At 31.3% G+C, this 57,671-nt stretch carries 53 protein-coding genes (2 of these 53 only partly in view); 13 read left to right on the top strand and 40 right to left on the bottom strand.

Annotated elements, in window-relative coordinates; translation table 11 throughout:
• Positions 1-424, top strand: the final stretch of a protein-coding gene (locus tag QPK35_RS07905; RefSeq protein WP_290033409.1) for a C40 family peptidase. The gene continues 1,058 nt to the left of window position 1, outside the view; only the last 424 of its 1,482 coding nucleotides appear in the window; the start codon falls outside the window, past its left edge; its stop codon occupies positions 422-424.
• 111 nt (positions 425-535) lie between these two features.
• On the opposite strand, the gene QPK35_RS07900 is transcribed toward QPK35_RS07905, so the two are convergent.
• From QPK35_RS07900 to QPK35_RS07890, 3 genes are all read right to left on the bottom strand, one after another.
• Positions 536-2,323 carry an alpha amylase N-terminal ig-like domain-containing protein gene (locus tag QPK35_RS07900; protein ID WP_290033408.1) on the bottom strand — a complete coding sequence of 596 codons (1,788 nt, stop codon included), beginning with the start codon at positions 2,321-2,323 and terminating at the stop codon, positions 536-538.
• Between the two features lie 15 nt (positions 2,324-2,338).
• Positions 2,339-3,901 carry a bifunctional metallophosphatase/5'-nucleotidase gene (locus QPK35_RS07895; RefSeq protein WP_290033407.1) on the bottom strand — a complete coding sequence of 521 codons (1,563 nt, stop codon included), beginning with the start codon at positions 3,899-3,901 and terminating at the stop codon, positions 2,339-2,341.
• Between the two features lie 516 nt (positions 3,902-4,417).
• A complete protein-coding gene (locus tag QPK35_RS07890) occupies positions 4,418-5,302 on the bottom strand; it encodes a LysR family transcriptional regulator (protein ID WP_290033406.1) in 885 nt (294 codons plus the stop codon).
• Positions 5,303-5,435: 133 nt separating this feature from the next.
• Between QPK35_RS07890 and QPK35_RS07885 the strand changes: the two genes are divergently transcribed.
• The 4 genes from QPK35_RS07885 to rihA all read left to right on the top strand — a co-directional run bounded on the left by QPK35_RS07885 (position 5,436) and on the right by rihA (position 10,231).
• Positions 5,436-7,055 (top strand): malolactic enzyme, encoded by a 1,620-nt coding sequence (locus tag QPK35_RS07885; protein WP_290033405.1) that lies wholly within the window; start codon positions 5,436-5,438, stop codon positions 7,053-7,055.
• A gap of 28 nt (positions 7,056-7,083) precedes the next feature.
• On the top strand, positions 7,084-8,061 hold the full coding sequence (locus QPK35_RS07880) for an AEC family transporter (protein WP_290033404.1): 978 nt from the start codon (positions 7,084-7,086) through the stop codon (positions 8,059-8,061).
• Between the two features lie 208 nt (positions 8,062-8,269).
• A complete protein-coding gene (locus QPK35_RS07875) occupies positions 8,270-9,223 on the top strand; it encodes an LCP family protein (protein WP_290033403.1) in 954 nt (317 codons plus the stop codon).
• 72 nt (positions 9,224-9,295) lie between these two features.
• A complete protein-coding gene (gene rihA / locus QPK35_RS07870; RefSeq protein ID WP_290033402.1) occupies positions 9,296-10,231 on the top strand; it encodes a pyrimidine-specific ribonucleoside hydrolase RihA in 936 nt (311 codons plus the stop codon).
• A 38-nt stretch (positions 10,232-10,269) separates the two neighbouring features.
• On the opposite strand, the gene QPK35_RS07865 is transcribed toward rihA, so the two are convergent.
• From QPK35_RS07865 to QPK35_RS07850, 4 genes are all read right to left on the bottom strand, one after another.
• Positions 10,270-11,067 carry an SDR family NAD(P)-dependent oxidoreductase gene (locus QPK35_RS07865; RefSeq protein WP_290033401.1) on the bottom strand — a complete coding sequence of 266 codons (798 nt, stop codon included), beginning with the start codon at positions 11,065-11,067 and terminating at the stop codon, positions 10,270-10,272.
• A gap of 88 nt (positions 11,068-11,155) precedes the next feature.
• Positions 11,156-11,953, bottom strand: coding sequence for a bifunctional hydroxymethylpyrimidine kinase/phosphomethylpyrimidine kinase (thiD, locus tag QPK35_RS07860; protein WP_290033400.1), 798 nt, complete (start codon positions 11,951-11,953; stop codon positions 11,156-11,158).
• Between the two features lie 544 nt (positions 11,954-12,497).
• On the bottom strand, positions 12,498-14,462 hold the full coding sequence (locus QPK35_RS07855; RefSeq protein WP_290033399.1) for a SpaA isopeptide-forming pilin-related protein: 1,965 nt from the start codon (positions 14,460-14,462) through the stop codon (positions 12,498-12,500).
• 282 nt (positions 14,463-14,744) lie between these two features.
• The gene (locus QPK35_RS07850; RefSeq protein ID WP_290033398.1) at positions 14,745-15,308 is read right to left on the bottom strand and encodes a peroxiredoxin; all 564 of its coding nucleotides are present in this window, start codon (positions 15,306-15,308) and stop codon (positions 14,745-14,747) included.
• Between the two features lie 224 nt (positions 15,309-15,532).
• Between QPK35_RS07850 and QPK35_RS07845 the strand changes: the two genes are divergently transcribed.
• Together QPK35_RS07845 and QPK35_RS07840 are read left to right on the top strand one after the other, a co-directional pair.
• Positions 15,533-18,187, top strand: coding sequence for a calcium-translocating P-type ATPase, PMCA-type (locus QPK35_RS07845; RefSeq protein WP_290033397.1), 2,655 nt, complete (start codon positions 15,533-15,535; stop codon positions 18,185-18,187).
• A gap of 88 nt (positions 18,188-18,275) precedes the next feature.
• Entirely contained in the window at positions 18,276-18,785 is a 510-nt protein-coding gene (locus tag QPK35_RS07840; RefSeq protein WP_290033396.1) for a hypothetical protein, read from the top strand.
• Between the two features lie 35 nt (positions 18,786-18,820).
• Here the strand turns inward: QPK35_RS07840 and QPK35_RS07835 are convergent, their stop codons facing one another.
• From QPK35_RS07835 to hdcC, 7 genes are all read right to left on the bottom strand, one after another.
• On the bottom strand, positions 18,821-19,927 hold the full coding sequence (locus tag QPK35_RS07835) for a family 8 glycosyl hydrolase (protein WP_290033395.1): 1,107 nt from the start codon (positions 19,925-19,927) through the stop codon (positions 18,821-18,823).
• A 17-nt stretch (positions 19,928-19,944) separates the two neighbouring features.
• Positions 19,945-21,255, bottom strand: coding sequence for a glycosyltransferase family 2 protein (locus tag QPK35_RS07830; protein WP_290033394.1), 1,311 nt, complete (start codon positions 21,253-21,255; stop codon positions 19,945-19,947).
• Positions 21,256-21,414: 159 nt separating this feature from the next.
• A complete protein-coding gene (locus tag QPK35_RS07825; protein ID WP_290033392.1) occupies positions 21,415-22,272 on the bottom strand; it encodes a hypothetical protein in 858 nt (285 codons plus the stop codon).
• A 422-nt stretch (positions 22,273-22,694) separates the two neighbouring features.
• Positions 22,695-23,972 (bottom strand): histidine--tRNA ligase, encoded by a 1,278-nt coding sequence (hisS, locus tag QPK35_RS07820; protein ID WP_290033391.1) that lies wholly within the window; start codon positions 23,970-23,972, stop codon positions 22,695-22,697.
• Positions 23,973-24,267: 295 nt separating this feature from the next.
• Entirely contained in the window at positions 24,268-24,726 is a 459-nt protein-coding gene (gene hdcB, locus QPK35_RS07815; protein ID WP_290033390.1) for a histidine decarboxylase maturation protein HdcB, read from the bottom strand.
• Between the two features lie 17 nt (positions 24,727-24,743).
• A complete protein-coding gene (hdcA, locus tag QPK35_RS07810) occupies positions 24,744-25,679 on the bottom strand; it encodes a histidine decarboxylase, pyruvoyl type (RefSeq protein WP_290033389.1) in 936 nt (311 codons plus the stop codon).
• An 86-nt stretch (positions 25,680-25,765) separates the two neighbouring features.
• Positions 25,766-27,229, bottom strand: coding sequence for a histidine-histamine antiporter (hdcC, locus tag QPK35_RS07805; RefSeq protein WP_290033388.1), 1,464 nt, complete (start codon positions 27,227-27,229; stop codon positions 25,766-25,768).
• A gap of 251 nt (positions 27,230-27,480) precedes the next feature.
• Between hdcC and QPK35_RS07800 the strand changes: the two genes are divergently transcribed.
• The gene (locus tag QPK35_RS07800) at positions 27,481-28,992 is read left to right on the top strand and encodes a hypothetical protein (protein WP_290033387.1); all 1,512 of its coding nucleotides are present in this window, start codon (positions 27,481-27,483) and stop codon (positions 28,990-28,992) included.
• Between the two features lie 40 nt (positions 28,993-29,032).
• On the opposite strand, the gene QPK35_RS07795 is transcribed toward QPK35_RS07800, so the two are convergent.
• From QPK35_RS07795 to QPK35_RS07780, 4 genes are all read right to left on the bottom strand, one after another.
• Positions 29,033-29,275, bottom strand: coding sequence for a DUF2922 domain-containing protein (locus QPK35_RS07795; protein WP_290033386.1), 243 nt, complete (start codon positions 29,273-29,275; stop codon positions 29,033-29,035).
• Between the two features lie 49 nt (positions 29,276-29,324).
• Positions 29,325-29,531, bottom strand: coding sequence for a DUF1659 domain-containing protein (locus QPK35_RS07790; protein ID WP_290033385.1), 207 nt, complete (start codon positions 29,529-29,531; stop codon positions 29,325-29,327).
• A 166-nt stretch (positions 29,532-29,697) separates the two neighbouring features.
• A complete protein-coding gene (locus tag QPK35_RS07785; RefSeq protein ID WP_290033384.1) occupies positions 29,698-29,895 on the bottom strand; it encodes a helix-turn-helix domain-containing protein in 198 nt (65 codons plus the stop codon).
• Between the two features lie 111 nt (positions 29,896-30,006).
• The gene (locus QPK35_RS07780; RefSeq protein ID WP_290033383.1) at positions 30,007-30,228 is read right to left on the bottom strand and encodes a hypothetical protein; all 222 of its coding nucleotides are present in this window, start codon (positions 30,226-30,228) and stop codon (positions 30,007-30,009) included.
• A gap of 204 nt (positions 30,229-30,432) precedes the next feature.
• Between QPK35_RS07780 and QPK35_RS07775 the strand changes: the two genes are divergently transcribed.
• Positions 30,433-31,134: a hypothetical protein gene (locus QPK35_RS07775; RefSeq protein WP_290033382.1), complete on the top strand. Its 702-nt coding sequence runs from the start codon at positions 30,433-30,435 to the stop codon at positions 31,132-31,134.
• 51 nt (positions 31,135-31,185) lie between these two features.
• Here QPK35_RS07775 and nhaC read toward each other — a convergent pair whose 3' ends face one another.
• The 17 genes from nhaC to QPK35_RS07690 form a co-directional block, all read right to left on the bottom strand.
• Complete coding sequence (gene nhaC / locus QPK35_RS07770) at positions 31,186-32,580, bottom strand: Na+/H+ antiporter NhaC (RefSeq protein ID WP_290033381.1); 1,395 nt, start codon at positions 32,578-32,580, stop codon at positions 31,186-31,188.
• A 99-nt stretch (positions 32,581-32,679) separates the two neighbouring features.
• Positions 32,680-33,756 carry a glycosyltransferase family 4 protein gene (locus QPK35_RS07765; RefSeq protein WP_290033380.1) on the bottom strand — a complete coding sequence of 359 codons (1,077 nt, stop codon included), beginning with the start codon at positions 33,754-33,756 and terminating at the stop codon, positions 32,680-32,682.
• On the bottom strand, positions 33,757-34,788 hold the full coding sequence (locus QPK35_RS07760; protein ID WP_290033379.1) for a DUF6625 family protein: 1,032 nt from the start codon (positions 34,786-34,788) through the stop codon (positions 33,757-33,759). It lies immediately after the preceding gene.
• 25 nt (positions 34,789-34,813) lie between these two features.
• A complete protein-coding gene (locus tag QPK35_RS07755; RefSeq protein WP_290033378.1) occupies positions 34,814-36,349 on the bottom strand; it encodes a lipopolysaccharide biosynthesis protein in 1,536 nt (511 codons plus the stop codon).
• A 12-nt stretch (positions 36,350-36,361) separates the two neighbouring features.
• Positions 36,362-37,399: a glycosyltransferase gene (locus QPK35_RS07750; protein ID WP_290033377.1), complete on the bottom strand. Its 1,038-nt coding sequence runs from the start codon at positions 37,397-37,399 to the stop codon at positions 36,362-36,364.
• Between the two features lie 10 nt (positions 37,400-37,409).
• Positions 37,410-38,111, bottom strand: a complete 702-nt coding sequence (locus QPK35_RS07745) for a glycosyltransferase family 32 protein (RefSeq protein ID WP_290033376.1) — start codon at positions 38,109-38,111, stop codon at positions 37,410-37,412.
• A 1-nt stretch (position 38,112) separates the two neighbouring features.
• Positions 38,113-39,216, bottom strand: a complete 1,104-nt coding sequence (locus QPK35_RS07740) for an EpsG family protein (protein WP_290033375.1) — start codon at positions 39,214-39,216, stop codon at positions 38,113-38,115.
• Positions 39,217-39,242: 26 nt separating this feature from the next.
• Positions 39,243-40,385: a glycosyltransferase family 2 protein gene (locus tag QPK35_RS07735; protein WP_290033374.1), complete on the bottom strand. Its 1,143-nt coding sequence runs from the start codon at positions 40,383-40,385 to the stop codon at positions 39,243-39,245.
• Positions 40,378-41,469 carry a glycosyltransferase gene (locus QPK35_RS07730; protein WP_290033373.1) on the bottom strand — a complete coding sequence of 364 codons (1,092 nt, stop codon included), beginning with the start codon at positions 41,467-41,469 and terminating at the stop codon, positions 40,378-40,380. The genes QPK35_RS07735 and QPK35_RS07730 overlap by 8 nt, the downstream gene beginning before the upstream one ends.
• 7 nt (positions 41,470-41,476) lie before the next feature.
• Positions 41,477-42,214, bottom strand: a complete 738-nt coding sequence (locus QPK35_RS07725) for a glycosyltransferase family 2 protein (RefSeq protein WP_290033372.1) — start codon at positions 42,212-42,214, stop codon at positions 41,477-41,479.
• On the bottom strand, positions 42,214-42,873 hold the full coding sequence (locus tag QPK35_RS07720; protein ID WP_435302722.1) for a sugar transferase: 660 nt from the start codon (positions 42,871-42,873) through the stop codon (positions 42,214-42,216). The genes QPK35_RS07725 and QPK35_RS07720 overlap by 1 nt, the downstream gene beginning before the upstream one ends.
• 88 nt (positions 42,874-42,961) lie before the next feature.
• Entirely contained in the window at positions 42,962-43,897 is a 936-nt protein-coding gene (locus tag QPK35_RS07715) for an NAD-dependent epimerase/dehydratase family protein (protein WP_290033371.1), read from the bottom strand.
• A gap of 23 nt (positions 43,898-43,920) precedes the next feature.
• The gene (locus tag QPK35_RS07710; protein WP_290033370.1) at positions 43,921-44,706 is read right to left on the bottom strand and encodes a tyrosine-protein phosphatase; all 786 of its coding nucleotides are present in this window, start codon (positions 44,704-44,706) and stop codon (positions 43,921-43,923) included.
• Positions 44,703-45,494, bottom strand: coding sequence for a CpsD/CapB family tyrosine-protein kinase (locus tag QPK35_RS07705; protein WP_290033369.1), 792 nt, complete (start codon positions 45,492-45,494; stop codon positions 44,703-44,705). The genes QPK35_RS07710 and QPK35_RS07705 overlap by 4 nt, the downstream gene beginning before the upstream one ends.
• A 2-nt stretch (positions 45,495-45,496) precedes the next feature.
• Positions 45,497-46,285, bottom strand: a complete 789-nt coding sequence (locus QPK35_RS07700; RefSeq protein WP_290033368.1) for a YveK family protein — start codon at positions 46,283-46,285, stop codon at positions 45,497-45,499.
• 15 nt (positions 46,286-46,300) lie between these two features.
• Positions 46,301-47,398 carry a serine hydrolase domain-containing protein gene (locus QPK35_RS07695; RefSeq protein ID WP_290033367.1) on the bottom strand — a complete coding sequence of 366 codons (1,098 nt, stop codon included), beginning with the start codon at positions 47,396-47,398 and terminating at the stop codon, positions 46,301-46,303.
• 155 nt (positions 47,399-47,553) lie between these two features.
• Complete coding sequence (locus tag QPK35_RS07690) at positions 47,554-48,552, bottom strand: glycosyltransferase (protein ID WP_290033365.1); 999 nt, start codon at positions 48,550-48,552, stop codon at positions 47,554-47,556.
• Positions 48,553-48,737: 185 nt separating this feature from the next.
• Here QPK35_RS07690 and QPK35_RS07685 point away from each other — a divergent pair, with 185 nt between their 5' ends.
• Positions 48,738-49,958 (top strand): hypothetical protein, encoded by a 1,221-nt coding sequence (locus QPK35_RS07685; RefSeq protein WP_290033364.1) that lies wholly within the window; start codon positions 48,738-48,740, stop codon positions 49,956-49,958.
• A complete protein-coding gene (locus QPK35_RS07680) occupies positions 49,948-50,985 on the top strand; it encodes a glycosyltransferase (protein ID WP_290033363.1) in 1,038 nt (345 codons plus the stop codon). The genes QPK35_RS07685 and QPK35_RS07680 overlap by 11 nt, the downstream gene beginning before the upstream one ends.
• A 34-nt stretch (positions 50,986-51,019) precedes the next feature.
• Here the strand turns inward: QPK35_RS07680 and QPK35_RS07675 are convergent, their stop codons facing one another.
• From QPK35_RS07675 to QPK35_RS07660, 4 genes are read right to left on the bottom strand one after another with little or no spacing between them, the layout of a single operon-like run.
• Complete coding sequence (locus QPK35_RS07675) at positions 51,020-51,952, bottom strand: hypothetical protein (protein ID WP_290033362.1); 933 nt, start codon at positions 51,950-51,952, stop codon at positions 51,020-51,022.
• Positions 51,953-51,968: 16 nt separating this feature from the next.
• Positions 51,969-52,895: a glycosyltransferase family 2 protein gene (locus QPK35_RS07670; protein WP_290033361.1), complete on the bottom strand. Its 927-nt coding sequence runs from the start codon at positions 52,893-52,895 to the stop codon at positions 51,969-51,971.
• A gap of 20 nt (positions 52,896-52,915) precedes the next feature.
• Positions 52,916-53,569 (bottom strand): sugar transferase, encoded by a 654-nt coding sequence (locus tag QPK35_RS07665; RefSeq protein WP_290033360.1) that lies wholly within the window; start codon positions 53,567-53,569, stop codon positions 52,916-52,918.
• Positions 53,570-53,590: 21 nt separating this feature from the next.
• Positions 53,591-54,367 (bottom strand): DUF4422 domain-containing protein, encoded by a 777-nt coding sequence (locus tag QPK35_RS07660; RefSeq protein ID WP_290033359.1) that lies wholly within the window; start codon positions 54,365-54,367, stop codon positions 53,591-53,593.
• A 231-nt stretch (positions 54,368-54,598) separates the two neighbouring features.
• Here QPK35_RS07660 and glf point away from each other — a divergent pair, with 231 nt between their 5' ends.
• A complete protein-coding gene (glf, locus tag QPK35_RS07655) occupies positions 54,599-55,711 on the top strand; it encodes a UDP-galactopyranose mutase (RefSeq protein WP_290033358.1) in 1,113 nt (370 codons plus the stop codon).
• Between the two features lie 112 nt (positions 55,712-55,823).
• On the top strand, positions 55,824-57,242 hold the full coding sequence (locus tag QPK35_RS07650; RefSeq protein ID WP_290033357.1) for a flippase: 1,419 nt from the start codon (positions 55,824-55,826) through the stop codon (positions 57,240-57,242).
• A 39-nt stretch (positions 57,243-57,281) separates the two neighbouring features.
• Here the strand turns inward: QPK35_RS07650 and QPK35_RS07645 are convergent, their stop codons facing one another.
• Positions 57,282-57,671: the 3' portion of a beta-1,6-N-acetylglucosaminyltransferase gene (locus tag QPK35_RS07645; protein ID WP_290033356.1), read on the bottom strand. 522 nt of this gene lie beyond the right edge of the window; the window shows 390 of its 912 coding nt (coding positions 523-912); its start codon lies off the right edge, out of view — the gene reads right to left on this strand; the stop codon is at positions 57,282-57,284.

Here is a 57,671-nt window from a genome sequence, read left to right as displayed (position 1 = left end):
CAATACATCAAATAATACAGCTACAAGCCAATCAACTACACAACAAGCAAGTTCTGCTTCAACAAGCAAGACTGGTAACGGTAGTACAGTAGTTGAATTTGCACAATCATTAATTGGTACACCTTACGTATACGGTGGAACAACTCCAAATGGTTTTGACTGCTCAGGCTTCGTACAATACGTATACAGCCACTTTGGTGTAAGTTTACCTCGTACAACTACACAACAAGAAAACTGTGGTACACAAATCTCAGTTTCAGAAGCACAACCTGGTGACTTATACTTCTGGGGTTCAAAAGGTTCTACATACCACGTAGCAATTGCTATTGGTAATGGTCAATACATTGCTGCTCCAGAACCAGGCCAATCAGTTTCTGTTGGTAGCATCAAGTACTTCCAACCATCATTCGCAGTTAGATTATAATTTGATGCATTAAATTATAATGAAATTTAAAAAGCATGAAATCATCGTGAGATTTCATGCTTTTTCTTATGCACAAAAATAACCTCCCCTATCAACTAGAGGAGGTTATTTTTAAATACTGCAAATGATAAAACCATTTTCAGCTAATTTTTCATCTTCACGAATCAAGTTTTGTTGAAGTAATAATTTAGCATTCTTTGGTAGAACAACTTTGATGCTGCCATAGCCAAAGTTAAATAAACAGAATAACTTCTTACCTTCATAATTACGTGTAAAGGCAAAGTAACGATGTTTGTTGCTACTTTGACCCCAATCAAGATCACCATTGTTCAAAATTTCGGCATAATCATGACGCAGAGCAATTAAATCTTGCATGAATAAGAACATTTCAGTTGATTGTTGTTCTTTATCCCAGAGCATTGGAGCACAGTTTTCAGGATATTGATCACCTGTCATCCCTACTTCCGTTCCATACATAATTGATGGAATTCCCTTTTGCAAGAAAGTAAAGGCCATAATTGCACGTGCCAAATCTTCGTTACCGATACATTGGCTTAATAAACGTGGTGTATCAAAGTTATCTAGTTCATTGATCAAGTTTTGGTTAGTTGTGGTTGTATTTTGCATCATTTGATCATTCAATTGTGAAATCATATCAGTAACACGAATTTCACGGTCAATGAAGAAATCTTTAATAATGCGATTAAATGGACTGTTATTAGCACTATCAATGAAATCACGTGACAAATCACCATATGGGAAATATTGATAACGTCCGAGAACTAAGAAATCAGCCTTAATCCCATGCATTTGTTTGGTGAATAAGTTCAAGAATGTTGGGTTGATTTCATCTGCATTTAGAACTTCCCAACCATCAATATCAAAAGTCTCTACCCAATAACGAGCAGTTGCTGAAAGATATTGTTGGACAGTTGGATTTTGTAAGTTCAATTTTGGCATGTGGATATTACCATCAACATTCAAATAGCCTTTTTCAGGATCTTGTCCCTTATCTGGGAGTGTAACTGGAAATTGGCGTACTTTGAACCAACTTGCAAAGCGTGATTGAGGACCAAATCTAAGTACATCTTGCCATTGTAAAGATGCATCACTTAAACGATCGAGTGGGATTTGAACCATCACTTTAATCCCATAAGAATGAGCTTTTTGAACTAATTCACGGAATTTTTCTTTTGATCCAAATAAGTAACTAATGTCATAGAAATCTACTGGATCATTTTTAAAGTTAGAATATGAAGCAAAAATTGGGGATAACTTGATTCCGTTAATTCCTAATTCAGAAATATAACCTAACTTGTCAATAATTCCTTGAAGATCTCCGCCATAGAAATTAGTTGTTGTGGATTTGTCCAAATCCCAACGTGCCTTATCTTTAGGATCTAGGGCTTCATTTCCATCAGCGAACCGATCAATCATAATTTGATACCAGACGGTGTTTTCTGCCCATTTTGGTGTAGTTACTGGGAGAAACATGTTTTGGTAGTATGGGGTGAAGAATGGCGTTGCACTTTGTAAAAAGTCAGCCATGTAGATTCGAACATTAACGGCATCATACAACAACTCACCATCATGATCACCAATTAAATGGAAAACATATTGAGTTCGTTGGCGAACCTTGACTGGAATGATTGCTTCCCAGTAGTCATATAATTCAGTTTTGAAAACTCGTTTCATTCCTTCTACACTAGGACGTTCTAAATCGAAATTATCGATTGTATCATCATTACGTTGTTGATTGATACGATTGAAATTACCATAAATAACTTCAACTTGAGCCACATCATTGTGCTTCGTTTTTAACCGAATTTTGAATTGATTCTTACCAGCTAAATAGGCCATTTCACTTTCTGGTCGATGGTAAATTGCTGATTTTTCCATGTTTAAGCCTCACTTTTACTTAATTATTTTTAGATTTGTGGGTTGGATTGCTTTGATATTTGGATGATTTTCTAAATAGGCAATCAATAATCTTGGTACTTCTGTTTCGTTCTGCTTGATAATCTTATCTGCACTGAAGCAATCGTAATTACCGCCACCAACACCACGATATTGATTCATTGTAACTTTAAGTTCATCAGTATCTTGAACATCTTTGTCATGATATTTGAGTTCAACGACTCGCTTACCCTTTGGTTGAGTTAAATCGAAAGTATAATCGATTCCAGAATAAAAATCATAATTATATAATTGCATCTTAGGGTATGAGAAGTCTTTTGAAACTGTCAAACTACCATCAGGTTGGAGTTCAAAGAAACTGGCACAACGTTCAAGGGCGTTGCGTAAATCTTTACCAGTAATAGCTTCAGTTACCAATGTATTAGGATAAACATAACTGTTCATCACATTGCGAATTGTAACGTCATGTCCTAATCCGGTAACTTCATTATTAAATAAAGCTGTTGCTGCGATATCTGTTCCCATCGCGTCCATTTCAACTTGGTTAACAAACTCTAAATAAGGATGACCATGTAACCGTGCTTCCATTGGATCGTGAATTTCCATATCACCATCAATTGTAGCGATACGTTGATCAAGCCAATCTTGAACATCATGATTCCAATCATATGTTAAGGCGTTCATCCACATTTCATCGCCGGCGTCTGCTACATCAAGCAATTCAGCAGATGAATCCACAACCTTTTTATTATCATCTAAAGTTAATGTGATGCAGCCAACTTTTTCACCACGGAAACCAGGTTGAGTAGTTGGAATCCCATTAACTTTGGCTGCAATTTGACGGTGTTGGTGACCTGTAACAAAAGCATCAATACCTGGAACTTCAGTAATAATTTGATAACCTTCGTTTTCTCCAGTTAATGCTTCGGTAGGTTCACCAGTTTGTAAATCACGTTCAAAACCACCATGATAGGCAACAATTACGACATCAGCTTGTTTGCGGAGTTCTGGAACGTACTTAGCAGCAGCTTCAAAGGCTGGTTCAAATTTCCATCCTTCAATATGCTTAGGTTGCTCCCAATGTGGAATGTATTGAGTGGTTAACCCAAGGACGGCGATTTTAATATTATTTTTTTCGATAATTTTATATGGAGCGTCAATAATGTGACTTGCTGGGTCTTCTTGCATATTGGCGTTCAAAATAGGATACGTGCGATCTGCCAAAGTTGGATTTAAATAATCAGGGCCATAGTTAAATTCATGATTCCCTAAAATTCCGACATCGGCTTGGAGATGATTGACCATGCGTACAAGATCTAGGTTGTAATGCTTTTCATCACGTGTTTGATATGCATAGTCAGTCATTGGAGAACCTTCAACGAAGTCTCCATCTTCAATGTAAATGGCAATATCCCCATCTTTTTCTGCCTGACGTTGTACATCTTCAATTACTGAAGCTGCTTTTAAATAGCCCAATGCGTGATGATCATCCCGAGTACTAAAATTAGTTGGATAAATGTATCCATGAACATCACTCGTTGATAAAATTTTAATCTTCATATTGACACCCCTATCTTAAAACTTTAACACAAAATAATTGTACCTTTTCTTCTATGTAAAAATAAAGCAATTACGCAAAAATTTCTATAATCCTATAAAATAAATTATAAAAAGGCGAAATCTTATAATTTAGAGCGGTTTTACGAATATTAAAATCTTAAAAAAGCTAATTAAAGCCTTTCTGATTATTCAAAAAAACATTGTTGACAACATATACGCTGAAAGATGTTCGGAATATAAAAAAATCAGGCACTAACTGCCTGATTAAATTGCTTAAAATTTGATTGACTATTTAGGGCTAAAAGCGTACCCTATCGTCATAGGATATTTTTATATTACTTCAAATCATATCCTATAACTAACTTACTTACACCTTAGGCTATGTCGTTGATGAGGAACGACATAGCCTTTTTGTGTTATTAATTATATTTTAGCTAAAAAATATTAAATTTCAAGTTTATATCGATTTATATTTATATAATTTTATTTTCTTAAATTATTAAGATAATCTCTTATTTATTCAAATGAATTCTTCAATATCTCCAATAATTCTTCTTGTGGTTCAGTTAATTGATGATTTCGCCGATAGGCAATTGCCATATTGAACACAGGAAAATCTTCTGCATCAACCTCAATCGTATGTAATTGATTATCTGCCTTAGTAACTGCAATTTCAGTTAACAAACCAATTCCAAGATTCTCAGATACTAATTTCTTCAAAATATTAATATTATCAGTTTGCACAATGATTTCTGGTCTGAAATGTCCTAAATGCCCCATTTGTTTCAATGCTTCATTATGAATATAACTTTCATTCTGTGCAATAAACTTTTGGTTCTTTAACTCCGCTAGTGTTACTTTCTTACGTTGATACCATGGATGTTGATCGCCTACAATAATCCGCAATGGAGACTGTGCAAAATTTTCAGTAATTAATTCTTTATCTTCAATTTTTTGAATTGAACCTAATACTGCAATATCTAAATCACCATTCAAAAGCATCTTTCGACAAATATTCGAACCCTTACTAATAATCGTCAACTGACTTAATAAATCATCACGTAATAATTGTGGTGTTGCTAGTGGAAAATAATATGTCCCAATAATTGGTGGTAATCCAAATAAAATTTTATGTTGCTTAGCATGCTCAATATCTTTGCTTGCGAGTTCTAATTCGCTAATAACCGTTTTAGAATGTTCATAGAATTGTTTACCTGCTTCAGTAACGATCAATTCTTTATGCGCTTGATTACGAATAAAAAATTTAGTTTGATATTCTTTTTCTAAACGACGAATCGCCATTGTAATCGTTGGTTGTGAGACGTTAAATTTTTGTGCAACGAGCGAAAAATTTTTAACTTCAACCAATGTATTGAAATATTCTAAATCTCTAATATTCATTTTAAACACCTATATTATCAAATTTATCGTTCTCATATAAACAATATTTATAGTATAGCACTGATTTGACTATAAATATCACTAGCTTTTAAACTTTAAATATAATTATTAAAAATAGAGAGGCGTAAAGATTATGATAAATGGATTAGACATGTTAAGAGATCCTTTTTTAAATAAAGGAACAGCTTTTACAAAAGAAGAACGTGAAAAGTACAACTTAGTTGGAACTTTACCAATTAATATTCAAACAATTGAAGAACAAGCAAAAGAAACTTATGATCATTATCAAGCTAAACCAAATAATTTTGAAAAACGCCAATTCTTAATGGAACTTTTCAATACTAACCGGACATTATTCTACTACTTAATGGATCAACACTTAGTAGAATTCATGCCTGTTGTATATGATCCAGTGATTGCTGACTCAATTGAAAACTACAGTCACGTATTCGTGCAACCACAAGATGCTGCATTTATCTCAATTGATGCTCAAGATGATATTGAAGCTACATTGAAGAATGCTGCTAACGGTCGCGACATTAAATTAATCGTTGTAACTGATGCTGAAGCTATTTTAGGTATCGGTGACTGGGGTACTCAAGGTGTTGACATCTCAATCGGTAAATTAATGGTTTATACAGCTGCATCAGGTATCGATCCTAAGAATGTTTTAGCTGTATCATTAGATGCTGGTACTAACAACGAAGAATTATTAAATGACCCATTGTACTTAGGAAACCACCACGAACGTGTTTATGGTGATGAATACTTCGCAATGGTTGATAAATTTGTTGCTACAAGTCGCAAGTTATTCCCAGAAGTCTTGATTCACTTTGAAGACTTTGGTCGAACAAACGCTGACGTTATCTTAGAAAAATACCAAGATGAAATTCCTGTATTCAACGATGATATTCAAGGTACTGGAATTATCTGCTTAGCTGCTGTGCTTGGTGCTTTAAACATCTCAAAAGAAAAATTAACAGACCAAGTCTTCTTAACATTTGGTGCTGGTACTGCTGGTTGCGGAATTGCCAACATGATGTGTGATGAACTTGTACGTAATGGTTTATCACGTGAAGAAGCTAAGAAGCACTTCTACCTAGTTGACAAACAAGGATTATTATTCGAAGATACAGAGGGTTTGACACAAGCTCAAAAACCATTTGTACGTAAACGTAGTGAATTTGAAAATGCTGATGAATTAACTGATCTTGAAACAATTGTAAAAACAATTCACCCAACAGTTATGATTGGTACTTCAAAACAACCAGGTGCATTTACTGAAACAATCGTGAAGGAAATGGCTGCACATACAGAACGTCCAATTATCTTCCCAATTTCAAATCCAACAAAATTATTGGAAGCAAAAGCTGAAGATATTATCAAGTGGACAGATGGTAAGGCCTTAGTTGCAACTGGTATTCCATCAGCACCTGTTGAATACAATGGTGTAACATATACAATTGGACAAGCCAACAACGCTTTAGTTTACCCTGGGGTTGGTTTCGGTTCAATCGCAGCTAAAGCTAAGATTGTTAACGAAAAAATGTTAGCTGCTGCTGCTCACGCATTAGGTGGAATCGTTGACGCTAGTGAACCTGGTGCTGCTGTTCTTCCTCCAGTTGCTAAATTAACAGAATTCACTCAAACAGTAGCTGAAACAGTTGCTCAAAGTGCAATTGACCAAGGTTTATCTCCTGTATCAGACGCTCACAAAGCTGTTACTGATATGAAATGGGAACCAAAATATTAAGATATTAACGAAATAAGGAGCATATAGGATGGATACATTTTTAACTTCAGTTTCAAGTGTTATCGTGATTGTTTTAATCATGGCACTTGGTTTCATTTTACGTAAGTTTGGTTGGTTCAGCGATTCATTTGCTGGTAACATTTCAAACTTAATCACAAAAATCGCTTTACCTGCATCAATTTTTGTTTCTGTACAAGAACATTTAACACGTGATAGTTTACGTAGTCTTGGTGAAGGTTTAATTTTCCCTGCTTTAGGGGTTATTATTGGCTACTTGATTGCATATTTAGTTGTTAAAGTGCTTAAAGTATGTCCAGGTCGTCGTGGAATCTTAATGAACGCGATCGTTAACGCCAATACAATCTTTATTGGAATGCCACTTAACAACGCTTTATTCGGTGCAAAGGCAATGCCTTACTTCTTGATTTACTACTTGATTAACACTGTTTCAACATGGGCATTTGGAATTTTCTTAATTTACAATGATGACCCTACTGTTGATAAAGCTAACAAGCAAAAGCGTAAATTAAACTGGCAAAAATTATTACCAATGCCATTAGTTGGTTTTGTGGTTGCTATTATTTGGTTATTACTTGGTTTACCAAACGATCAACCAAGTTTTGCTTTCCAAGCATTAAGCTATGTTGGTAACTTAGTAACTCCATTATCATTGATTTACATTGGGATTGTTTTATGCGATGCTGGTTTGAACAACTTCAAATTCGACCGTGATTCAGTATTAGCATTGATGGGACGTTTTGTATTATCACCAGTTGTATTGATCTTATTGATCAAATTTGGTGCTCCAATCTTACACTTTGATTTACCACACTTAATGCAACAAACATTAGTGGTACAATCAGCAACACCAATGCTTGCAGTATTACCTATTTTAGCTGATGAAGCACATGGTGATGTTAAATATGCAACCAATATTGTTGTAATGAGTACGGTATTATTTATCGTAGTTGTTCCAATTTTAATGGGAATCTTGCAATTTATTTAATTTGATAGATAACAAAATAAAAAGACTGATAGCAAAAGCTATCAGTCTTTTTATTTATGTGCATACATAAGAGATTTGTACATATACTAACACAGAAATATGTATGACGCAATTATATATTGCAATTTATTTTCCAAGTCTTTTAAACATTAAATCTAAACTTTTTGTTCTATAATTAAATCATATTATTATGAAAGAAGTTTAACATATGGATGAAGAAGAACCTCTTTCACGTGTTGCACGTGAAAAGAAACCCAAGAAACACCATTTTTGGCGTCGTTTATTATTAATTATTTTAGCTATCATTCTGATTATCGCAGGAATAGGCTTTTTTAATCTTAAAAATACAACTGATAAGATGTACACCAAGTCAGGAGCGGACATGACACGTAACGGAAACAAACTTTTACGTGAACATAAACCAATCTCAATATTAATTCTAGGAACTGATACCGGTGCCTTAGGTCGCCATGACACTGGTCGCACTGATACCATGATGATTATGACTCTTAATCCTGATACAAAGAAAACTACACTTGTCAGCATCCCACGTGACATGGAAGTTAACTTTCCAGATTATCCACAATATTCACCAGCCAAAATTAATTCAGCATATACATATGGTGGCGTAAAAGAAGCTATTAACACCGTTGAACAACACTTCAATATTCCGATTGATTTCTATATCCTAATCAATATGGGTGGACTCGAAAAAGCCATCAATGATGTTGGCGGTGTAGATGTTAAATCTCCATTAACTTTCAGCTATGGTGGCTCGAGTTTTGTTCAAGGAGAAACTCAACATATGAATGGGAAAACCGCTTTAAACTTTGCTCGTATGCGTCATGAGGATCCAATGGGAGACTATGGTCGTCAACAACGTCAACGCTTAGTTATTGAAGCCTTATTAAAGAAATCAATCTCACCATTCACGGTTCTTAATAAGAGTTTCCTTGATTCCATTTCTGACCAAGTAAAAACTGACTTAACTTTAAATGATTTACGCATTTTAGCCTTGTCATATCGTAACGTAAACCAACACTTTGATAGTACCTACGTTCAAGGTGAAAGCCAAGTTATCGATGGTCTCGATTTCCAAGTAGTCAGTCAAACTGAACGTGAACGCATTGCTAACCTAATTTGGAATTCATTAAAGCAATAGATTGATCTGGCATTTGCTATAATGAAAACAGAATCGATGTAACTTCACTCACAAATGAATGGATGTGATCTCATGGTTAAAGAAAAAATTATTTTAGATTGTGATCCTGGACATGACGATGCACTCGCCTTAACAATGGCAGTTGCATCCCCAGAAATTGATTTATTGGCAGTAACAACTTCTGCTGGAAACCAAACCCCGGATAAAACTTTGTATAATGCATTACGCATGTTAACTCTATTAGGTGCAACTGATATTCCAGTCGCAAGTGGTAATCAACGCCCATTAATGCGTCAGTTACAAATCGCTGACTATGTACACGGAGAAACTGGTTTAGATGGAGCTGATTTACCCGAACCAACTTTCAAACCACAACCTCTGCCAGCAGTGGAATTGATTGCTGAAATTTTACGAACGCAAATTGAGCCAATTACTTTAGTAGTAACTGGTCCAATGACAAACATCGCCCTTTTCTTACGCATTCATCCAGAATTGAAAACCAAAATTAAACAAATTGTCTTTATGGGTGGAGCTGCTGGACAAGGAAATGTATTTCCAACCACTGAATTTAACATGGCAGTTGATCCTGAAGCCGCTAAAATCGTTATTAATGAAGGAATTCCATTAGTAATGGCTGGATTAAATGTTACCTTAAAAGCACAAATTCATCCTGAAGATTTAGCAGAAATTGGTAAAATCAATAATCCAGTTGCTCAGGCAATTCATGATCAGATGAATTTCTATGGTGAATGGTATGGCCAAGAACGTTTCCAATTAACTGGAACTCCGGTGCATGACCCATGTACCATTGCCTACTTACTACAACCTGATATCTTTGAAACACATGATGCTTACATTGATGTTGAAACTCAAGGGCAATTAACCGCTGGAGAAACAATCGTTGATTTTGCTGGCTTACTCGAAAAAGAAAATAACGCTAAAGTCTTAATGAATCTTGATCGTACTAAGTTTGTAAAATTAATCATTAACTTACTACAATGTTTCTAATTATTAAAAAAGGTATGGAAAATTCCATACCTTTTTATTTATTCATAAAATTTACCCATATATTCAGCTAATGAATCATCATCATTTTGCAAACGCCAATTTTTAACCTGTTCTTGAGGATGTTTCCCAACATAATAAGAATGCACTTTGCCAAAATTATCAAAGATTTCATCAACTGTATCTGCTGGTGAAAGTGCCATTGCTTGAATCTTAGCACCTAGCTCTCCTTGAGGTTGAGCTTTTAATTCACGTTCAGTGGTTGTTGCTCCTAAAGAAGCGACCATCACATCAACACCTTCTTTTTCGCCTTCGTAAGCCATTGCTTGTGTAAAGGCTTTAACATAAGCTTTTCCAGCTCCATATTCAACGTTATATGGTGAACTTGTCAATGCAGTTAAACTTGAATAATTTAAAATACCACCGCGACCTTGTTCACAGAAAATCCCCATATAATGTTTCATTGCCTGTGTAAAGTTAACTACATTGATGTTCAACATCTTTTTATAATCTTCCCATGAAATATCTTGAACCTTACCAAATTTATGGAATGCAGCGATATAACTTACAAAACCAACATCTAACCGATCAGTCACATCAAATACATCCAATGCAGCATTTTCTTCGCCTAAATCAACTTGAACGGGGATAAAATCAACCGAGAAAGTTTTCCGAAATTCAGCTTCAAATGCATCTAAATTATCTTGGCGATCATTAATGCAAACAATGCTTAGCCCCTTTTCCGCTAACTTCAAGGCAGTTTGTTTGCCTAAGCCCTTTGCACCACCAAATAAAACTGCGTATTTTCCATATTTTCTTTGAAAATCAGTCATTGTCATTGTATCACTCCCTTATTGGTAAGAGTATTTTAATTGTCCTATGGGTACAATTACCTTAACTTGAATGCAATAAAAATGGGCAATCAAGTTATTTTGCCCAGTGATTGATTGGACCAAACTTATGACCAACTGAAATTGGATGTGCAATACATTCATATGTGTATTTAACCGCAATGCGAATTGCATCTTCGACATTGAAGCCCTTAGCCAATTCAGCGACAATACATGCTGATAAAGTATCGCCAGTTCCATTGATATGTTCTGTGTCCACAAAAGGATGACTTAACCAGAATGACTTGCCATTTTCTAGACGAACATAGTCTTTCACAACATCACTTTGGCCATCATGCTTGCCTTTAATTACAATATTTTTAACCCCATCACTTTGTAAAATTTCAGCAGCTTGCATAATGTCTGTTTCATTACTCAATTTAATTTCAGCGATTTTTTCTGTTTCATAAAAATTAGGAGTAATAATATCCGCTAATGGAAGTAAGTTAGTCCGTAATTCATCATAAGCTTCTTCCTCAAGCAACATATTACCGTGTTTAGTAATGATTACAGGATCAACAACTAACTTGCCAAAATCATATTCTTTCAATAACTTAATTACACTTTTGATAGTTGTTAAATCAGCAAGCATCCCTGTTTTTACTGCCCTGATTTTGAAATCTTTAGCTAATACTTCGCACTGTTTAGCAATAAAATCTGGTGCTAAAGTAATGCTATCTTCAATTCCATATGAGTTACCTGCAACACATGCAGTCAACACTGACATTCCGTATACATTACGCGCAAAAAAAGTATTCATATCTGCTTGCATTCCTGCTGAACCATCGCAATCTGATCCAGCAATAGTTAATACCTGTGGAAATTCATTCGTCATCATACTATCTCCTTATTATAGTAATTTTTTTGATACAACTTTATTATAATGTTTTGGAATTGAATACCAAGAAAACTGTTCTTTTCAAATAAAGTATATCAAAATAAATTACATTGTATCCAACACATTATTTCAAAATGTTGCTTATAAAAATGATTTTTGTTAAAATAAAAATATCAAAGAATTTAGATTTCTTTGATAGATGTTGTTCTTGGTTGGGAGGCAATAGCTTTAGTCCAGCCAGCATAATGAATTGTAGTCATTATGGGACTGCCCGTTAACATCAACAAAACTGACACTAATTATTTTGAATAACAAAGTCACAATTTCAAATATATCCACTCATATTACTAACTTGTATAAATAGAACAAATTACAAAGATTAGTGTCAGTTGTTGATGATACATATATGAATAACATTAGTAAATCAAAACATGATTAAAGTATTCAGATAACTCCTTATTAAACAGAGATTGTTCCAACGCAATCTCTGTTTTTTATAAAAAAATAAAGGGATGTTAATGCATCCCTTTTAATTTAACTATTAATTATTTTTACGTAATACAACAAAACCAGCAATTCCTAAAAGGAGACTACCAACAACCATTGAAAGCACATCATTATGACGTTCACCTGTTTGCGGTAAGTTTTGTTGTTCTTTCTGACTAGAATCATTATTTTCAGTTGCAGTTACACTTTCGCTAGCAGAGCTTACAGAACTACTTGATAATACTGAACTCATTGAATTATTCTTTGAATTTGACGTTGATTGCTTAATTACAGTTGCACTCGTTGAGCTGTGCTTACTTGTAGACTTGCTTATCGAACTAGAACTACTACTTTCCATTGATGAACTACTTGGTATTACCGAACTTGATGAACTCGAACTATCTTTTGAACTTGAACTACTACTTTCTATTAATGAACTACTTGGTATTACCGAACTTGATGAGCTCGAACTATCTTTTGAACTTGAGCTACTACTTTCCATTGATGAACTACTTGATATTACTGAACTTGATAAGCTCGAACTATCTTTTGAACTTGAACTACTACTTTCTATTAATGAACTACTTGGTATTACCGAACTTGATGAGCTTGAACTATCTTTTGAACTTGAACTACTACTTTCTGATGATGAGCTACTTGACTCTGAACTTGAAGAACTTGTAGCTGCAATTTTCTTATTCAAAATGATATTGTCACTTGGAAGATTTGAATCGGTAATCGTTCCATCAGTAATCGTAAATTGATATTCCTGATCACTTAATTGATAACCATCAGGAGCAACCGTTTCTTTCAAACGATAAGTTCCATCAGCTAAATTATTAAAGATAATCTCACCATCTGCGTTACTCTTAGTTGTAACGGTTGTCCCAGTTGTTTGATTAATCAATTCAAAACCTGCACCTGCTAAAGCTTCATGTATAGTTTCATCTTGTTTGATTAATGTCAATGTACTACCTTCTAAGCCAGTGATTTCACCAGAACCATTAGATTCAATAATGACATCTTTGCTAGCATTCATATTATTTCCTGGATATGCCATTGTAACGTCATTACTAATAACAGATCCGACTTGAACATCATCACTTACAATTGTACGGTAGTTAATTTGCCATGCTGTACCAGATAATGACCACTCTGGGATTGTTAATACAAAGGCACCCTCTTCTGGATCATCCGTTTCAATTGTTGCTCCTAAACGTGATAAATCATTGATTGTATAATTTTCAGAGTATCCACTTGAAGTTGTAACTGAAAGAATGAAACTGCTCCAATCAACTTTCCCTGCTGGATTAGGATCATCAGTAATTACAATGTTTCCTGTTACTCCTTCAGGAACAGTCCCATTAATAATCCAGTTGATGTTACCATCTTTACCAATAACAGCGGCCTTAGTTAATTTTGCTTTAGAAACATCTGGTTTAGTTTGTGTATCTTCAGTTGTTCCACTATTATCATCTGCTGTAGGGTCATCTTCAATCGTGATTGTAGGCCCATCAATATCAACACCCCAATCAGGACTCACTGGTGCATTTTCACCAGAAAGACTCTTTTCAGCTTGAACATAGAAATTAAAAGAACCCGAAAAACCACTTGTTAGTTGAGTGATTGGTTCATTAAAGGTAATTGTAACTGTATGCCCTTCAACGTGAGCAGTTGCTGCATTTTCAACAACCTTTCCGCCAAATGATGCATTAATTTCATAATTAGCTTTCAACCCATATAAACCACCAGTCGTATCAGTAGCTTCAGGTAAATCCATCACAATTTGTTCACCCGGCTGAACTTTACCATTTCCTTGGAAACTGACGGAAATTTTTAACCGTTGACCATCCTTTACATTTGATACACTACTACTTATGCTCGTAATTTTCACATTTGCACTGTCTTGTGCTTTGGTTGTATTCGCAATAGCTGAGAGTGGATTAATTAACACAGAACAAATCAATGTCATGATTGCTACCAAAGTCATTTTATGGAATTTAAAATTACGTTTATCCAACTTTCCATCTCCTCCCATCGATCTTATTTTATTAGTGGATTAAAAAAGCACGGCTTATCTTAACACCAATCTATAAGCCAATGCAATTTGATCACAAGCGGTCCAACACATTGATATTACTGGGATTAGATGCTATCGTAGTGTTTCTATAAAGGATAATTACTAATAAACTAACAAAAGCTTAATGATTTCTTCGATGATCTTTAAGCTTTTTTAACTGCAAAAAAAGCACAAAGCCTAAATTAAAAGACTTTGTGCTTTGCTTTTTAATTCAAATTCTGATTAAAGTTTTCCAACTAAATCCAAACCTGGCTTCAATGTTTTTTCGCCTGGCTTCCAGTTTACAGGACAAACTTGATCACCATGTTCACGGACGAATTGAGCAGCTTCGAGTGTTCTCAACATTTCATCAGCATTACGACCAATTCCCATGTTATTGATTGTATATGATTGAATAACGCCATCAGGATCAATAATAAATACTCCACGGTATGCTTGACCTGAATCTTCATTCAATACATCAAAGGCACGTGCAAGTTTACCTGCTGGATCAGCTAACATTGGATATTCAATTTTAGCAATTTCAGGTGAGGCATCTTTCCATGCTTTGTGGACAAATTTGGTATCTTCTGAACATGAGTAAATTTCAGCACCTGCTGCCTTGAATTTATCATAAAGTCCTTCAAGAGCTTCAAGTTCTGTTGGACAGATAAATGAAAAATCAGCAGGATAAAAAAGTAAAATGCTCCAGTGACCTAACATATCTTTCTTAGTAACTGTAATTGTGTCATTCTTGTAAAGAGCATCTACCTTAAAATCATCTATTTCTTTCCCAATATAGTTCATAAAAATCACCTCGACTTCATTATAAATGAAATATTATTTTTTTAATACTAATATCGTCTCTCAAGGCCAACTCTATTAAAAACTTTAAAAGTATTATATATCTTTATAAAATTTGTACAAATAAATTATTATATCGTTAGATTTCTTATATATTTTAATTTCCAAATATGATAAATTATAGGTGTATAATATAAAGTTATTTTTGAGGAGGATTTTCATATAGATTGAAATCGAAATTTTATCAAATGACAGCCCAGGAAGTTATGCAACAATTAGGAACTACTTCCCAAGGACTTACAAGTCAGGAAGCACAACAACGTCAACAAAAAGACGGTAAAAATGTACTTCAGGCGAAAAAACATACAACCTTATTGCAAAAATTCATTTCTCAATTCAAAGATTTGATGATCGTCATCTTGATTGTCGCTGCCATCGTTGCGATGCTTGCTGGCGAAGTTTCAGATGCATTGATCATCTTAGTTGTTATTCTATTAAATGCCCTCTTCGGCGTTTTCCAAGAAGCCAAAGCAGAAAATGCGATTGACGCCCTTCAAGAGATGACAACACCAACTTCGCGAGTTCGTCGCAATGGAACAGTGATTCAGATCAAAAGTGAAGATCTTGTTCCTGGTGATATCGTCTTGCTTGAAGCCGGTGATATTGTTCCTGCTGATGTCCGTTTTATCTCTAGTCAAAACCTAAAAATTGAAGAAGCCGCGTTAACAGGTGAATCAGTCCCTGTTGAAAAAAATACCCAAGTAATTGAAGAAGATAACCCACCATTGGGAGAGCAACACAACCTTGGTTTCATGAACACCAGTGTTACTTATGGAACGGCAGAGGCAGTTGTAACCTCAATTGGAATGAAAACTCAAGTGGGACACATTGCTTCAATGCTTAACGATGTGGATAACGCCTTAACTCCATTACAAAAGAACATTACTCATTTAAGTAAAGTTTTAAGTGTATTGATTTTAGTAATTGCGATTATCATTCTTGTCTTTGGAATCATTACTGGTCGTGAATCAGTCTTAGATATGTTGCTAACAGCAATCTCACTTGCAGTAGCCGCAATTCCAGAAGGATTACCTGCAATTGTTACTATCACCTTAGCACTGGGAACACAAAAAATGGCTAAACGCCAAGCACTTGTGCGGAAACTCCCTGCAGTTGAAACTCTTGGTGCTACTGAAATCATCGCTTCTGATAAAACAGGAACATTGACGCAAAACAAAATGACTGTTGAAAAATTCTATCAAAACGGTCAGTTAATTGATGCTCAAGATTTCAAAGCAGATATGACTGCTAAATTGCCAGAAATCATGATTTTAGCTAACGATAGCCAACAAACTCCAGATGGACTTGTCGGTGATCCAACTGAAACAGCATTGATTCAATACTTCTATGATCATCATGATAAAGTTGCTACTGTTGAGAATCACTTCAAACGAGTGGGTTCAATTCCATTTGATTCAGAACGTAAATTAATGTCGGCAATCGTTAAAGATCGCGATGACCAATGTTACGTAATGACTAAAGGAGCAGTTGATGAATTGCTTCAACGTGTAACTAAAATCTTAGATCATGGTCAAGTACGTGAATTTACCGCAGATGATAAAGCAAAAATTTTAGCAGTAAACAAACAACTTGCGAGTGAAGCTCTACGTGTTCTAAGTTATGCTTACCGGCCATTAACAAGTGTAGATGCTGATTTCACTTCTGAAAACTACGAAAAAGATTTAATTTTTGTAGGATTAACAGGGATGATAGATCCACAACGTCCAGAAGTCGCTGCCGCAGTCAAAGAAGCTAAAGAAGCTGGAATTCGTCCATTAATGATTACTGGAGACCACAAAGATACTGCACGTGCAATCGCTATTCGTTTAGGGATTATTGCTCCTGATGATACACAAGGTGTCATCACAGGACATGAACTTGATCAGATGTCAGACAAAGAGTTACGCAAAAACATTACTAAATACTCTGTCTTTGCACGAGTTGCACCCGAACATAAAGTAAGAATCGTTAAAGCTTGGCAATCACATGGGAAGATTGTTGCGATGACTGGTGACGGTGTCAATGATGCTCCAGCCCTTAAAACCGCTGATATCGGTGTCGGAATGGGAATTACCGGAACTGAAGTTTCTAAAAATGCATCTGATATTGTCTTAGCTGATGATAACTTTGCAACAATCATCGTAGCGGTTAAGGAAGGTCGTAAAGTCTTTGCTAACATCCAGAAAGCAATTCAATACTTACTTTCTGCTAACTTAGGTGAAGTCTTAACGCTTTCGATGATGACATTCCTTGGATGGACAATTTTTGCTCCAGTCCAAATTTTATGGATCAACCTAGTAACCGATACTTTCCCTGCAATTGCTTTAGGAGTTGAACCAAGTGAGAAAGGCGTCATGAAACGCAAGCCACGTGGCAAAAATTCAACTTTCCTATCCAACGGTGTTGGTTCAAGTATCATTTATCAAGGAATCCTTGAAGGTTTGATTACACTTGGCGTTTACTGGTATGCGTTACATTTCCCATTCCATCACACAAGCGCTGCAATTCATGCCGATGCGTTAACGATGGCATATGTAACGTTAGGATTATTACAACTCTTCCATGCATTTAACTGTAAGTCATTACATGGAACGATTTTCAACCGTAACATTTTCAACAACAAGTTCTTTAACTGGTCAATCCTAGTTTCAGCATTATTACTAGCTGCAACGATCTTTATTCCAGGATTTAACCAAACATTCCATGTTACTCAATTAGCAGCTCAACAATGGATTGTGGTTCTCATTGCTGGAATCTTATTAGTAACAATTGTTGAAATTGTCAAATTAATTCAACGTAAAACAGTTGCTAAAAATGGCTAATTAAATATTTAAGAGCAAGTCAAATTGACTTGCTTTTTTGCTGTCTTTTAAGAGTATAATTTTATATATAAATAAAAGAGGGATTGATATGAAAAAAAGGATTGGATTAATTTTAACCTGGATGGCGGTAATTGGTTTAACTGGTTGTCAATCAACAACTCAACACCATGACAGTAAGCCTCAAACAGAACGTTCAAGTGCTAGAAGCGTGCATTCAAAGAAAACTAGTCAATTTAATGAAGAAAGTAGTACTGAACAAAATACAGAACCGGTTGATGCTGATTCTATTGAGACAACAAAGAGTGTAACTGCAATAACTGAAAGTAGCAGTTCAACGACTGCAAGTTCAAATTCATCAACTGCTGTTAAAATCAATAATGCAACTGAAGCAGAAAATTACTTAAAACAACAACTTGGTTATGGTAATAATAGTGATGTTGTCCCGGGAAATGATCCTGCATATAATGGCACTGACCAAAATGGACAATACTATACCGTTTCATTAGTTTCAATGTCTGATAAACTCCATGGGAAAACTGGTTCTATGGGAATTTATCGTGTATATGAAGATGGCACAATTGTTCATGTAGCACAATAAAAAAGAGATTAGCAATTGCTAATCTCTTTTTTGAATTACACAGCAACTAAAACTGTTAATACAGCTTCGTAATAGTTGTTACGTGAAATTGGTTCCATTAAGATGAATTTTTCTTGTTCAAAAAGTTTGTCATATTGTTTCTTATTGCAGATGGCAGCAAATAAGATTGGAGCACCGAAAGTTCTTGATTGATGACGATCGATGATTTTTCCATTCAAGTAATAACCGGCATAGATACGGTTTTTAGAAAGGAAATAATCCATCATCTTATTCAAGATAGCTTTAGATTCTTCATCTTCTGCACGTGCTAAGTTATAAGGAACACGACAAGCATTGTAATAATATTCACCGTCATATTTTGAAGCAACAGTATTAGGACCAACTGGTTTAGCTGAATCTTCTGTTACCCAGGCAAAGTCTGGTACTAATCCAGATTTATGTTGGTCGCTAAGTTGTTTTAGATGACCTAACATTGATGCTTTTACTTCTAACCAACGTTTATCATGTGTAGTGTGGTAGAATGCATCAAATTGAACTGGCATAACATCTGAAGTTCTAATCATGTTATAGTACTTAGAATCTTTACCTGCCCAGTTACCAACGGTTAGGATTTTTAATTCATCATTATAGTTATATTTAAAAATATCATTTAGAATGGCTTTAGCTTCGCCGAGATATTTATCTTTTGAATCAGGCCAAGCCTTAGCTGCTTGAATCAAAGCATAAGCAATATAGATGTCACCATCAGTAGCGTTATTCTTTTCATCTTTGATTTTGTTTTTGTAAATTATTTGTTTCCATGACATTAAAGCAGTTGAATCCATGCGGTGATTAAGGTAATAGTTGTTGAGTTTCTCAAATTCTTGTTGCGAAACCTTTCCCTTCTTACCTTCAAGAGCGCATATCAACATCCCATATCCGTGTCCCTCGGAAATTGAAACTGGATGTTTAGCTTTGGGTTGAGAGTCAATATATGCACTCTTCCCATGATCTGTTTCTTTAATGTATGTATGTTCCCACTGTTCATAGTAACTCGTACTAAGTTGTCTTTGACTACTACTTCTTAAATACAAAATACTTAAAACTAATACTACTATCGTAATAAATGGTAGGATAATTAGTCGATTGTATGATTTTTTCAATCCTAAAACCTCCCATGTCAATCATTAAATCGTTTCATCTTGACCCACTTGGTTCCGTCTCTTCGTAAAATCTTATCTAGAATTACTGAACTTAAAGCATCGACGGAAATGATAATGAATAATTGAGAGTAAGTGAAATATCCAGCAAGTGCAATCCAGACTTGTTGTGCCGTTGCTTGTCCCATTTGCGTCGACATCGCAATATTAACTTGGATAAGATAGAGTAAAATCATCAATAACCAGTTAAATAACAGGATTTGCACTAAATAGATATTACGTTCACCAAATGTAAATGGTAATTGAATTCCTGGCATGAATGCTTCTAAGCCCATGCAGACAATATTAGATAAGAAAACAAAGTCTGATAGAATAATTGCTAAGTTAAAGGCAAAGAATGTACATGCATAATAGAATGTTTCTAATTTAACTCGCCAGTTACTATTATCGAATAAATGCTTAAAGTTTGAGATAACTACTTGATAGTTACCTTTAGCCCATCGTTTCCGTTGCATCATATAGGCTTTGAGTGTTTCCGGTTCTTGTTGGAAGGCTTCAGAGTTAAAGGCTAACGCGATTAATTTCCCACTTTGCATAATCTTGAAGGAAATATCTGTATCTTCAGTTAGCGCCCCTTTTGACCAACCACCGATGCTTTTAACAAATTTTGTTTGAATAATAAAGTTTGTTCCTGGAATCCGGCCAATTTTGAATAAGTGCCATAAACCAACGTGTTGGATTCTTTGAGTAACAACAATTTCCTGATTGATACATTTTGTAAGGAAATTTTGTTTAGCATTCCGTGTCTTGTTACGTCCAAAGACAGCCACGTGGCGTTCCGGATTCTCTAAGGCTTTTTCAACTAAGAAGTGTAAGGCATTTTCTTCTGGCATCGCATCAGCATCATATATACAAAGGTATTCACCTTTAGCACGTGCCATAGCTTCATTTAAAACTCCCGCCTTACTTCCTGTCCCATGACGATTAATTACAGTGACATCACGGCCTTGATATTGTGGTTGACCAACAACCTCTTGCATTACTTGATAAGTATTATCTTCACAGTTATCAGCGTATAATAACAACTCGATTTTATCTGCTGGATAATTCAAGTTTAAGATGGCTTCAACCGTTGGCTTAATAACAACATCTTCGTTATGGGCAGGAACAATAATAGTTACTTTAGGATATCGTTTTAATGGTTTGATTTCGGTAACTTTCTTACTTTGCTTTAACCAAAAGTGTGTTGCAGAACAAACGACAACCAACGCCATGAACAACGAAATCCAAATCGCTATCAAAGTAGTGATCATTAGTATTTCACTTGTCATTGTTTTGTGTTTTCACCTTTCTATTTGTTGTCCTAAAGTTTCGAAGAACATTAACGTAAATCTTAATCATTGCGATTGTTAGAATGAAGGCAACGATTGCAAAAGTCGATGTAATAAATAATGAAATATAGTAAAAATATACAAGCATTGCTACTTCTCCTATTGATATTCACGAATAATTTCCATTTCATGTTCACGCACTAATTTTTTCGTTAATTGTTTAAAGTCTTTGTACTTGTCAACATTTTCATTAGTGATAATTAAGTCTGAACATTGGAATTGAATTTTAGTTTCACTTTCATCTGTATGGAAAGCAGTCTTTTCCATGGTTTCCATACTACGTTCATTTAGTTTATTTAACACAATTTTTGAGTTGATTGAACCGAGCACAAGGAAATATCCTTCTTCCAAATAAAACACTCTTTCACTTGGAACACGGGTATTTCGAAGTTGTTGTCCGATTTTCTTCAAAACTGTGGCTGTTTCATCAGCGTCAATTTGATGATATTGTTCACTGTGTGACCAGTAAATCAAAGTAGCACTGAATTCAGCCGCAGGAATCTTAGTTTGTTTTAAAAAATCAATACACTTGTTATAGAAGTCCTCGGCTTCTTGAGTATTCCATAAGTTTGTAGTAACATCACGTTCATTGGAATATTTGATAATTTGGTCTTTACTTAATTTTGCACTTGCAATACTACCCGCACGAATTTTAATCAATGATGATAACCCCAACATCAATGGAAGTGCGATGACTACAATTGTTCTCTCCCAAATTGGTATTAAAATATATCCAATAATGACCATAAATACACCAATAATAAATGAAAAAATAATTAGCCAAGTAGTTAGGATACTAGGTAAAAATAGTCCTACTATTGAACCAACTAAACACAATGCTGCCATTGGGTAAAAAATATTAATTGGCATATCAATGCTTCCAACTAAAAGTAAGATAATGATTGCAATTAACAATGCAATTGCTCGTTCTAAAGATAAACGATACTTTCTTCGCATATCTATATCCTCCTCATAAATATTTCCAACCTTTTACATTTTACTCGGATAAGTAACCATTTTAACCAAATTAATATCCGATTTAAAGTTTTTTAAACTTATCTTAATAAATATTTTTAAATAATAATAAGAAAGTTAAATAAATCACGAACTATATTAATTTAAATTTAAATAGTTATCTTTAAATTATTTTTAGATAAATACTTTTCTTATTCTTGAGCCAAAAAAAGAAGAGGTAGTTTTTTGAGCTATCTCTTCTTTTAGGATCAATAGGTACCATTAAAAAAAGAAAATTTTATAAAACAGTCATTTGATGACTATGTTATCTATCATAACGCATCAATATTGATATCAAATTAAAATGATTTTGCAAAATCTAAAAATATTGTAAAAAACTTAATCATTTTGTAAAAAAGGCTTTTCTAATGCAGAAAATCATGGGGATTTTGAACTAATTCCGCTATATTAACTTTTTCTACATTATCTTTATTAGATTCTTTTATTTCAATAGCTTTACTTTCACATTCATTTTTTCCAATTACAGCATAATACTTTGCATTTTTTCTAATTGCCTCTTTAATTTGAGTTTTTACTTTACTATTTATATATGATTTTTCAGCATAAATTCCTTTTTTTCGTAATTTGTCTACTATTATGAATGCTAAATTATCACCTAAACTATCTGCAGATACTAAAAATAAATCGATCTTATTATTGGTTATAAAATCAGGATTTTCTTCATTTAAGAGTAAAATTAACCGTTCAACTCCCATTCCAAAACCAATACCACCTTCATCTGGACCACCTAATTGTGAAATTAGCCCATTATACCGTCCACCAGCACAAACAGTAGTGTATTTATTTCCGAAGGCATTAGAATCTGACATTATTTCAAAAATAGTATGTGTATAATAATCAAGTCCTCGTACCATTCGATAATCAACTTCAAACGTAATATTTAGTTCTGTAAGTAATTCTTTTACTTTTTCAAAATAATCAGCCGAATATTCATTTAAATAGTCAAGTATAGAAGGCGCATTTTTTATTATTTCTTGATCCTTCTCATCTTTACTATCTAGTACCCGCAAAGGATTTTTGTATAAACGACTTTGTGAATCTTCACTTAGCTCATTAAAGTAAGGTTCAAGATAGTTAATCAATGCTTTACGATAGTTATCTCTTGATTCACTATCGCCCAAAGAATTTATTACTAATTTGATATTTTTAATGCCTAACTTCTTAAATAAATTCATTGCCATTGAAATTACTTCTACATCTACTTGTGGTGATTCTGTATTTAAAGCTTCTACTCCAATTTGATTAAACTGACGTTGTCTTCCAGATTGTGGTCTCTCATATCTAAACATTGGTCCCATATAATAAACTTTGTATGGTTTTGAATATTCTGGGCCATATAATTTATTTTCTACATATGCTCTTACAGTTCCTGCCGTCCCCTCTGGCCTTAAAGCAATATGGCGATTACCTTTATCATTAAAATCATACATCTCTTTTGTAACAATATCTGATGTATCTCCTACATTTCTAGCAAAAACGTTATAATCTTCAAAAATTGGAGTTCGAATTCCATGATAACCATATAAATGAAAGGTTTCTCTTGCATTAAGCTCAATTTTCTCCCATATTTCTGATTGCCCAGGTAAAATGTCAACAGTTCCTTTTGGTTTTTGATATTCCATGTTTTTTCTTCCTTTCTAAATTTATAAAAAAACGCCCTCAAAAGTATTTATAAATACTTTTGAGGGCGTTATAAACGAACGCTGTCCCACCTCATTTTGTAATAACCTCACGATTATTACCTCATTAAGATAGTCTAACTAACTTATAGATGATAACGCATCTCTGCGGAACAAACTAATCGTTTAATACTTTCATTTGAACAATTCACAAGCGTGTAACGTACTAAATCCCACTTCTCATCAAATTGTGGATCTCTGTCATTTACAATAGATACTTTTTACTTGCTCACTATTTTTATTTTCCTGCTTTGGGATAAACTGGATTACAATCATCATATTCATAATGACTTATAAATCCACTTTGCATATATCGTCTTAATTTATCGATTTCTTCAGCATGATCCAAATCTAATAATTGTGGAAATTCACCACGAATAGTATTATCATAGCCTGCTTCATTAATTTTTCCAGGCATTAGTTCTTGTTTAAAATCAAAAACTCTTCCTTTGATAATATTAGTAAAATTCCAAATCTCACCATTATCAAATTTGATTTTTAATTTTCCATTTGGAACACCACTTATAAAATCAACATCAACTATATGTTCCCTTTTCTTATTTTGCAAGATGTTAGCTTTAATTAAATAAATTTTATTTCTACCAATAGCACACAAAATTTGCTTATTATTTTCTACATCAACTATTACTTGATTAATTTTATCTGGTATCTCTTGTAATATCCTATTACCATTCATATACAATACCTCAAAAATTAATATTTAACATTATATTTCTTTATAAGTGATTCATATTGCATTTTATCAAGCCATTCAGGCAAGGATAGTTGTTCCATAATTTCCATATCTTTATCTGGTGTCAAAATTGAACCATTTGGAATAGAATCAACTGGTAAGGAGAAGTATGGTCCTACTGTTATTGCATTTCCAATTTGTCCTGGTTTCATCATTGTATGTGCAAAACCAATCCATGAGCTTTCGAATGAAGTTTCTGCATCCGCTCCACATTCAGCAATAGATTTAGCAATGGCATTTCTTCTACCATCTAAGAATTCTAACAATTCATCTTCATTTGGAGTTTCCCATACTCCTGCATCTTCAATAAACATGCTTGAATTCTTTTCTGGATCTTTAGCAAAAGAAATAGCAATTGCTGACCAAACTCCATAACCTTGTCCAGGTTTTAATGGTTGATCTTCCTTAGGACGTTCTGCTGTAACACCTTTATTAGCACATACAATAAAACTTCCTGGAGCAGGATAATGACGTCTTTCCTTTTCTACTCCAAAATATTCTACTAATGCATCTTGAAGTGGTTTTGCATCATAAATTGGTAAACTACTACCATCCCATTGTTTAACTGTAAATAATGGTTTAGCAGAATCCACCTCTGGATTTCTTAAAATATCATATCCAATTACATGGCCTTGTGGTCCTGTAAAACTTGAAGCTGTAGTCATATTTATTTGACCAATATATGCATTTTTAGTTTCAGCACGATCATATGAGACGATTCCATCTAAGACATCATCGCCTGATTTGTCTCGTACACCTGCATCAACCTTTAATCCTGTTACATAACCATTACCAATGTTTCCAGGTTCCATATATCCACGTGAATATTTTGTATATGGACTAATTGCAATTCTATCAATTCCTTGTTTGTTTAATGTTAAATCTATTTTAGCCATTTTAAAGACCCCCCACATTTTTATTAAAAGATATAAATTATTTTCTCCCTACTTATATTATATTCCTTAAGAAAACGTTTTCAACATTATTTTATTAGAACAAAAAATCCGATTATAGCAACGATTACAATAATAATCGCAAATATTAGCTCCCCAATATTAAAGATTTTTTTCTCATGTTGTTCTTTTCTTGCCCAAATATATACTGGAATTCCGATAGCATATACGATGAATGAAATTGCAATATATTTAATTCCTGCAGCTAACCCCATAATCACTGTATATAAAAATGCTAAAATTCCAATAATTAATCCGTTAACACGTTTATGCTTTGTATTATCTGGGAATAAATCTTTCTTAGCACCAATTTTAATTAAGTACATTGCACTTACCATATATGGTGCGACCGTCATTGTACCTGTAATAGTTAATAACATTTGATATGCATTATTATCAAAATGAGCAAAGATAATGATAATTTGCATAATTACAGTAGCTACAAGTACAGATACAATTGGGACATTTCTTTTTGATTTTTTAGCAAATATTTGTGGAAATGCATGATCTTCTTCAGCAGCATGTTGTGGTAATTCTGATAACATTTGAACCCATGAAATCCAACTTGAAAATACCGCAACTAACAAGCCAAATGTAATTAGGTCACGTCCCAAATTGTTATGCCATAATGAAGTTAAAATATATGCTGTTGATGGTGATGTCATATTTGCTAATTGGCCATATGAATATGCACCTAATGATAAAATTCCTGTTAAAGCAAATAATGCTAAACAAATAATAAATCCAATTACTGTTGCCTTTGGAACTTGTTTAGGATCTCTTGCTTTCCCAGACATAACAACTGCTCCTTCAATACCACCAAATAGCCATAATGTGATCATCATTGTATTGAGTAATTGTGAAGTGACACTTCCTAATGGTTTATCACTTACAGAACTTACTGCATGTGTAGCAGTAGCATTTAAAGTAAAAGTATGTGGATTAAAATGTACAGCAACAGTTGCTAGAAAAATAACCATAACAGATAACATAATTGCAGTTGCAACTTTTTGTACTGTACTTGAAACTTCAACTCCGCGTAAAACTAATGCAGTTATTAACCATGTAATAATTGATGCTCCAATTACTGAAGGCCAATTACTACCACCGGTAAATGTACCTGGGAAGAAGTAGTCAAGTGTACTCATTACTAATACCGCATAAGCAACATTAGCAAAACATTCACAAACAAAATATCCCCATGCTGTAAAGAAACCAACAAATGGACCAAAACCAACTTCCCCATATTTGTATAGTCCGGCTTTTAATTCAGGATGAACATCACTTAAGATTACAAACATTTCAGCAATAAACCATATTCCAATTCCTGTAGTGATCCATGCTAAAACTTGGGCATCTAGTCCTGCAACCTGTGACATGTTTTTTGGTAAATCAAAAACCCCACTACCAACCATTGCACTAACTGCTAATGCAATTAAACCAATTAAGCCTAATTTACCAGCATCTTTTTTAGTTGTTGCTTTGTCATTCATTTAAATGACTCCCTTTCCTAAAATTAGGAGAAAACAAAATATCTCTTTCAATTTTTATTATAAAATGTTTTATTTTATTAAAATAATTTATACTCTTTTTTGCCAAGAAAATTTGCATCGTGCAATATATATTAATCACGGAAACAATACTAATTAAATTTAATATTTGTTAATGATATGGAATAAAGCATAGTATACTTTAAAATTTTTTTGTATTATAGGAATTGACTGAAAAATTGAGGTGAAGTTAGTTGATTAAAAAGATATTTAAAAATTATGGACATTATATTTATTTATACATTTTTTCATGTTTTGCATTATTACTATGCTCACACTTTTCTCCGTTATATAAATATAATTTTTCTGAAGATCCTTCGATTTATCTAACAATTGGACGAGGCATTATGCATGGACTAATTCCTTATAAAGATTTATTGGATATCAAAGGTCCTATAATTTTCTTTTTATATGCAATTTTTTCTCCAATTAAAATTGGAACAAATTATTTTGGAATTTTTATTTTAGAAACTATTGCTTTATGGATCAGTGTTACATTTATTTATAAAACTATTTTATTAGTTTCAAAATCTAAAAATTGGTCTTTAATTCTCACATTAATTTATCCCTTTATTTTATTAAATTATGATTCATTTATGAATGGTGGAGAAGCAGAAGAATTTATCCTTTCATTTATTTTTATTTTAATTTATTTAACTTTTAAGATTATCAATAATAATTATAAAGCAACAAAAAAACAATATTTATTTTTAGGATTTTCTGTAGGATTTGTTTTTTGGATTAAATACACATGTTTAGGTGCCTGGCTTGCATTTTATCTATGCAATTTTTTCATTTTAATAAAACAAAAAGATTATATAGAAATTAAAAAAATGATTTATTATAGTCTTTTAGGATTTATGTTCCCTACTGCTTTTGTTTTTGGTTATTTTCTTATTAATCATGCATTTAACGATCTCGTTTGGGGATATTTTGGATGGAACTACTTATATGGCGGATTATCTAATGAAACTTTTCTAAAACATTTATTTTTTATTATTTCTCATAGTTTAGTACCATTTTTAAGACAAAATATAATTATATGGCTTTTAGTGATTTTAATTCCATATATACTCATTTTCAGTTCAAGTCTAGTAAAACAAACTAACGCAAAATTAGTTCTTTTATCTATGATTTTCTGCAATATGGCTGTTGAAACTATTGCTGGAATAATGTATTCTTATTATCAATTACTTGCTATTCCTTTTGTAGTGCTTTCTTTATCTTGGCTTGCAATAAAATTAAAAGATTATAGAATAAAAACTAGTTTTTTAATTCCAATTGTATCATTTTTTACTTTTTTAGGAATTATAACAGAAAATCCTAGTATTTTTAATTCTAATTTATTTGGTTATACTCCATATCAAGTAAGATTTGCTAATTTAATGAAAAAAAATCCAAAAAATGTTTCTGTCTTAGATTTTAATGAGTTAGATAGTGGTTGGTACAACTATTTAGGCATTATGCCTCCAACTAAATATTTTAATAAAATGAATATGCACCATGATGGTGAATATAGGCCTTTTATTAATGCACAATTAAATATTATAAAAAAAAGAAAAGTTAAATATGTAATTTGTATTGATTCAAATTATAAAAATGCAAATAAATGGAATAAGGTTGTTTATAAAAACTATAGATTAATTGATGAACAAAAAATTAATGACCAATATATTAATAAATATTTACTTTTAGAAAGAAAATAAAAAGACGAGACAAAATGTCTCGTCTTTTTATTATACTTTCCTATGCATTTTCATTCATATCTTCTGAAAATAAGACTTCTTCAGTTGTATCTACATAACTAGCTGAAACTGGTTTAGCGTAAATTGCTTCGCCGTTCTTATTTGCAAAAATTCCTAATTCTGCAATTTGATTCATTGCTTCTTTAATTACATCAACATCTAATTCATCTTTCACATATTTTAATTGTAAATGATGTGTTGTGTTCTTTGTTGCTGAGCGAAATCCTAAATCTAATTTTTTCATATTCTAATTCCTCCAATTATTTTATAACTAACTTACCTTTTATCTCTGCTTATGCTTCTGTTTTGATTGTTTCAGCACGACTTACAACCACTTGCATCACTGGTTCGCCAGTAAGATTACCGATAACTTCTGCAAATTGTGAGATTTGATCATCCGTTGCTTGTTCATTCAATCCATTAAATGAGCGTTTACGTTCATCCCCATTTGCCATTTCTTGTACTACACTAATTGATGTTTTCTTCCATTCTACTGTCATTTTTAAATTCCTCCATTTTAAGATTTGCAAAGTCTGCTAGTTAATTTAATTGAACGTCTTCATTTATTAACTACATCACTTTCAAAATCTTGTTTTCTTTTGAATTTCTATTTTGTAAGCTTACATAATATATAAACGAAATTAGTGTTTAATGTGTAAACCTAAATTATGATTTATTTTCAAAAATTCGTAATAACTTATTTCGAAGGCGTTTGCGATGCTGATAAATCGTTGTTCGTGAGACATTTAATTGCCGTGCAATTTCAGTAACATTCTTTCCTGCAAGATATTGTTTAATAATTAACCACTCATTGTGATTACACGCTTCACGGATTTCTTCAATAAGTTCTTTCTCTTCAATCAATTCCTGTAAATCTAACTTATCTAGAGTAAATTCAAACTCACTATCATTATCATCTGGATTGCATTGATGATCTTGGTGATACTTATTTTGACGTAAACGATCTAATAGTCCTCAATAAATCTTTGAAAAATAAAAATTAAAATTATTGGTATCGCAATGCTGATTTTTTTGATACGCTTCTATATATAACAATCGTGCTTCTGATATAAAATCATCATATTGCGGATGGCTACGCGTAATATGTAATTTTTTCAATACAGCGTAAATCACAACCTCATTGTCTAATAGTTCTGCAAAGCCTGCTTGGGCATTTTCTTTAGTTATTTTTTCCATTCAAATCATCTTTCTGAAATCATTTCAACTTGGCCAAGATGATATTTAAAGCATAAAAAATAAATTTAATTTATAAAATGGGCAAAAATTGCGTATTTATATATAGAGGGGTAATTCCTATGTTCAATCCCTTGATACTATCACTTTCCTTTATAGGTCAAGTGATGGAAAATACTAAATATTTTTTATAAAGGAGTGTTTTTTATGCTTATAGATGAGCAAAAAGATGCAATTTTGGTCCATCATTCACTAATCGATTTCAAAAAGGTGGTTTATGTTGAACCTTGTCAATCTAATGATCCTAACAAAAATACTTTAATTGTTATGGATAACGGTCAGCATTACATATCTGACTTGAAAATGAATAAATTTCTACATGATTACTTCAGTAACCATACACTGCCACCTGTACTTATTCATTCAATCAAATGGATGTTATATGAAAATTCAACAGTTCAAATGCCTGTAATTGGTAAAAATACACTGATTTGTTTCATGCAAGGGAATTCGCATCATTCAAATTCACCAATTTTATTTCTTAACCAAATTAAAGAAATCCATATGTTGGATGATTCAACTGCATTAGCTGTTACACATAATGAGCTAAAGTTAAAATTTAATACTAATCCTTATGTTCTGATAAGAAATGCCCAAAAAGCATGGTCAACTTATCATACTTTAAATAAATTGATAAAAGATTTACAAACTAAATATCTTACACTCGAAATTCCTTCACATAAATGTAAGCACCTTAAAGAAGACGCACGTTCATGGATTAAGAGTTTTATCCACACAATTTTACATTTTACTTTTCTCAATCAAGGATATTCTCAAATTGAAATTTCCCGGGAAATTAAATTTTTAGGTAAGATTTTCAAACGTAATAACAGCAAAGGACATATGTAGATAAAAAAATAAGCTTTCAAATTACTAATAATGTAATTGAAAGCTTATTTTTTATACTGTCTCTAATTGTCTTTTCTTCATAAAGAAACCGATAATAATTGTAATTACTGGAACTAGCAATGGGAAGAATGCATATGGAATATATTTCATTGCATCAATTTGTAATGCTCCGGCAATAAAGGTTCCACTAACGCCCCATGGAACAATCGCATTAACAGCTGCTCCAGCATCATTCAATGTTCGTGTTAAATATTGATGTGGAAGATTTTGCTTTAAGTATGAAGTTTCAAATGCTTGCCCAGGTAAGATAATTGAGAGATATTGCTCTCCTACTAAAAAATTAACTCCAATACAACTTAAAGCAGTTAAACAAATCAAACTTCCTGGTCGATTAACGGTTGCGGATAAATGATTGATAATTGTTCCGATAATATCAAATTTAATGAGCAGGCCTCCAAGAGCTAATGCCAGAATAATCAATGCTGCAGATGAAAGCATACTTGAAATGCCACCTTTTGAAAATAACGTATCAAGCATTTTATTATGTGTATGTGTTACATAACCATTCATAATGTAATCTGCAATTGTGGCTAAGGAAGTATGTGGATTGTGAATAAAACCAACTAAAACACCTAATGCAGACCCTGCAATTAGTGAAGGTACTGCTGGAACTTTCATCCATGCTAATACCAATAATAAAATGATTGGTAAAATTGCCCAGAATGAAATCCAAAAGTGTTGTTGAATTTGTGTCATCATTTTAGCTACAGCGGTTAACTGAACATTTTTAGTACCTAACCCACATACAAAGTACATAAATAATACAATTAAAAATGCAGGCATATCAGTAAATAAAAGTGATTTAATATGATCATATAGATCAATTCCACCAATTCCAGCAGCTAAATTAGTTGTTCCAGATAATGGGGATACATTAGCCCCAAAGAATGCTCCAGAAACGATTGCTCCAACTGTTAATGCAGGATTGATATGCAAAACTGTTCCAATTCCCATAAACGCAATTCCAATCGTTGAAATTGTTGTAAAGGAACTACCACAGATAATCGCTACTAGCGAACAAACAATAAAAATTGTTGGTAAGAAAAATTGGGCTGAAATCAAATTAAATCCAAAATACATAATCGTAGGAATGGTTCCAGAGTAAATCCAACATGCAATCAAAGCACCAATCATGAGAAAAATCATTAATGGGGTAATTCCAGGTTTGATGCCCTCTTCAATTCCTTCCATGACATCATCCCATGAAAAGCCTCTAAATTTACCATAGAACATTAATAATGTTAACACTACTAAAATTGGAACTTGAGGAGAAATTTGTTGTGCAATAATCAAATATCCTAGTACACAAAAAAGAATGACTAAGATTGTAATTGCTTCAAAAAGACTAATTTGGGGTTTGTCTTGTTGTTTATTATTGCTACTCATAAATTCTCCACCTTACTTTTAATTAGTTTTACTTTTTGAAACATATCTTATCACATAAAATGAAAAAATTATAGATATAAAATAAAAGAGTGATTAGTATCACTCTTTTATTTCGGAAATATCTTTAAATACTTTTTCCCATTTTTTTACTATTGAATTTAACTCATACCTATATATATTTTTTCTTGCATTTTGAGAAAAAACAGTTAATTTTTCAGGATCACACATTAGTTCAGACATTTTTTTTGCAAATTCATCTATATCAAACCTATCTACCAAAAATCCATTAACATTGTCTTCAACTATTTCGTTAGGACCTGTAATATCATAACTAATACAAGGAAGCCCATACATCTGGGCTTCAGTTAAAACTAAGCCAAAGCCTTCATATCTTGATGAAAGAACAAAAAAAGATGCTTTTTTATATTCATCTTCTATGTTGTTACTATATCCTCTTAATTTTATATTTTTTAAATCTAACTCTGATATCAAATTTAACAACTCATCTTTACGAGTTCCTTTGCCAAAAATTTCTAATTTCCAATCAGGAAATAAATTTTCAAGTTTGCTCCAACTCTTAATTAATAGATCAAAGCCCTTCTCTTCTTCAAGTCTTCCCACTGCAATAATTTTCTTATTATCCAAATCTGTTATTCCATTTTCGTTTATTGTAACAGGATTATATATGTATGTTGCAGGTACTAATTTTTTTACATTCTTTTGATAATTAATTAAATCATTTTTGCTTAACGTTACCAAGTAATCTGAATACCTAGCAGCTAAATATTGTGATATTTTACCTAATTTATCTGTTGGTCGATAATAATTAAATTGTTCCCATGAGATAATTTTGCAATGATTGATATACTTTATCCAATGTGCGTAAATGTATAATCTTACATCTACTACAATTAAAATATCAATTTGACTTATTTTTACAATTTTATGTAAAGCTCTTAAATTATGAAATTTTTTCATAATTCCATGTTTTTGTTCATTATAAATAGAATAAAGAGAAATATTCTTATTTGTTTGATAAGTTGGATTTAATCCATCTGTAAAGCTAATAATACTAATTTTATATCCACGATTACTCAATTCGTTCGCTAAAACAGATGTTACTCTTTCAGTACCTCCACCATTATTATAATTAGCAATTAAAAATCCTATTTTCATTTAAATATCAAACTTTCTTTCCTTAATTGTTCTATTAATTAAATATCTAATTGGTAAATAAAGTTTACCAATATGTTTCTTAGTCATTGCAGGAGTTAAAAAAATAATACTGCAAAAATATCTTAATCTTTTAAGATATGGTGATTTATTATAATTAAATAAATTGCTTACATCAAGTTTACTTTTTATAATTTGATATCCATTTGTCCCAATTATAAATTTATTATACTGCGATCTACAATTAATAAATTGGTTGAAATGTTTTCTTTTTTGAAAATGAAAGTATCCTTTTTCTATTGAATAAATTTTATTCTTATTTTTATAAAAATAAATTGTTTTTCCGTTTTCCCACAACCAAACTGAATCTTTAGATGCATATTTTTTTTCAGTGATTAATAAATCCAAATGCGTCCAACGAATTTCAGCTAATAAATTAGGATTTGAATATGTTGAAAAATTATTTTGATCATAAATTAAATTTATTCCACAACGTTCATCAAAACACATTATTTCTTGTGTAGTTACAACATTATTTTCAAAAGATTCTTCTTTTCCTTTAATTTTATAAGGTAATCTGTATCTTTGATTTACTTTTATACAATTACGAAATAATGTAAAATGACCCAATGTACCAATTCTATCGTAATTTTCACTTAATGGTTTACTAATATATTTTCTCAAATCTCCATAAATTACATCAATATCAGAATATCCCCAATAATCAAATTCTTTCAAGTACTCTTGGAATAATTCTCCATACATAGGTTTATAATCACATAATTTATACGGAGAACATATACGAATATTTTTATTTTTTAATATTTTTTGAACTTTGTTTTCAATAAATTTCAAATTAATCTTTTTTATTTTCACATTCTTTGGAACTTTATATTGTTTTATATATTTTTTTTGCCAGTTTGTAAATAGAATCCATGTAATTGTTGAATTATAGCTACAACTTTTTAAAAATACTGGAAATTCCCTGGGAATCTCTTTACTAAAATATGGAATAATAATGGCAACTGATTTCATTAAAAAATTCCTTTCTTAATAAAAACTACTTAGCAAGGTATTTCTTTAATATTACTAATGTATATTTAAAGTATTCATTATTTTTAAATAGTAAATAAAATCCAATTAATGATAATGTAACCGCAACTAGTCCCTTAACTAAAATATTTACTAATAATATATTTATGTTAAAAATCGATACAATTTTATACATAGCAAACATAAAAGCTATACATGTAGTCATATAAATTACAAAATTTGTGAATACAGTTAATAATTTTTCATTTTGATGCATTCCATATTTAAAAATAATATATGGCTCATACCAGTTTACTAAAATATTACTTGTTATATTTCCCAAAACAACACCTGCTATCCCCATATTAAAAACTATTAAGTAAATTAAAGAGCTTACAATATTTACAATTGCTTCGACAATAGCACGTTTCCCATCTTTTACATACAGACCATATGCTGCAATAAATGTTGAAAATGCTTTTCTAAAAGAATTCAATATAAGATTAATTCCCAACATAAATGCAATTATAAAACTTAGTTGATATTTACTTCCTACCCATAGAGAAATAAAAGGATTAATAACTGAAATATAACCAACTGAACAAATAAATGTACATAAAAATGAAATGAAAAAAATTTTTTCGAAAATATCATATTGATATTTCTTATCTTCTATTTCTACTATTAAATTACCTACACTAGATGTAATCGAATAAAATGCCTGCCCAATTACAATTACTAAGCTATTTATTATTACGTTATAGTTTGAAAATACACCTGAAAGATAAAGACTACAGAAATATGTTATTAATACACTGTTTGTTCCATTTACTGCAATATCTCCAAGTTTTGAGCCTAATGTTCCTAAAGTATTATGAAGTATCTCTTTCAAATCATTAGAAGGTAATTTGTGTTTAAATAAATTTTTTCCTTTTAAATAAGGATATAATTTATTTACTTTGTTTGAAATTACAATATTAGAAACAACTGTACAAACAATTTGAATTACACAAAATCCCAAAAAACTTTTGAAAACAATCAATATAATAATTTGAATAACTGTTTGTAATATTTTGAAGAGTAATTCATTGTTTAAATTAATATAATTCAATTGATCAGCATTTAATATCGTACGTTTATATGTTAAAAAATAACTTACAACAGTATTTGCTAAAAATAAAATGTAATATAAATACACACCTTTTACATTGCTATGTGTTAATAAAGGAATTAATGGAATAAATAAACTTCCGATTACTCCAATAATGATTCCAATCGTAGTATATGCTGTTCGAAAGAAATTCATTATTTGAATAATTTTTTGTTCATTTCCACTTGATAGTGGTTTATATAAAGAAAAAGTTACAGCCGTTCCAATGCCTAATTCTGTAAAAGATAATACCTGTAATATATTTGAGTATAATCCTCTTAAACCTAGATATGTAGCTCCAAGAGTTCTTATGAATACTGCTTGCAACACAAATCCTAATAACATATTTAAAATTTGTGTACCTACTCCAATAAATGAATTTATCATGGAGTTGTCTAGTCTACTTTTTCCCATTATATCCTCCAATTATTTTTGAATTATATTAAAATAATCTTTAATATAATTCTCTGTATAAAACTTTTCAACAGATTTTGCAATTTCTTCCTGTGAGCCAAATTTCAAATTTCCACTATAAAAATCATTTAACAATTTAACCGCTTCACTTGTATTTCCTAGTTGATACAATTTTCCATTTAAAGAAGTAACTATATCTTTAGGACCACTAGAACAATTAGACGAAATTACTGGAATACCATGAGCAATAGCTTCTAAAATTGCCATTGGAAAACCTTCATATTTTGATGTAAAAAGAAGTAAATCTGTTTTTTTTATTGAATTCCACACGTTCTTTTGCCATCCATGCCAATTAATTTTAGAATTAATTCCCAACATTTTTGCTAAATTTTTTAACTTATTTACTTCTTCTTTCGTACCATCACCATAAATATCAAGTTGAAAATCAAACTCTAATTGACCTAAAATTTCAAACATTTCTGCTAAATTTTTTTGCTTTTTGTATTGCACTCTTCCAACATAAATGAAACGTCTAGTATTTTCATTCCCTAATGGAATTAATTTAGTAGGCTTATCAATTGGATTATAAATTAAATGAATTTTTTCAGGATTAATCTTCATTTCTTTTAATTCATCACATATTCCAGATGAAATTGCTAAAAACGAATCACATTTTTTTAATAAGAAATTTGCTTTTGTAAATTTTAAGGAGAAATGATTCCATGATATTACTTGCATATTTTTCACAAATTTTTTTGCCATTAAGATTGGTAAAATTTGTAAATTATTCATTGTAATCACTTTATTGGGTTTTTCTGCTTTTATATATTTAAAAGTATCGAGAAACATTGCTAGTGGATTTTTATGATTATGTAATATTATTTCAACATTATCATTATTAATTCCGTCTAGCCATGATTCATCTTCACTTCCACCAGGCAAAAATAATTTCATTTTAATTGAATCAGGTGTATTTTGTAATACCTTTTTTATTACAGTCTCCATTCCCCCTTTACCGGTTAAAAATGGATAAGTTAATATTATTTTCATTAATTTCTCCTTATAAAATTTTCCTTGCAATATCCTGAACAGCTTTAAATATTCCAGCTTCAAACTGATTTGTTAAATGTTGACGTAACATTATTCTCAGCTTATCATGTAAAGTTGCTGTTTTCCAAGATGTTTCTCCTATATGAATTGCTACTGAATGAAAAGATGGTTGTAATAATATTTCTGAGTTATATGCACATGTATTATTAATCACTTGCGTTTGATCTTTATTACTAAATGAATAGTTTTCCAATAATAGTGGCGTTAATAACTCAGAATTTGGTTGCATTCCCTCAGAATTAAACTTTAATGTATCATAATAATTTAAACATGATTGAATAAATTTATGATGTGCTTCAGCTGCAATAAATGAAGTTTGAAAAATTACATTTTCATCTTGAATACTAAAAACTAAATCATAATCTTTTAAAACTTCATCAGGATTTTTAATTAATATCATATCTAAATCCATATAAATGCCACCATATTTTTCAAGCACATATAATCGAATATAATCAGAAGCAAATGCATAAGCATGATGTTTTAATGCATCATCTAAAAATTGATTACGTATTTCTCCAATGTTAGATTCATTCCATTCAATTATTTCATATTCTGGAGCATTATTTCGCCATGAGTTTAAAACTCTTTGATGTAATTTACTTTTTTCTTTATTACCTAACCATATATAGTGTATTTTCTTTGGAATCATTCTAATACCCCCACCATGATGTCATAAAATGATATGGGACTATGCAAGTCCATAAAGGTTTTAAAGTGTTAATGATGACAAAATATAAAATCATAAATGAAATTAATAAAATCTTCACTATATTTTTTAATTCTGTGCTTTTTAATTGATTTAATCCATTTGGAAATAAAAACATAATTGCACAAGTAAAATAAGTTGATAACCGAGTAAATTGACTAAATTTGTATGATAATATCATAACAAGACATCCACAAAACAGCATCCATAAAGATAGGTTTATTATTTGATTATTTAGTATATTTTGATTTTTATATAAATATACTGCTAATAATAATAATAAAATAAATGTGATTAAATTAATTGTAATAGATAAATAACCTGTGGTCCCATTATTAGCAATTTGTCCATCATAATTATCATAGGAACTAATTATTGAACCCACTAAATTTGAAAATTGTGTAAAATATATAAATATTGGCATAACAATTATTGAAAATGAAAAACATTTAAGAAAATTAAACTTCAATTTTGAAATCCAATACAATGGAAAAAAAATAACTGCAGAGATATGAAATAACATTGCTATTATAATTGTTATTAAGTATTTAACAAAATTATTCTTTATTATATATTTAATTGAAAATATACAAATTGCCCATGCGATATATTGTCGAATTTGTGACATTGAACCAGACATAAATCCCATGGTTACAAATATGATAAGTGCTAAAGATGAATCTTCACAGTATTTATATAATATATATCCTAAAAGAATCACAATAATCGTAGCAGAAACAATTAAAAGCCAACGTGGATTTTTTGAAAAAAAATATATAATTTTATTTAAAACAACATATCCATATTCAAATCTATTCTTTGAAAATAAAATTGAAAAAAAATTATTTCCATATGTTGAAAGTGAAGTATTAGCAAGTGCAGAAAATGATCCGACATATGTTAGTGTATCATTTCCAATGAAATACGATCTAAATGCAATTAGAATCCAAATAAAAAACAAACATAATGTCAGATATATTTTTTTATATTGTTTTTGTAAAGGTGATGCCCCCAATATAAAAGCAATCAGCCATAAATATATTGCCATCTTTTATCTCTCCATTCAATTATTTTTTATCTTAGATAATTCCAACAATTTAATAATGCATTTATTCTTTTTATGTCGTTCTTCTTAATTGCATTCTTTAAGTCTGTCTGTTTTTTAGTTAATAACTTATTTTCTGATTCCCTTTGAAAATATTTTTGATATAAATTAATACTTAAAACTATTACTGCATCATTTATCTTGCTTGATAACCCTTTTAATCTGCAATAATTCATAGCCATCTGATTTAAAAATAATCGTTCCGTTTCTATGTTGATTAAATTTCTTTTGGATAACTCTTTAATAATTAAATCAGTAACCAGATATGTATCAATTGTTTTTTCCTTACCTTTAAACGTATGTGAAATACCTTCAAAATTAACTTGATACGCATAAACTAACTTATTACTAATAAATTTTTTAGTTGTTTCTGGATAGAGTAATAAACTTATAATTGTATCTTCAAACCACAAAGAATCAGGGAATTTAATATCTTTAAATAATTCTGCTTTATAAATTTTTCCCCAAGGATATCCCATCATATCTGTTGATGTATGGACTTTGCCTTCATATGCATGAACCATATCACGATTTTTCTTTATCTTGCCATTATCATAATAGAATGAGAAAGCTGCACCTTCTACAATATCTGCATCATTTTCGATTCCCAAATCTAATAGGTCTTGCATCGCAGTATTGGATGGAATATAGTCATCTGAATCTAGGAAAAATATATACTTTCCAGTAATATTTTGAAGTGCTGTGTTTCTAGCTCCAGAAAAGCCTTGATTTGATTGCGTAATAATTCTTATATTATCTTTATTTTGGTATTTTTCTAAAATTTTGGCTGTATTATCAGTTGATCCATCATTTACAATAACTGTTTCAATCTTATAGGTTGTTTTTTGATCAATAACAGAATCAATACATTTTTCAATTGAGTTTTCACAATTATATGCAGGAATAACAATCATTAAATCAAAAACCTTATTGATTTTATTATTAGCTTTGATTGAACTATTTTGTTCTATATCTAAATTACTGACAATTTTAGTTGCTTCAGCTACTGATAAATCAATTTCATGTCCAAACCGTTGCATCCAAAAGTATTTAACTTTATAAAAATATCCTAAACACATTTTGGCAAAATCTCTTATGTCCCTATTAATCATCTGATTTGCTCCTTAAACCATACAATTTTTTCCATTGAGTAATTACTTTTTTACGATTAAATGCACTCTGTTCAAATTCTTGATCAATATTTTGGTCTCTTAATTTATTTTTCTTTTGAGTTATCTCAATCCATTTGTTTTGTGAAAATTTATCAATTGGAAGAAAAAATACATTACCTAATCTAATTTCATGCGTAATTTTATTGCTTGCAATTACTGGAAGGCCATTGGCTTGTGCTTCTAACGATACGGTTGGTAAGCCTTCATAAAGAGAAGGTAACCAAAAAATATCCATTGCAGAATAATGATCAGCAACTTTGTTGGTTACACCGATTAAATGCACATTTCTTATTTTATTTTCCTTGATATAATTTTCTATCTTGCTTTTTAAATTTCCATTTCCAATCAGCATCAAATGATAATTTGTATTTTGATTAACCATTTTCTCGAATGTTTGAATTAAAAACTTATGATTTTTTTGAAGATCAAACCTACCAACATGGCCAATTAATATATCACAATCCGTTAACCCTAATGACATTCGAATTTGTTTTCTTTTTTCATCTGAAAATTTATATTTGTCTTTATCAATCCAAGTTGGAATATACTCAAATGGATGTTTTCCAAATAACTTTTCCCCTGCTTCAGGCGAAACAGCAACCAGTTTGTCTGAATCCTTGACTATATTCATTGAAAAAATTCGATTTCGAATTCTTTTAATTCTTTTCTCTGAAAATTCAGTCGCATGACTTTGAGTTATAACTTTAACATTGTGCTTATGTGCAATATCTAAAACACATCCCCATGGCGAAATGGCATGATAATGAATATACTGATAATCATTTTCACTTAAAATTTCGTCAGTATATGAACGCATTGTCTTAAAAGATAAATTATCTTTTATTAAATAGACTTTTCCACCAAGTTGTTGAATTTCTTTTCTATATGATTCTTTTCCCTCACTTGCTGTTAAAAAGTCAAATTGAATTTGATTTCGATCTAAATTTCGGTATATATTCATAATTACCGACATTCTGCCATCTTCTCTTGAAATACTTCCAGGTAATTGTAAAACTCTAATCATCATTTCCTCATTCTTTTCTTACAAAATAATTTTTCACATAATTAATTTGTAATTTGATTGCTTCTTTTAAATTCTTACATTCATGTAGGTATACATTAAAAGTCCAAAAGAAGGACTTTAATTTATTACTTGAAATACCATTAATAAGTGCTGAATACGTGGCTAAAGTATCTCCTGTATTGAATGCACAATAACCCTTTTTAGCAATTTCTAACCAAAAAATATAATCTTCGTGGTGTTTATTCTTAAATCTAGTTTCTCCAATTAATTGAATATTAATTAAACAAGTTAATAGTCCAATTGGATTTCCATTTGCAAGCATAGCTTGATAATCATATTTTCCTGAATTTCTGCTTACAACATAATTCTTTTTTTGGCTAATATACCGATAATTGGAAAATACCCACTGAACTTTATTTTTGATAATATAGTTCATTTGATTTTCTAATTTATCTGTATCCCATTTATCATCTGCATCAATAAAAGCAATATACCTACCAGTAGCATTTTCTATGCCACGATTTCTCGAAAAGCTAACTCCCATATTCCGCTTATTAATTAATAAATTAATTCTAGGATCATTAATCATAAACTGATTAATTAATTTCACCGAATAATCGGTTGAACCATCATCAATAATAATTAATTCGATATCAGAATACGTTTGATTCAATACAGACTTAATAGATTCTTTTAAAGATTTTTCAGAATTGAATACAGGTAAAATAACAGATATTTTTTCCATTACCGTGCTCCATCTCCAGTTAATACTACTCGAATCGTATCCCAAATAATTTGGAGATCTTCTTTCATACTTAGATGATCAATATAATATTTGTCTAATTCATACTTTTCTTCTGGTGAAATATCATAACCACCATGTACTTGAGCATATCCACTTAATCCAGGTAATACACGTAAACGTTGTTCAAAGTCTTTGATTTCCTTACTGAATTTTTCAGTTAACTCTGGACGTTCTGGACGTGGACCAATCATACTCATATCACCCTTGATAACATTCCATAATTGTGGAAGTTCATCAATACGAGTTTTACGAATAAATTTACCAACTTTAGTTACACGTGCATCATTTTTTGAGGCCCAGACAGCGCCACTTTGCTTTTCTGCATCATTGTACATTGAACGGAGTTTAGTAACGTTAAACCGTTTACCCATATATCCCACGCGTTCTTGAGTATAGAACATCTTTCCTGGAGTTTCTAACTTAACTAATATTCCAAATAATAGAACAACTGGTGTTGTTGCGACCATTAATCCACTTGCACTTACCACATCAAAAAATCGTTTCACTGGTAAGTAATCATTTTTAACAGGTTCTTTTAGTTTAGTTTCATAAGTATATTTTGGTTCAACTGGAGTAACTCGTTTCTGTTTTTTTAACATTTCTTTGCGTTGAATTGGACGCATGTGTCTTGTATTTTTAATTTTTGAAACTGCTTTTGGTACTTTATTATTTTTCATTTTATATCCCTTAATTTACATATTCCCAATACTTTTTAAGTCCATCTTCAATATTATAGATTGGACAATAGCCTAACTTACTTAATTTGCTGATATCAGCATATGAATACTTGATATCACCTTTTCGTTCTGGTTTATAGTCAATTTGAAGGGTTTTACCAGTAATATTTTCATATGCTTGAATCATGTCATTCACACTTGTTTGTAATCCAGATGCGACATTGTATACACCATAACTTGCATTGTTATCACGTGTTAATAACATTAATGCATCAATTACATCATCAATGTATACAAAATCACGCACTTGGTTACCATCTCCGTAAAGATTAAACACCTTATTTTCACGAATACATTCAGTAATAATTGAAATTACTCCTGAATATGGTGATGATGGATTTTGTTTAGGACCATAGATATTAAAGAAACGTACAGCAACTGTCGGAATACCATATAAATCTCTGTAATCAACCATATAACGTTCAGAAGCAAATTTATCAATTGCATATGGTGTAAGTGGTTTAATACGTGAATCTACTTCTTTTTTAGGTAGAACTGGATCGTCGCCGTAAACGGCAGCTGACGATGCAAATAATACTTTCTTAACTGGTAATTTATTCTTGCGAATCACTTCTAGTAAAAAAATGTTAGCTTCTTGATTTACTTGATGCGTTTCATAAGGACGTGCCACTGAATCTGCTACACTAGCAACCCCTGCAAATAAGTAAATATAGTCAAATTTATTTTTTACAAGAAGATTTTCCATAAATGCTTTGTTTGTAATTGATTCTTCAAAAAAATCAACTTGATCTGAGTCAGGAATGTTTTCAATCAAGCCCATTGATAAGTCATCAACAATTGTAATGTGATCTCCTTGTTTAATTAATCGATCTGCAAGATTACTCCCAACAAATCCTGCTCCACCAGTAATCAATACATTGCTCATTTAAATAGTCATCCTCTCTCTAACTACTTACCAAATATTTTTTTCCAAAAACTCTTTCTGTTAGAAATTTTTTTAATTTCTTTTATTGAAGAATTATCTCCATTTAAAATCGCTTTAGCATCTTGCCAATACTCTGTAGCTTGTGTTTTATCTTGATTGCTTAATTTTTCATAGGCATTACTCATCTGACTTTCGCGTCCCTTTAATGCATGAGCATCAGAAGAAAAGGTCGTTCCTAAATTAGCATCAATAATCTTTTGTGTTAAATTTTCTACTCTTTCACCAAAGACTCCTAAATAACTGCTAGCGGTTAATTGGGTTAAACACCCAGCTTTCACTAAATCATATAAAAGTTGATGATCACGTTGAATTCCTTGATTACGTTCTGGGTGAACGATTACTGGCGTAATTCCACGTAATTGCAATTCTGGCAAAACATTATTTAAAAAATATTCTGGTACATGTGTATGTGGTAATTCTAACATCAAATAACGATTATTACTATCTGCAAATAAAATATCATCATTATCAATTGCATCTAGTAGTTTATCAGTTAAATGAACTTCTTGTCCTGGGAAAACTCGAAGTGGAATTCCTGCTTTATCTAATGCATCCTGAAATAGTTGCGTTTTACGAATCACATCTTGCTTATGATTAACATACTTACCATCCATATGATGAGGTGTTAATAACATATGCGTTACTCCATCGGCAACAGATTTACGTGCTAGTTCTAATGAAGTCCGAATATCCGATGAACCATCATCAACTCCTGGAAGCAAGTGTGCATGTAAATCTACTAATGTCACTTCTTTTTATCTTCTTTCTTTTCATCAATTCCATAATAATTTCCACCATAATAACCGCCATAGTAACTACCATAATAACTAGTAGATTCAGCAGCATTGAAACGGTTCATAATAACTCCTAAAATATTAGCCTTTACCTGGCGTAATAATTTAACTGCTCGTGAAACAGCATCTTTAGTCGCAATTCCTTGTGGAACAACTAAAGCAACACCATCAGCTTTTGTTGCAACAATTTGACCATCAGTAACAGTATCAACCGGAGGGGCATCTAAAATAATAAGATCATATCTACCTTTTAAAAATTCTAATAAACGACCAAAACGTTCTGAACCAAGTAACTCAGCTGGATTAGGTGGAATTGGGCCACTTGTTAGCACATCTAAATTATCAATATCAGTATGATCAATCATTTCTGAAATATTTACACTATTTGATGATGATGTAATGATATTAGACAAGCCATAACGATTTGAAACTTTAAATGATTGATGAACTGTTGGCCGCCGTAAATCAGCATCTACTAATAAAGTCTTTTTACCTTCTTCAGCCCATGTAACAGCCAAGTTTGCACTAACTATTGATTTTCCTTCTGAAGGAAGAGCTGACATAATTGCTAAAACTTTAAAATTAGAATCAAGAAATGAAAATTTTAAATTTGTTCGTATAGTTCGATATTGTTCTGAAATACCTGATTGAGGATCATTTTTAGTAATTAAAGCAACCCCATATTTCATACTATCTTCATCTAATTTAGTTTTCTTGTGTGTAAATCTGCTAAAAAATGACATTGCTAAACCCTCCGATTACGACTTTCTGTCCGTCCTAGACCACGACTATGTGAAAGTAATTTTTTAACTTTTGATGCTGGGATTTCACTAATTATTCCTAAATCATTTAATCCTAATTCATCGGTTATAAATGATTCATCAGTAACTGTCCGATCTAACCCATTTAAAATAAATGCTAAAACTATTCCTAATACTAAACCAATCACTATACTTATTAATGTATTTAACAACACATTAGGTGAAATTGGATTTGGGTTAACTTGTGCATGTGATAATATTGATACATTATTAACACTCATAATTGTTTTAATTTTCTTTTTAAATACTTTTGCAGTTGTATTAGCAATTACTGCTGCTTTATTGGGATTATCACATTTTACGGTTACAGTAAAAACTTGTGAGTTTTGCTCATTGCTAAGGCTGATCATCCCTTTAATAGCACTTGCACTATCAGTATAGCCATCATTTTGAATTTTATCGGCAACCTCATCCAAAATAGCAGGACTTGTAATGATATCCTTATATGTATTAATCATTTGAACAGCTGCCTGCATCTGCCCTTGATTTACATTATTTGGATCATTAGCATTATTACTTGTTTTTTGATTTACTAAAATATTTGTACTTGAACTATATTTTGGTGAAATCACAAATACTGAAGTAAACAATGCAATTACTGTACAAATAATTGTTGTCCAAATAATGATGCCTTTACGTTTCCGTAAAATTCCTAAAATTTCGCCAATATCACTAAACTTAGATGATTTTTCTTGGCTTTGAATGTCGTTCATGATGTACCTCCTAAATTAGTTCAGTTTCGTATAACAATTCTTTACTAACTGAGTTAAATTATCTTTTCCATTTGAGTGATTACTCATTAACATAATTCCTGTTTTTCCATCTTTGCTGATTGCAACCGATGCACGGTAACCAACAATTCCACCTGAACCATAGAACATGTCATCACTCTTGATCAATTGACCCGTGAAGTTTGTTACTGTGGTTGCTGTAAAGCTTGTTTGATCACCATATTTTTGCACTAAAATCTTAGTTAATTTCAAGAAACCTGCTGGTGTTGCCATCACTTGGTTTCTTCCCATTTGAGCATTCATTTCTTGTCCAAGAGTCGTTTGGCTCACTTTGCTACTACCGTTATATGGTGTTGCTAGTTTGCTATCACTCACACTTGAAACAAATTTAACTTGATCTAAATCATATGGTTCAAGGAATGCTTTCTTAATATATGCTTGATATGTCCCACCAGTTACTTGTGAAATAATTCCTTCTAGCAAGACATAGTTAATTTCTTCATAGTTGTATACTCCGTTAGTTCCACTTTGAGCATTACTAATGTTCCAACTAAGCACATTTGTTAATTGACTACTTGGAGTTGCATTATTGCTTAATCCTGATGTCATTTTTAACAATGAACTAACCGTAATCGTATCAGTACTATCAAGCGTACTGTAATATTTACTAATAGGAGTTGAAAGACTCAACTTTCCTTCATCCACTAATTTCAAAATTGCAGCTGCGGTTAACATATTTTCCAAATCCGCAACTTGATAATATTTATCAGCAGTTCCTTTCCTCATTGAATCAGTTGTCGCAATCTTCCCATTCTTCATGACTGCATATGACCCCTTAAAGTTTTCCTGTTTCAATAGTTTAGTTAACTGATCTGAATTTTGTTTTGTTGATTTTATTTCGGTTTTGTTTTCCGTTGACTCAACTTGTCGTTGTTCTGTTTTAGATGACACTTCTGCTTGTGCATGTTGACCAGTGATTTTCTCATACATCACGTGTGCCATACTATTAGTGTTGTATTTAGCTAGTACGAATCCACCAGCACCCAGCACTAATGCCGTTCCTACAACCCAACCAATTGCTTTTTTGCTCGGCAATTACTTGCACTCCCTTCCGAATGTGATTATTGATAATAGTATTACCAATAATATACGCCATTGTTTATAATAGCATATATAAATCAATTTTTAGCTTAAACATTAATTTTTTATAATTAATTAAAAAAAGAAGAGATCAAAATGATCTCTTCTTTTTACATTTTACTTTCATTTTGTTTTGCCCGTACCTTAAATAAAATTGAAGCAAGGTGATAAGCATGCCATTTAATTAAAATAATTGGTAGCATCCGCATCCCATGACAATCACTCAACCTGATTGCATGTAACGATTCACTAAAAATTGGCATCTTAACTACTTTTTTCAATTCTGCAATCTTTACGCTATATTTTAATGGATTCGCACTGGCAAATGTTTGATGGACCATCATCACATTTAAATGCATAAGCACATAAACTGCAAATGCTTTTTTGATTGGCGTTGGTGCATCTTTAATCTTAGCCTGTGAAACCAACATAGCGTTTGTATAATCACGTACCTTATCGTTATCAAAGTTAGTCATTACTGATTCAGTATCATTTGAATAGTGATAACCTACACGCATTGAGAAAGTAATTTCTTGACAAGCTAACATATAACCCAACATAAAATCGCCATCTTCTGCAACACGCAATTCTGAATTAAAACGAAGATGGTGTTCTTTGATAAGTTCACGTTTAAAAATCTTGCCCCATACAGTCATATATTGTGTAGGATTTTCAAGCATCATAATTTGAGCTTGTTGTACTTGATCAGCATTAAAACGTTGATCTGACATAACCTTACGTGCATCCTTACCGATTTCAAAACTTAATACTGACAAATCAGCACATTGCTCGTTTTGTAAGAAATCACTCATTCCTGGAAGAAGGATATCATCACCATCAACAAAGATGATATATTCACCAGTTGTTTCAATCATACCTTTGTTCCGTGCAACCGAAACCCCTTGATTTTCTTGGTGAATTACCTTGATTCGATTATCATTTTGAGCACATTCATCAGCAATTGCACCAGAGTTATCAGTTGAGCCATCGTCCACCAAAACAATTTCTAAATTAGAATATGCTTGTTGAGTGATTGAATCTACACAACGTTTTAAATATTTTTCAACATTATATACTGGAACAATTACGCTAACTAACTTCTCTTCCATAAAAATCCCCTTTAACATTATCAAAGTCATTTAATTCTTTAAAATAAATTACTTTATTTGTATTCTAAAGTCAACAATGTTCTTTTATATTTATACTAACAATTATTTTAAATATCTTAATGCATATTCTGATATAATTATTATGTTTGTTTAAAACTTATTATTTATTCAAGGAGAATTATGTTATGGATTCAATTTCTAATCGAATTTCACTTCAACATTTATTAGAAATTCGTTCTAAATTAAATAAAAAAGTTAAAGATAAATATCCTAACTTAATAAATAACATTTATTTAGTTTGTTTAGCTGTCTATATTTTTTCAACATTTATCAAAAGTACTGACATGCCAGAATATGTTTTCTCACAGCATGATATTTACTTGTTTGCTTTAATTCCAAGTGCGATTGTGTTATTTAAAATAGTACTGTTTGATAATAATTCAATTAATGACTTAATTATTTTTGCATTACTTGAATGTGTGCTATTTGCTATGGGACAAAATGCCGCAAACTTTAATATTTTTTATTTTGGAATATTAATTTATGGTGCAAAAAACGTTGACTATGATAAAATCATCAAAGTTTTCTTATTTGTTAATATTGTTGGAACATTTATAAGTATGGCTCTTGCGTTTGGTGGCATCATTCCAAATTATAAAGGAACTCGTTCTGATACTTCCCCTGTTATACGATTTGCATTTGGTGCAATCTATCCTACTAACCTTGCTGCACGAATGCTTTCTATCATTATGGCTTATGCTGCATTAAGAAAATTCAAATTAAATTTACCTGAATATATTTCTTTAATTGCAATTACTATTTGGACATATATCTCTACTGATACAAGATTAGATTTAGCTTTAATGGCATTATTAATCATGGTTGTAATGTGTTATAAACCAATTAGTAAAGTAATGGAAAAAATTTCATTTAAATTAATCAATATCATTTGCTTTGGATATATTGGAATTATTCTTCTACTGGGATTTTTATATAAATTCATTCCTCATAATGCAATAATGCAAATTTTCAATAAACTTCTTTCAGGCCGTCTAGCATATGAAGCTGAAGCAATTAGTGAGTTTAAGCTTGCTTTCTTAGGTCAATATATACCACAACCAGGTGCTGGATTATTTTATATTGATTCCATCTACTTTAGAATTCCTTTAATGTATGGAATTCCATTAATATTCATTTTTATTTTAATTGTATTTGCTTTAAATAAAATTTTGCATGTTAAACCAATTTTTTATTTAGAATTATGTTTTCTTTTATTCATTATCAGTGGTGGAATTGATCAACACTTCTGGGAAAGCTGTTATAACTTTATAATTCTTGCATTATTTGCTAAAGTTCCAAACGCAAATCAAATTAAACGAGAGAAGTGTATTTTTAATGAAAATTAATTTTATTTGTCCTCCTGCAAGTGGTAATGGCGGCACAGAAACAGTTTTAACTAAAATTTTAAATCACTATGCTCAAGAGCATGAATTAACTTTAACTTTAACGACTAAGCCGGAAAATGATAATTGGCTTAATTCAATTGATAAAAATGTTAATGTTAAAATTCCTTCTCATGATGATAAATTAAGTAAAAGGTTATTCTTCATCAAAACATTTATTAATACCAAAAACGATGAAAACTTAGTAATGCTTGGGGCAAATATGATTAGGGTAGCAGCTACAATCCGAAAGGTGCTCCATAAAAAATATCGAATCGTTTCATGGATCCACTATTCATTATTTGATCAAAACATGTTTGATCCTAAAAACATTCTTTTTGCAGATTATCATTTAGCAATTGCATCAAAAATCAAAGAACAATTGATCCAAATTGGTGCTCCAGAAGAAAAAATTAAATTAATCTATAATCCAATTGAACGTAACCATGTTCGCAATACTGATCAATTAACAAATGAAATTACATATATTGGTCGAACCCAATTCAATGGTCAAAAAAATCTTAAAGAGTTAATTGATGGTTTAAAAAAGGCCCATGATATGCATTTGTCAGTAATTGGAACTGAAAAAAATGATCAAATTGTTAAAGATTATATTGCTAAAGAAGGCCTATCAGAAAGAGTTACTTGGTATGGGTGGCAAAAAGACCCTTGGGCGTTAATTGAAAATAAAACACTTGCAATTGTGTTAACTTCTAAATTTGAAGGTTTGCCTATGGTATTTCTAGAGGCTATTTCACGTGGAATTCCAGTGATTTCTGCAGACTTTGCCGGTTATGATGATGTAGTCAAAGAAAACATAAACGGATTAAGCTATCCACAAGGAAATACTGATAAGCTTGCTGAACAAATTAATAAAATAAAAGAATTAACAAGTAATCCTATTAAAATTGCAAATTCAATTAGTAATTTCTACAGTGAAAACTATTTTAACAACTTAGATAAAGTTTTTAGTGAAATTCTTATTAAATAAAAAAAGAATGTGATAATTAAATCACATTCTTTTTTTATTTAAAATATTCTTGATGATCATCATAAAATTGCATCATTTCTTTTGTTTGATTACCAAAACCTAAATGACCAACAATTGTACTCTCATCCATTATCATTGCTTCAGATAAAATAGTTGCATTTTGATTGATTGTTTCTTCATCACGAGCAAAATCACTACATAAGCGATGAACTGGGAACATTCCCATTTCATTCCAATAGTCACGTGACATTACAAAACATCCAATTGATAAACGTACTGGGATTGCAGAATATTTGCCTTCATCTTTGTTAAATTCTAAGTTCATTTCATCTAACTTAGGCAATATATCTTCTGCACCCCACATAAATTTAGCTGCTTCTGCTGATTCTTCAATTGGCTGGAAACGCCCATAATATCTAGGCTGACCAAATCTTTTAGCATATTCATCAACTGCATTAAACTTTTTCAATACTTTTAAATATGCATATCCATTTACGTTAATTAATGGTGAAACTACCCCAACCTTATAATCAGAATCTTTCTGCCATTGGTTGTAATGTTTTACCATTTTTTCAATTGCTCCATCAGTCAAAAAGATATCTTCATCCATTTTCACAATTACTTTAGCTTTAGGAAATAAATCAATAGCGGTATTTTGTGTTAGATTAATATTATTTCGTTTACAACTTAAATATGACCAATTATTTTCAGTTGCAATTTCATCTAAACGATCACTATATACTCCACTAGAAATAATACATACATCAAAATCTTCGGGAGTGAATTTTTGAATACGCTCAAAAACATCATTCCATAAATGTTCCTTATAACCAGCAAGAATTAATAATAATTTATCTGAATTCTTAGCACGATTTTTGAATTGGAAATTTTTAGTAGTTGGGTTACTTCTAAAAGCAAAATGGAAGAAATTATCAAGCCCATTTTGTACACTTGTTTTTAAACTCAATTTAAACTCTCCTATACTAATCTTTTTCAATTTTTACTGAGGGTAAATATCGATCATTTTTACCTAAACGATCATGTATTCCGTCGTTAAATCCATCAATAAACGAACGGTACATGTAACGACGATATCCTTTGCGCTCACTTTTAACAGTATTTCCTACCATCTTTTTAACAAAGAATAAATAAATATATGCTCTTGCCAAAAGATATGGATGGCCATGTTTCTTAATTGTTTGAATCTTATTGCGCATTCCATAATATTCACGCCAATTAGGTTGCCAACCTTGAACTTTACTACTGTTCACCTTATGAAATATCTTGGCATCAGATACATTCAAAATCTTTGTGTATTTTCTAACTCTTAAAGAATATTCTGTATCATCATACCAAATGAAATAATCTTTCTCTGGTAATCCCACTTTTTTAATTAGATCTTTATTAAAAACGACACCTACAAATGTCACTAAATCGCAATAAAAATTGTGTCGATATTCATCTACAGAAATTTCTTCTTCACTTATAATATTCCAATTTTTTATTCTTCTCCGATGCAACGTTTCAATTTCATCATTATTGTAAACTGTCCCTGCAAATGCCTTTACATCTGGATTTTCTTTGATTTGTTTTGCAATTTTTTCAAAATAATCTTTTTCATAAATGGCATCATCATCTGATACAGAAATCCAATCTACATTTTCTTTAATTGCAGCTTGCAATCCAGAATAAAAACCTGCTGATCCTCCACCATTTTCTGAAAGTCGGATATATTCTACTTTGGAATCATCACTGTACTTATCCTTCATTAAAGTATCTGTACCATCAGTTGATGCATTATCAACTACAATCACTTTACTAGGAGAAACAGTTTGATTTAAAACACTATCAATTGCCTGTGGTAGAAGACTTTTCCGATTATATGTAACAATTACACTAGCATAGTTCATAAATAAATCTCCCTATCTCTTTAATATGCAGTATTAGGCACAAAAATAACTTTAATAGTCTTTATCATAATTTTTAAATCTAGCCATAAACTTCGATGCTTAATATAATACAAATCAATATTAACCATTTCATCAAAGCCAACACTATTCCGCAATGTAACTTGCCATAGACCTGTGCATCCTGGACAAACAAAAAGTCTTTGTTTGTCATAGTCAGTATATTTAGCAACTTCTCTTGGCAAAGGTGGTCGTGGTCCAACAATACTCATTTCACCTAATAAAACATTTAGCAATTGTGGAAATTCATCAATACTTGTTTTTCGAATGAATCTTCCGACTTTTGTAATCCGAGGATCATTCTTCATTTTAAACATTGCACCTTTAACTTCATTTTGTTGTTGCAACTTGTCAATTTCTTTATCTGCATTTACTTTCATCGAGCGAAATTTAAACATTTTAAATTTCTTTCCATCTTTTCCAATACGACTCTGATTATAAAATACAGGTCCCCCATCATCTAACTTAATAGCAATGGCAACAATTAGAAAAACAGGACTTAAAAGAATTAAACCTAACAAACTCGCAACTATATCAAAAATTCTTTTGCAAGTCCGATAAAAATATTGTTTATTAACTTTTTCCTTATTAATAAATATTTTCCCATTTTTTTCCATTTGAAATTACCTCAAAAATAACTATTTCTTTCTCCCTTTGACCTTTCTTGCTAAAAAGTTAGTGATTTTCTTTATCCAATGTTGATTTCCCATAAACATAACTGGCATTTCAGTATAATTAATTTGGTTATATTCAACCCAAACATCAATTAATAATTCACTAATATATCCAAAGATTCTTTGTTCACTCTTACTATAATTTGAGATATCGACTCTTTGTTCAACTTCATTTAAAATATCCATTAACCAATCTGTATAGTCATTAAATAATTGACTTTTAGCAATAAAAATATTAAACATATGAGCCTTTTTTTCTTTCATATGTTTATCAAATATTTTTAAATATTCTGGATAAAGTTCGCTAATTACATTTCTTGTTACTTCCAAGCCCTCAATATGATGAGAATGTTCATAATGCGACCATAATGTTTCAATATAATAATTTCTCTTCTTAGGAAGAATCATGTCATATTGATTCATTAACTTTGTAACTGTCTCTTGTGTCATTACATCTTTCCATTTTTGATTTACCGATTTAAAGAAATCAGAATGTCCATTTGTAAACAATCTCCGATAATGAACTAATCCTTTAACATCTGCATCTCTATTTTTAGCAGCCCAATATTGAGCTGTTAATTCACAATATGATGCATTTTTATCTGAAATATTATCTCCTGTATTATCACGCTCATAATTTTCAAAGTTCTTGTCATTAAAGCCAACTTGAACTGGAATATACATTTTATCTTGTGGCATTCTAGCCATTTTATGAGTTACCACATATATTTCTGTTTTCAAAGGAAATGCTCCTTACTTAAATATAGTATCTATGATATTTTAATACATTGTAGTATTTATAGCAAACTTTCCTTAATATATCAGTCGTATATCTAGTAATCTTAATTTAAATAACAAGAATTAACTAAAGTTTATTAATTTGCTTGACAAAAAAAATAGCTTAATAATAAGATATTTACTAAAATGGGTTTATACTGGATAAGTATAAATATATTAAGGAGAATCAGTATAATGACAAAATATTTAGTGGTTGGTGCTGGATTATTCGGTGCAACATTTGCTCATGAAGCTGCTAAACGTGGTCATGAAGTACACGTCATTGAAAAGCGTGATCATATTGCAGGAAATATCTACACTAAAGAAGTAGATGGTATCCAAGTTCACCAATATGGTGCACATATTTTCCACACATCTAAGAAAGAAATTTGGGACTATGTAAATCAATTTGCAGAATTTAACCGTTACACAAATAGTCCAATTGCTAACTTCCATGGCGAAATCTACAATATGCCATTTAATATGAATACCTTCAACAAATTATGGGGCGTAATTACTCCACAAGAGGCTGAAGAAAAAATTAATGAACAACGTGCAGTTTTAAATGGCAAGAAGCCAGAAAACTTAGAAGAACAAGCAATTTCATTAGTTGGAACAGATATTTACAAGAAGTTAGTTAAGGAATATACAGAAAAACAATGGGGGCGTGACGCTAAAGAATTACCTCCATTTATTATCAAACGTTTACCAGTACGTTTTACATATGATAATAACTACTTCAACGATACATACCAAGGTATTCCAATTGGTGGTTACACTCAAATTGTTGAAAAAATGTTAGCTGATGATCATATCACAGTAGAAACAAATACAGACTTCTTCGATAAGAAAGATGAATACTTAAAAGATTATGACAAAGTAGTCTTTACAGGTATGATTGATCAATTCTTTGATTACAAACTTGGTGAATTAGAATACCGTAGTCTTCGTTTTGAAACAGAAGAATTAGATGTTGATAACTATCAAGGTAATGCAGTTGTAAACTATACAGATAAGGAAACACCTTATACTCGTATCATTGAACACAAACACTTTGAATTTGGTAAAGGTGACAAAGACAAGACTGTTATTACACGTGAATACCCAGCAACATGGCACCGTGGTGACGAACCATATTACCCAATTAATGATGCTAAGAACAATTCATTATACAAGCAATATGTTGAATTAGCACAAAAAGAAGCTGATAACGTTATTTTCGGTGGTCGTTTAGGTCAATATCGTTACTACAACATGGATCAAGTAATTGGTGCTGCATTGGTAACAGTAGATCAAGAATTTCACTAAAACTATTTAAATGAAGAAGGCGGTATTTTTACAGCCTTCTTTATTTTATAAGTTTTAATTAAAGCATTTTATGCTAAAATAAACTGGTAATTTAATTTAATGGTGGTAAAAAATGAAAGTTCTTAAAAATTACCTTTATAATGCAGGATATCAAATTCTTTCATTGATTGTTCCTTTGATTACGGCACCTTATATCAGTCGTGTCCTTCATCCTGCTGGGGTTGGTTATAATGCATATACCAACTCAATAATTCAATATTTTGTATTAATTGCAACTTTAGGTATTTCAATTTATGGAAACCGCGAAATTGCTTATGTACGAGATGATCGTAAAAAAATGACACAAACGTTTTGGGAAATTCAACTTCTTAAAACGTTTACCACATTAATTGCATATATTGCTTTTGTCATATTTTTACACGTATATGATCGATACACGGTCTTCTTATGGATTCAATCAATAAATATTATAGCCGTTGCTCTTGATGTTTCTTGGCTTTATATGGGACTTGAAGATTTTAAACGAACAGTAATTAAAAACACTTTTGTACGTTTGCTTTCTGTCGTTCTTGTTTTTACATTAGTCAAAAAGCCTAGTGATGTTGGCTTATACATTTTTATCATTGCGTTTTCAAATATTTTTGGAAATCTAACTCTATGGCCACATCTAAAACATTTATTAGTACCTATAAAGCTTAAATCAATAAATATATTCCATCATTTTATTCCAACAATAAGCCTATTTCTTCCACAAATTGCAACTTCCATTTATTTGCAATTAAACAAGACAATGCTTGGGGTCATGATGGGGACTAAATTCTCTGGATTCTATCAAAATTCTGACAATTTAGTTAAAATGGTACTATCACTAGCAACATCTTTAGGAACTGTAATGATTCCGCATGTTTCAGCTGCATTTTCTAAAGGCAACAAGAAGAATGTTTTTGATTTACTTTATAAATCATTCGATATGCTTTCAGTCTTAGCATTTGCAATGATGTTTGGAGTAGCTGCTATTAGTAAAAATCTAGGACCATTTTTCTATGGAAAAGGATTCGAACCAGTTGGTACTGCTATGATGATTGAATCAATTGTTATTGTATTAATTGCATGGAGTAATACAATTGGAGATCAATACTTAGTACCTACAAATCAAATCAAGCCATACACTACATCAGTTGTCTTAGGGGCTTTTGTTAACCTATTTGCTAACTTCCTATTTATTAAATTATGGGGATTAGCTGGTGCAATGTGGGCAACTGTTCTATCTGAAGTAGTTGTTACTGGTTACCAAGTATGGTGCGTCCGTAAAGAAATGGAACTTTCCAAACTATTCCAAAATACTTTCAAATATATTATTGCTGGAATTGTAATGTTTATTCCTGTATTTATTATGAATATTAAACTTCCAACTAATATTGTTACTTTAGGTATAGAAGTACTAGTTGGTGTAATCATTTATAGTATCATGTTATTACTTTTAAAACCTACAAGTCTTAATCTAATACTTGGCTTTATTCATAAAAAATAAATAAAGAGTTACGCTATCAAAGCATAACTCTTTATTTTTTTATTTATTATTTCTTTTCAATAAAAACTCAACAGCTTCAGGCGAATCTTCTATTGCAAATTTTCTTGCAAAAATAGCGTCTGGTTCTTGATCATATTCTTTAATATCTTCAATTGTAACTAATGTTGGATCTTCATTTTTCCATTTATATCTTCTCAAAGATGCTACATAACTTTTTCCATTTCTGTAAATATCTTTATAGAATGGAGAATTATATAACCAAGTTGCCATGAAAACTTCATCTAAACAATATCCATGTTTACAAAAATCCAAGATGTTTTCGCGGTCATTATTGATATATTCAGCAAATTTCTTAGGGATACTAAACCATTGGGATCCACCTTTAATTTCTTTTCCAGCTTTACGCATTTTTCTTGAACGTGAAATTCC

Origin of the sequence: Ligilactobacillus cholophilus (assembly GCF_030389495.1) — a bacterium.
GTDB classification, from domain to species: domain Bacteria; phylum Bacillota; class Bacilli; order Lactobacillales; family Lactobacillaceae; genus Ligilactobacillus; species Ligilactobacillus cholophilus.
This window is presented reverse-complemented; position numbering and strand designations above follow the sequence as displayed.

Excerpts from the sequence above, each read along its gene's own strand:
- QPK35_RS07790 (WP_290033385.1), bottom strand. The coding sequence starts at position 29,531 with ATGACAGTAGAATGGAAGAAAACATCAATTAGTGTAGTACAAGAAATG.
- QPK35_RS07730 (WP_290033373.1), bottom strand. The coding sequence starts at position 41,469 with ATGATTAGAGTTTTACAATTACCTGGAAGTATTTCAAGAGAAGATGGC.
- QPK35_RS07880 (WP_290033404.1), top strand. The coding sequence starts at position 7,084 with ATGGATACATTTTTAACTTCAGTTTCAAGTGTTATCGTGATTGTTTTA.
- QPK35_RS07720 (WP_435302722.1), bottom strand. The coding sequence starts at position 42,873 with ATGTTAAAAAAACAGAAACGAGTTACTCCAGTTGAACCAAAATATACT.
- QPK35_RS07755 (WP_290033378.1), bottom strand. The coding sequence starts at position 36,349 with ATGGGAAAAAGTAGACTAGACAACTCCATGATAAATTCATTTATTGGA.
- QPK35_RS07665 (WP_290033360.1), bottom strand. The coding sequence starts at position 53,569 with ATGGAAAAAAATGGGAAAATATTTATTAATAAGGAAAAAGTTAATAAA.
- QPK35_RS07685 (WP_290033364.1), top strand. The coding sequence starts at position 48,738 with ATGGATTCAATTTCTAATCGAATTTCACTTCAACATTTATTAGAAATT.
- nhaC (WP_290033381.1), bottom strand. The coding sequence starts at position 32,580 with ATGAGTAGCAATAATAAACAACAAGACAAACCCCAAATTAGTCTTTTT.
- QPK35_RS07865 (WP_290033401.1), bottom strand. The coding sequence starts at position 11,067 with ATGACAATGACTGATTTTCAAAGAAAATATGGAAAATACGCAGTTTTA.
- QPK35_RS07895 (WP_290033407.1), bottom strand. The coding sequence starts at position 3,901 with ATGAAGATTAAAATTTTATCAACGAGTGATGTTCATGGATACATTTAT.
- glf (WP_290033358.1), top strand. The coding sequence starts at position 54,599 with ATGACAAAATATTTAGTGGTTGGTGCTGGATTATTCGGTGCAACATTT.
- QPK35_RS07650 (WP_290033357.1), top strand. The coding sequence starts at position 55,824 with ATGAAAGTTCTTAAAAATTACCTTTATAATGCAGGATATCAAATTCTT.
- QPK35_RS07735 (WP_290033374.1), bottom strand. The coding sequence starts at position 40,385 with ATGATTAATAGGGACATAAGAGATTTTGCCAAAATGTGTTTAGGATAT.
- QPK35_RS07775 (WP_290033382.1), top strand. The coding sequence starts at position 30,433 with ATGCTTATAGATGAGCAAAAAGATGCAATTTTGGTCCATCATTCACTA.
- QPK35_RS07840 (WP_290033396.1), top strand. The coding sequence starts at position 18,276 with ATGAAAAAAAGGATTGGATTAATTTTAACCTGGATGGCGGTAATTGGT.
- rihA (WP_290033402.1), top strand. The coding sequence starts at position 9,296 with ATGGTTAAAGAAAAAATTATTTTAGATTGTGATCCTGGACATGACGAT.
- thiD (WP_290033400.1), bottom strand. The coding sequence starts at position 11,953 with ATGACGAATGAATTTCCACAGGTATTAACTATTGCTGGATCAGATTGC.
- QPK35_RS07750 (WP_290033377.1), bottom strand. The coding sequence starts at position 37,399 with ATGAAAATAATATTAACTTATCCATTTTTAACCGGTAAAGGGGGAATG.
- QPK35_RS07890 (WP_290033406.1), bottom strand. The coding sequence starts at position 5,302 with ATGAATATTAGAGATTTAGAATATTTCAATACATTGGTTGAAGTTAAA.
- QPK35_RS07715 (WP_290033371.1), bottom strand. The coding sequence starts at position 43,897 with ATGAGCAATGTATTGATTACTGGTGGAGCAGGATTTGTTGGGAGTAAT.
- hisS (WP_290033391.1), bottom strand. The coding sequence starts at position 23,972 with ATGGAATATCAAAAACCAAAAGGAACTGTTGACATTTTACCTGGGCAA.
- QPK35_RS07850 (WP_290033398.1), bottom strand. The coding sequence starts at position 15,308 with ATGAACTATATTGGGAAAGAAATAGATGATTTTAAGGTAGATGCTCTT.
- QPK35_RS07900 (WP_290033408.1), bottom strand. The coding sequence starts at position 2,323 with ATGGAAAAATCAGCAATTTACCATCGACCAGAAAGTGAAATGGCCTAT.
- QPK35_RS07830 (WP_290033394.1), bottom strand. The coding sequence starts at position 21,255 with ATGACAAGTGAAATACTAATGATCACTACTTTGATAGCGATTTGGATT.
- QPK35_RS07725 (WP_290033372.1), bottom strand. The coding sequence starts at position 42,214 with ATGGAAAAAATATCTGTTATTTTACCTGTATTCAATTCTGAAAAATCT.
- QPK35_RS07780 (WP_290033383.1), bottom strand. The coding sequence starts at position 30,228 with ATGGAAAAAATAACTAAAGAAAATGCCCAAGCAGGCTTTGCAGAACTA.
- QPK35_RS07680 (WP_290033363.1), top strand. The coding sequence starts at position 49,948 with ATGAAAATTAATTTTATTTGTCCTCCTGCAAGTGGTAATGGCGGCACA.
- QPK35_RS07700 (WP_290033368.1), bottom strand. The coding sequence starts at position 46,285 with ATGAACGACATTCAAAGCCAAGAAAAATCATCTAAGTTTAGTGATATT.
- QPK35_RS07795 (WP_290033386.1), bottom strand. The coding sequence starts at position 29,275 with ATGAAAAAATTAGATTTAGGATTTCGCTCAGCAACAAAGAACACAACA.
- QPK35_RS07705 (WP_290033369.1), bottom strand. The coding sequence starts at position 45,494 with ATGTCATTTTTTAGCAGATTTACACACAAGAAAACTAAATTAGATGAA.
- hdcA (WP_290033389.1), bottom strand. The coding sequence starts at position 25,679 with ATGGCTAAAATAGATTTAACATTAAACAAACAAGGAATTGATAGAATT.
- QPK35_RS07825 (WP_290033392.1), bottom strand. The coding sequence starts at position 22,272 with ATGCGAAGAAAGTATCGTTTATCTTTAGAACGAGCAATTGCATTGTTA.
- hdcC (WP_290033388.1), bottom strand. The coding sequence starts at position 27,229 with ATGAATGACAAAGCAACAACTAAAAAAGATGCTGGTAAATTAGGCTTA.
- QPK35_RS07875 (WP_290033403.1), top strand. The coding sequence starts at position 8,270 with ATGGATGAAGAAGAACCTCTTTCACGTGTTGCACGTGAAAAGAAACCC.
- QPK35_RS07740 (WP_290033375.1), bottom strand. The coding sequence starts at position 39,216 with ATGGCAATATATTTATGGCTGATTGCTTTTATATTGGGGGCATCACCT.
- QPK35_RS07760 (WP_290033379.1), bottom strand. The coding sequence starts at position 34,788 with ATGAAATCAGTTGCCATTATTATTCCATATTTTAGTAAAGAGATTCCC.
- QPK35_RS07690 (WP_290033365.1), bottom strand. The coding sequence starts at position 48,552 with ATGGAAGAGAAGTTAGTTAGCGTAATTGTTCCAGTATATAATGTTGAA.
- hdcB (WP_290033390.1), bottom strand. The coding sequence starts at position 24,726 with ATGAATGGTAATAGGATATTACAAGAGATACCAGATAAAATTAATCAA.
- QPK35_RS07885 (WP_290033405.1), top strand. The coding sequence starts at position 5,436 with ATGATAAATGGATTAGACATGTTAAGAGATCCTTTTTTAAATAAAGGA.
- QPK35_RS07745 (WP_290033376.1), bottom strand. The coding sequence starts at position 38,111 with ATGATTCCAAAGAAAATACACTATATATGGTTAGGTAATAAAGAAAAA.
- QPK35_RS07765 (WP_290033380.1), bottom strand. The coding sequence starts at position 33,756 with ATGAAAATAGGATTTTTAATTGCTAATTATAATAATGGTGGAGGTACT.
- QPK35_RS07670 (WP_290033361.1), bottom strand. The coding sequence starts at position 52,895 with ATGAACTATGCTAGTGTAATTGTTACATATAATCGGAAAAGTCTTCTA.